The sequence below is a fragment of the Paenirhodobacter sp. YD-8 genome, assembly GCF_056590935.1.
Genome location: NZ_CM152649.1, coordinates 112274 through 157500 on the forward strand (window position 1 = coordinate 112274; position 45227 = coordinate 157500).

The 45227-nt window shown below is 67.2% G+C and carries 41 protein-coding genes, 1 tRNA gene and 2 rRNA genes (2 of these 44 running past the window's edge); 8 read left to right on the plus strand and 36 right to left on the minus strand.

Annotation, left to right across the window (positions count from 1 at the left end; genetic code table 11):
* The 6 genes from iolD to iolG form a co-directional block, all read right to left on the minus strand.
* On the minus strand, positions 1 to 17 hold the beginning of the coding sequence (gene iolD, locus AC0QTQ_RS00510) for a 3D-(3,5/4)-trihydroxycyclohexane-1,2-dione acylhydrolase (decyclizing) (RefSeq protein WP_480259251.1). 1816 nt of this gene lie to the left of the window's left edge; only the first 17 of its 1833 coding nucleotides appear in the window; it begins with the start codon at positions 15 to 17; the stop codon falls past the left edge of the window.
* A gap of 2 nt (positions 18 to 19) precedes the next feature.
* A complete protein-coding gene (locus AC0QTQ_RS00515) occupies positions 20 to 1936 on the minus strand; it encodes a bifunctional 5-dehydro-2-deoxygluconokinase/5-dehydro-2-deoxyphosphogluconate aldolase (RefSeq protein WP_480257815.1) in 1917 nt (638 codons plus the stop codon).
* 130 nt (positions 1937 to 2066) lie between these two features.
* Entirely contained in the window at positions 2067 to 2885 is an 819-nt protein-coding gene (locus AC0QTQ_RS00520; RefSeq protein WP_121534278.1) for an ATP-binding cassette domain-containing protein, read from the minus strand.
* Position 2886: 1 nt separating this feature from the next.
* The gene (locus tag AC0QTQ_RS00525; protein WP_121534277.1) at positions 2887 to 3990 is read right to left on the minus strand and encodes an ABC transporter permease; all 1104 of its coding nucleotides are present in this window, start codon (positions 3988 to 3990) and stop codon (positions 2887 to 2889) included.
* 61 nt (positions 3991 to 4051) lie between these two features.
* Positions 4052 to 4978, minus strand: coding sequence for a sugar ABC transporter substrate-binding protein (locus tag AC0QTQ_RS00530; protein ID WP_480257816.1), 927 nt, complete (start codon positions 4976 to 4978; stop codon positions 4052 to 4054).
* A gap of 115 nt (positions 4979 to 5093) precedes the next feature.
* Entirely contained in the window at positions 5094 to 6101 is a 1008-nt protein-coding gene (iolG, locus tag AC0QTQ_RS00535; protein ID WP_480257817.1) for an inositol 2-dehydrogenase, read from the minus strand.
* Between the two features lie 166 nt (positions 6102 to 6267).
* Between iolG and AC0QTQ_RS00540 the strand changes: the two genes are divergently transcribed.
* Complete coding sequence (locus AC0QTQ_RS00540) at positions 6268 to 7293, plus strand: LacI family DNA-binding transcriptional regulator (RefSeq protein WP_480257818.1); 1026 nt, start codon at positions 6268 to 6270, stop codon at positions 7291 to 7293.
* On the opposite strand, the gene AC0QTQ_RS00545 is transcribed toward AC0QTQ_RS00540, so the two are convergent.
* Positions 7294 to 8514, minus strand: a complete 1221-nt coding sequence (locus AC0QTQ_RS00545) for an allantoate amidohydrolase (RefSeq protein ID WP_480257819.1) — start codon at positions 8512 to 8514, stop codon at positions 7294 to 7296.
* A 180-nt stretch (positions 8515 to 8694) separates the two neighbouring features.
* Between AC0QTQ_RS00545 and AC0QTQ_RS00550 the strand changes: the two genes are divergently transcribed.
* From AC0QTQ_RS00550 to AC0QTQ_RS00560, 3 genes are all read left to right on the plus strand, one after another.
* Positions 8695 to 9645: a phosphotransferase gene (locus AC0QTQ_RS00550; protein ID WP_480257820.1), complete on the plus strand. Its 951-nt coding sequence runs from the start codon at positions 8695 to 8697 to the stop codon at positions 9643 to 9645.
* Positions 9642 to 10583 (plus strand): phosphotransferase, encoded by a 942-nt coding sequence (locus AC0QTQ_RS00555; RefSeq protein ID WP_480257821.1) that lies wholly within the window; start codon positions 9642 to 9644, stop codon positions 10581 to 10583. The genes AC0QTQ_RS00550 and AC0QTQ_RS00555 overlap by 4 nt, the downstream gene beginning before the upstream one ends.
* A gap of 154 nt (positions 10584 to 10737) precedes the next feature.
* Positions 10738 to 11595: a helix-turn-helix domain-containing protein gene (locus AC0QTQ_RS00560; protein WP_480257822.1), complete on the plus strand. Its 858-nt coding sequence runs from the start codon at positions 10738 to 10740 to the stop codon at positions 11593 to 11595.
* A gap of 15 nt (positions 11596 to 11610) precedes the next feature.
* On the opposite strand, the gene AC0QTQ_RS00565 is transcribed toward AC0QTQ_RS00560, so the two are convergent.
* Positions 11611 to 12030, minus strand: a complete 420-nt coding sequence (locus tag AC0QTQ_RS00565) for a MarR family winged helix-turn-helix transcriptional regulator (protein WP_480257823.1) — start codon at positions 12028 to 12030, stop codon at positions 11611 to 11613.
* A gap of 118 nt (positions 12031 to 12148) precedes the next feature.
* Positions 12149 to 13189, minus strand: a complete 1041-nt coding sequence (locus AC0QTQ_RS00570; RefSeq protein WP_480257824.1) for a substrate-binding domain-containing protein — start codon at positions 13187 to 13189, stop codon at positions 12149 to 12151.
* 202 nt (positions 13190 to 13391) lie between these two features.
* Between AC0QTQ_RS00570 and AC0QTQ_RS00575 the strand changes: the two genes are divergently transcribed.
* Positions 13392 to 14843 carry an amidase gene (locus tag AC0QTQ_RS00575; RefSeq protein WP_480257825.1) on the plus strand — a complete coding sequence of 484 codons (1452 nt, stop codon included), beginning with the start codon at positions 13392 to 13394 and terminating at the stop codon, positions 14841 to 14843.
* On the opposite strand, the gene AC0QTQ_RS00580 is transcribed toward AC0QTQ_RS00575, so the two are convergent.
* From AC0QTQ_RS00580 to AC0QTQ_RS00635, 12 genes are all read right to left on the minus strand, one after another.
* Positions 14840 to 15604 (minus strand): urease accessory protein UreD, encoded by a 765-nt coding sequence (locus AC0QTQ_RS00580; RefSeq protein ID WP_480257826.1) that lies wholly within the window; start codon positions 15602 to 15604, stop codon positions 14840 to 14842. The two genes, AC0QTQ_RS00575 and AC0QTQ_RS00580, sit on opposite strands and share 4 nt — an antisense overlap.
* Positions 15605 to 15615: 11 nt before the next feature.
* Complete coding sequence (gene ureG / locus AC0QTQ_RS00585) at positions 15616 to 16221, minus strand: urease accessory protein UreG (RefSeq protein ID WP_121534270.1); 606 nt, start codon at positions 16219 to 16221, stop codon at positions 15616 to 15618.
* Positions 16218 to 17921, minus strand: a complete 1704-nt coding sequence (gene ureC / locus AC0QTQ_RS00590) for an urease subunit alpha (RefSeq protein ID WP_480257827.1) — start codon at positions 17919 to 17921, stop codon at positions 16218 to 16220. Before ureC ends, ureG begins: the two co-directional genes overlap by 4 nt.
* On the minus strand, positions 17918 to 18592 hold the full coding sequence (ureB, locus tag AC0QTQ_RS00595) for an urease subunit beta (RefSeq protein WP_480257828.1): 675 nt from the start codon (positions 18590 to 18592) through the stop codon (positions 17918 to 17920). Before ureB ends, ureC begins: the two co-directional genes overlap by 4 nt.
* A gap of 12 nt (positions 18593 to 18604) precedes the next feature.
* Complete coding sequence (locus AC0QTQ_RS00600) at positions 18605 to 19255, minus strand: urease accessory protein UreF (RefSeq protein WP_480257829.1); 651 nt, start codon at positions 19253 to 19255, stop codon at positions 18605 to 18607.
* Positions 19256 to 19269: 14 nt separating this feature from the next.
* Positions 19270 to 19704, minus strand: a complete 435-nt coding sequence (locus AC0QTQ_RS00605; protein WP_480257830.1) for an urease accessory protein UreE — start codon at positions 19702 to 19704, stop codon at positions 19270 to 19272.
* 74 nt (positions 19705 to 19778) lie between these two features.
* Positions 19779 to 21293: an amidase gene (locus tag AC0QTQ_RS00610; RefSeq protein WP_480257831.1), complete on the minus strand. Its 1515-nt coding sequence runs from the start codon at positions 21291 to 21293 to the stop codon at positions 19779 to 19781.
* 144 nt (positions 21294 to 21437) lie between these two features.
* The gene (locus tag AC0QTQ_RS00615; protein ID WP_121534264.1) at positions 21438 to 22151 is read right to left on the minus strand and encodes an ABC transporter ATP-binding protein; all 714 of its coding nucleotides are present in this window, start codon (positions 22149 to 22151) and stop codon (positions 21438 to 21440) included.
* Positions 22135 to 22872 carry an ATP-binding cassette domain-containing protein gene (locus tag AC0QTQ_RS00620; protein WP_121534263.1) on the minus strand — a complete coding sequence of 246 codons (738 nt, stop codon included), beginning with the start codon at positions 22870 to 22872 and terminating at the stop codon, positions 22135 to 22137. Before AC0QTQ_RS00620 ends, AC0QTQ_RS00615 begins: the two co-directional genes overlap by 17 nt.
* Entirely contained in the window at positions 22865 to 23893 is a 1029-nt protein-coding gene (locus AC0QTQ_RS00625; protein WP_121534262.1) for an ABC transporter permease subunit, read from the minus strand. The genes AC0QTQ_RS00620 and AC0QTQ_RS00625 overlap by 8 nt, the downstream gene beginning before the upstream one ends.
* 13 nt (positions 23894 to 23906) lie before the next feature.
* Positions 23907 to 24773, minus strand: a complete 867-nt coding sequence (locus AC0QTQ_RS00630; RefSeq protein WP_113901945.1) for a branched-chain amino acid ABC transporter permease — start codon at positions 24771 to 24773, stop codon at positions 23907 to 23909.
* A gap of 21 nt (positions 24774 to 24794) precedes the next feature.
* Complete coding sequence (locus AC0QTQ_RS00635) at positions 24795 to 26030, minus strand: urea ABC transporter substrate-binding protein (protein ID WP_121534261.1); 1236 nt, start codon at positions 26028 to 26030, stop codon at positions 24795 to 24797.
* Between the two features lie 347 nt (positions 26031 to 26377).
* Between AC0QTQ_RS00635 and AC0QTQ_RS00640 the strand changes: the two genes are divergently transcribed.
* Positions 26378 to 28120 (plus strand): nitrilase-related carbon-nitrogen hydrolase, encoded by a 1743-nt coding sequence (locus AC0QTQ_RS00640; protein ID WP_480257832.1) that lies wholly within the window; start codon positions 26378 to 26380, stop codon positions 28118 to 28120.
* Here AC0QTQ_RS00640 and AC0QTQ_RS00645 read toward each other — a convergent pair.
* The 6 genes from AC0QTQ_RS00645 to AC0QTQ_RS00670 form a co-directional block, all read right to left on the minus strand.
* A complete protein-coding gene (locus tag AC0QTQ_RS00645; protein WP_480257833.1) occupies positions 28110 to 28886 on the minus strand; it encodes an SDR family NAD(P)-dependent oxidoreductase in 777 nt (258 codons plus the stop codon). The genes AC0QTQ_RS00640 and AC0QTQ_RS00645 overlap by 11 nt on opposite strands.
* A gap of 3 nt (positions 28887 to 28889) precedes the next feature.
* Entirely contained in the window at positions 28890 to 30200 is a 1311-nt protein-coding gene (locus AC0QTQ_RS00650) for a TRAP transporter large permease (protein ID WP_480257834.1), read from the minus strand.
* Between the two features lie 83 nt (positions 30201 to 30283).
* A complete protein-coding gene (locus AC0QTQ_RS00655) occupies positions 30284 to 30799 on the minus strand; it encodes a TRAP transporter small permease (RefSeq protein WP_480257835.1) in 516 nt (171 codons plus the stop codon).
* Positions 30800 to 31885, minus strand: coding sequence for a C4-dicarboxylate TRAP transporter substrate-binding protein (locus AC0QTQ_RS00660; RefSeq protein ID WP_480257836.1), 1086 nt, complete (start codon positions 31883 to 31885; stop codon positions 30800 to 30802).
* A 43-nt stretch (positions 31886 to 31928) separates the two neighbouring features.
* Complete coding sequence (locus AC0QTQ_RS00665; protein ID WP_480257837.1) at positions 31929 to 33416, minus strand: class I adenylate-forming enzyme family protein; 1488 nt, start codon at positions 33414 to 33416, stop codon at positions 31929 to 31931.
* Positions 33417 to 34577, minus strand: coding sequence for a thiolase domain-containing protein (locus AC0QTQ_RS00670; protein ID WP_480257838.1), 1161 nt, complete (start codon positions 34575 to 34577; stop codon positions 33417 to 33419).
* 102 nt (positions 34578 to 34679) lie between these two features.
* On the opposite strand from AC0QTQ_RS00670, the gene AC0QTQ_RS00675 reads away from it, so the two are divergent.
* The gene (locus AC0QTQ_RS00675; protein ID WP_128148814.1) at positions 34680 to 35246 is read left to right on the plus strand and encodes a LuxR family transcriptional regulator; all 567 of its coding nucleotides are present in this window, start codon (positions 34680 to 34682) and stop codon (positions 35244 to 35246) included.
* Positions 35247 to 35355: 109 nt separating this feature from the next.
* Here the strand turns inward: AC0QTQ_RS00675 and AC0QTQ_RS00680 are convergent, their stop codons facing one another.
* From AC0QTQ_RS00680 to AC0QTQ_RS00705, 6 genes are all read right to left on the minus strand, one after another.
* Positions 35356 to 36270, minus strand: a complete 915-nt coding sequence (locus AC0QTQ_RS00680) for a glycosyltransferase family 4 protein (protein WP_480257839.1) — start codon at positions 36268 to 36270, stop codon at positions 35356 to 35358.
* 160 nt (positions 36271 to 36430) lie between these two features.
* Positions 36431 to 37186 (minus strand): SDR family NAD(P)-dependent oxidoreductase, encoded by a 756-nt coding sequence (locus tag AC0QTQ_RS00685; protein WP_480257840.1) that lies wholly within the window; start codon positions 37184 to 37186, stop codon positions 36431 to 36433.
* Between the two features lie 9 nt (positions 37187 to 37195).
* On the minus strand, positions 37196 to 37996 hold the full coding sequence (locus tag AC0QTQ_RS00690; protein ID WP_480257841.1) for an ABC transporter permease: 801 nt from the start codon (positions 37994 to 37996) through the stop codon (positions 37196 to 37198).
* On the minus strand, positions 37996 to 38853 hold the full coding sequence (locus tag AC0QTQ_RS00695) for an ABC transporter permease (RefSeq protein WP_480257842.1): 858 nt from the start codon (positions 38851 to 38853) through the stop codon (positions 37996 to 37998). Before AC0QTQ_RS00695 ends, AC0QTQ_RS00690 begins: the two co-directional genes overlap by 1 nt.
* A gap of 12 nt (positions 38854 to 38865) precedes the next feature.
* Positions 38866 to 39987: an ABC transporter substrate-binding protein gene (locus AC0QTQ_RS00700; protein WP_480257843.1), complete on the minus strand. Its 1122-nt coding sequence runs from the start codon at positions 39985 to 39987 to the stop codon at positions 38866 to 38868.
* A gap of 21 nt (positions 39988 to 40008) precedes the next feature.
* Positions 40009 to 41121 carry an ABC transporter ATP-binding protein gene (locus AC0QTQ_RS00705; RefSeq protein WP_480257844.1) on the minus strand — a complete coding sequence of 371 codons (1113 nt, stop codon included), beginning with the start codon at positions 41119 to 41121 and terminating at the stop codon, positions 40009 to 40011.
* A 119-nt stretch (positions 41122 to 41240) separates the two neighbouring features.
* Here AC0QTQ_RS00705 and AC0QTQ_RS00710 point away from each other — a divergent pair, with 119 nt between their 5' ends.
* Complete coding sequence (locus AC0QTQ_RS00710; RefSeq protein ID WP_480257845.1) at positions 41241 to 42023, plus strand: helix-turn-helix transcriptional regulator; 783 nt, start codon at positions 41241 to 41243, stop codon at positions 42021 to 42023.
* A 151-nt stretch (positions 42024 to 42174) separates the two neighbouring features.
* On the opposite strand, the gene AC0QTQ_RS00715 is transcribed toward AC0QTQ_RS00710, so the two are convergent.
* The 3 genes from AC0QTQ_RS00715 to AC0QTQ_RS00725 form a co-directional block, all read right to left on the minus strand.
* Positions 42175 to 42251: transfer RNA gene (locus AC0QTQ_RS00715), tRNA-Met, on the minus strand.
* 96 nt (positions 42252 to 42347) lie between these two features.
* A 5S ribosomal RNA gene (gene rrf, locus AC0QTQ_RS00720) occupies positions 42348 to 42462 on the minus strand.
* 84 nt (positions 42463 to 42546) lie between these two features.
* A 23S ribosomal RNA gene (locus AC0QTQ_RS00725) occupies positions 42547 to 45227 on the minus strand (it continues 164 nt past the right edge of the window).

Below are 45227 nucleotides of genomic sequence, written 5' to 3' on the forward strand. Positions count from 1 at the left end.
AGCCGGATCGTCTCCATCGTCATGCCTCCTTCGCGGCCGCGCGGGCCGTGTCCCAAAGCCCGGCGAGCCGCGCATAACGGCGCGCCATCTCCTCGACCGCCGCCGCATCGCCAAGCGCGCCGGTCATCCAGGCCCGCGCCACCTCGCCGAAGATCGTGCGACCGACGGCAAAGCCGCGCACCAGCGGGAAGGCCGCCGCCGCGCGGAAGCTTGCCGCCAGCTCCGCCTCGGGCGCATCGAGGCCAAGCACGACGATGCCGCGGGTGTGCGGGTCGTGTTCCTCGATGGCGACACAGGCCCTGGCCCATTCGGCCCGCGTCGCCATCGGTTCCAGCTTCCACCAGTCGGGAAAGATCCCCGCTGCGTAGAACTGCCGGATCAGTGTGGGGGTGGTGTCGGCATCGACCGGGCCGACCTTCGAGGGAATGATCTCGAGCAGGAATTCGAGGTCGTTGCGCCGCGCGGCCTCGAACAGGCGCCGCACCGTCGCCTCCTGCGCCGCGCGGGTGGCCGGGTCGTCGCCCGGGTGGCAAAAGCACAGCACCTTCACCACATCCTCGCGCGCCCAGGCCTCGAGCCCGCCGCAATCGGCGCCAAGGGCCGGCTCAAGCGTCAGCGGCCGCGAGCCCGGCCATTCGCAGGGCCGCCCGACCCAGAGCCCGCTGCCCGAGGCGGCATGAAGCGCGCGCCGGCCGATGCGGTCGTCGCACAGGATGCCATAGCCCGGCCGGCCCGCCTGCACCCGCTGCGCGGCCTGAAGGCACAACTCCTTGAAGGCGCCGCCCTTTTCCGGGGTGTAACCCGCCATCTGCTCAAGCTGGACCCGGTGGTCGAAGGCGAAGATGCGGATGTCGGCCCAGTCGGGCAGGCCACGGCGGGCGCGGTTCGTCGACCAGTGGATCTGTTCGAGATCCGCATCGTTGCGCAGGTCGGGGCGGATCACACCGCGCGACAGGAAGAAGTCGAGTTCCGCGCGCGAGGGATAGGCCGGCGTGCAGCCGTGCCGGCTGACCGCAAGCGCGCCGCAGGCATTGGCGTATTCAAGCGCCTTCGGCCAGGCCGCCCCCTCGAGCCAGCCGCGCAGCAGGCCCGAGAAGAAGCCGTCGCCCGCGCCGAGCACGTTGAACACCTCGATCGGGAAGCCCGGGCCGCTGACGCCGTCATCGAGGCTGTCGGGAATGTCCCCCTCGAAGGCCACGGCGCCGGCGGCGCCACGCTTGCACACCAGCGTCGCGGCGCTCACCGCCCGCACCGCGCGCAGCGCCGCGATGGTGTCGGTGCTGCCGCCGGCGATGTGGAATTCCTCCTCGGTGCCGACGATGAGATCGAAGAGCCCCAGATGCGCCTGCAGCCGCGCGGTGACGGCGGCGCTCTCGATGAAGCGGTTCTGGCCGTCGCCATGGCCCGACAGGCCCCACAGGTTCGGGCGATAGTCGATGTCGAGCGCGGTCCTCGCGCCGGTTTCACGCGCCAGGCGCAGCGCCTTCAGCACCGCCGCCTCGGTGCGCGGGTGGCTCAGATGCGTCCCGGTCGCCACCACCGAGCGGGTGTCGGCGATCAACGCTTCGTCGATGTCGGCCTCGCACAGCGCCATGTCGGCGCAATTCTCGCGGTAGAAGATCAGCGGGAACTGCTCCTCGTCGCGGATGCCAAGCAGGACCAGCGCGGTCAGCAGCTCGGGGTCGGTGGTCACGCCGCGCAGATCGACGCCCTCGCGGCCCAGCTGCTCGCGGAGGAAGCGGCCCATGTGCTCGTCGCCGACCCGGGTGATCAGCCCCGAGCGCAGGCCGAGCCGCGCCGTGCCGCAGGCGATGTTGGTGGGCGAGCCGCCGATATACTTGCGAAACGACCCCATGTCCTCGAGCCGCCCGCCGATCTGCGCGCCGTAAAGATCGACACCGGCGCGGCCGATGGTGATCACGTCAAGGGTCTTCATCCGTCCTGATCCTCGTGCTGGAGTGCCCGGCCCGCTTGCCGGACCCGGTCTTGCCGCTGCGTTGGGGTATGCGCTCCCGCAGCCCTCCCGAGGGGGGCCGGCCGTGCCGCCGATTGCGGAAGCGCCGCTGTCAGATGGTGCCGCCGAGCGAGCCCTCGAGCTCGGCAAGCTCCTGCCCGCCGGCCATCAGATCCTGCAGCTCCGCGGCCGAGATCTGGCCGCGCACCGCAGTGCCGAGCGTCTGGCCGCGGTTGAGAACGGTGAAGCGGTCGCCCACCGCCAGCGCATGGCGCACGTTGTGGCTGATGAAGACCACGCCCACGCCCTGCCGCCGCACCCGGTCGATGGTCGAGAGCACATTCGAGGTCTGCCGCACGCCCAGCGCCGAGGTCGGCTCGTCGAGGATCAGCACGCGCGCGCCGAAATGCACCGCACGGGCGATCGCCACCGTCTGCCGCTCGCCACCCGAAAGCGTGCCCACCGCCTGATCGGGGCCGCGCAGGTTGATGCCCATCTTGCGCATCTCCTCGACGCAGATCTCGTTCGCGCGGCGATGGTCGAAGCGCTTGAACAGGCCCCGGCCCTTCGTCGGCTCGCGCCCCATGAAGAAGTTGCGCGTCACCGACATCAGCGGGATCATCGCCAGATCCTGGAACACCGTCGCGATGCCCGCGTCCTGCGCGTCGCGCGGGCCGCTGAAGGTGGTTTCCTGGCCGTCGATCAGAATCCGCCCCTCGGTCGGTTTCAGCACGCCCGACATCGTCTTGATGAAGGTCGACTTGCCGGCACCGTTGTCGCCCAGAAGGCAGTGGCACTCGCCCGGGCGCACGTCGAAGGTGACGCCGTTCAGCGCAATCACATTGCCGAAGTGCTTGCGGATCTCCTCGAGGCGGATGATCGGGGCCGTCGTCGCGGCCTCTCCGTGATGAAACTTGCTATCCTGCATCATCTCAGCGCTCCCCGGTCACGCGCTTGCGGATCACGTTGTTGAACACCACGGCAAGAAGCAGCATCCCGCCGAGGAAGACCTGGAACCAGTCCTGGTCGATCTGGGTGTAGGTCAGGCCGATCACCACCATGCCGAAGATGATCGAGCCGAAGAAGGCGCCGATCGCCGAGCCATAGCCACCGGTCAGCAGACAGCCGCCGATCACCGCGGCGATGATGCCCTCGAATTCCTTCTGGAAGCCGCGCCGCGCATCGGTCGAGCCCGCGTCCATCACCTGCATGATCGCCAGCAGCGCGGCGCAGACGGCGGTGAACATGAAGAGCGCGGTCTTGACCTTGCGCACCGGCACGCCCGCATTCGCCGCGGCATTGGCATCGCCGCCCGAGGCAAAGATCCAGTTCCCCGCCGGGGTGCGCAGCAGCACCCAGGTGGCGGCAAGGGCAAGCCCCACGAACCACAGGATCTCGACCGGGATGCCGGGCACCTTCGGGGTGCCGTTCGGGAAGGTGTCGATCACCCCCGAGCGGGCGAGAGCGGCGAACAGCCCCTTGAACGCCTCGCCCGAGAACAGCGGTGCGAGCATGTCCTGTGCCGTCGCCTCGCGCAGGCCGCGCAGCTGCGTCGAGCCGCCGGTGAGCGCCTTCAGCCCGACAAGGGTCAGACCGCGCAGGATGAACAGGAAGGCGAGGGTGACGATGAAGGAGGGCAGCCCGGTACGGATGGTGAGCTGCCCGTTCACCACGCCGACCAGCGCCGCGAAAGCGAGCGTCAGCGGGATCGCCACGATCAGCGGCAGGCCCAGATTGACCACCAGCGCACCGAAGATCATCCCCGCGAAGGCGACCATCGAGCCGATCGACAGGTCGAACTCGCCGCCGATCATCAGCATCGCCGCGCCGATCGCCAGGATGCCGAGCTGCGCCGCCGGGCTGAGGAAGTTCATGATCCCCGACAGCGTGAACATCGCGCTATTGGCGGTGATGAGGAAGAAGACCGTCACCAGGATCAGCCCGGCGATCGAGCCGAGTTCGGGGCGTTTGATCAGCCGCGCAATCCAGGACTCGGTCCGGATCCGCTCGTCGGTCAATGGGGTGTCCACAGGCATTTCGTCCTCCCTGCAAGCTGTGGCGTGGGCCGGGGCGCGCCCCGGCCCGTCCGGATGCGGCTCAGCGGATGCCCTTGGCCGACAGCTCGACGACCTGCGCCGCCTTGTCCTTGGTGATCAGGTTCGGACCCGAGGGCACGTTGCCGCCCGGCATCAGCCCGTATTCGGCATAGAGCGCGAGGAAATCGACCGGCAGATAGCCCTGCAGGAACTGCTGCTGGTCGATCGCGAAGGTCGCATCGCCCTGCGCCACCGACTCGAGGAAGCCCGCCGAGAGATCGAAGGTCGCGACCCGGACCGCGCCCGCGCGGCCAAGCGCCTTCACCGCCGCCACCGCGGGCTCGCCCGCGACCGAGGCATTGAGCGCCATCACCGTGTCGATCTCGGGATCGGCCTCGAGCGCGGCCCGCACCTTCGCCTCGACCTCGGTCGGATCGGAGCTGGTCGGCAGCACCTTCACATTGCCGCCGAAGCCCTCGGTGAAGCCGGCGCAGCGCTGGTCGAGCGAGACGTTGCCGACCTCCTGGTTGATGCAGATACCCTTCTTGCCGCCCATCTCGCGCAGCTTCTCGCCCGCCTTCATGCCGGCGTCCTTCTCGTCCTGGCCGACATGCAGCAGCGCGCCGAGCTTCTTCGACACGTCCGAGCCCGCGTTGATCGAGATCACCGGGATGCCGGCGGCCACCGCGCGCTCGATCGACGGGCCGAGCGCATCGGCATCGGGGATCGAGACCACGAGCCCGTCGGGATGCTGGTTCACCGCGGCGTCGATCAGCTGGCTCATCGCCACCATGTCGAAGGTCTCGGGCGAGCGGTATTCGACATGCGCCCCGGTGCGCTGCGCGGCATATTCCACGCCGTTCTTCACCACCGACCAGAACGGATCGTTCGCCTGACCATGCGCCACGACGACGATGTCGGTGGCGAAGGCCGGCAGGGCGATGGTGATCGCCGTCGCAGCCATCAGGCCGCCAAGCAGTTTCTTCATGGTCTCCTCCCAGTGTCCTCTTGTTGTCAGGGCGGCCCTCCTCGCCGCCCCGCGCCCCGGCGCCTCATGCTCCGGGGCAGCCCCCGTGACGCCCGGCCGGGCGCCCGGAATTTCCTCAGCCGCCGAGCATGTCGGCGGTGATCGCCACGCTGCGCCCGCTTTGCGCGGCCCGCGTCGCGGCCTCGGCGCAGGCGAGCGCCGCAACCCCCTCGGCAAGCGGCACCGGCATCGCCGTGCCGGCCTTCACCGCAGCGACGAAGGCGCTCCATTCCGCCTCGTAGGCACGCATGTAGCGCTCGAGGAAGAAATACACGGGCTTGGCCGAGCTGGCGCCCGCCGTCGTGATCTTCTGCACGGTGTTCTCGAGCACGTTCTGCGCCGACAAAAGCCCGCCCGAGCCCAGCAGCTCGAGCCGCTGGTCATAGCCATAGCCCGCCCGGCGCGAGTTCTTGATGACGGCGAGGCGGCCGTCGGCCCAGGTCAGCGTCACCACTGCGGTGTCGACATCGCCCGCCGCGCCGATCTCCGGATCGACGATCGCCGAGCCGGTCGCGCTCACCGTCGCCGGGGCCCCGCCCATGATCCAGCAGGCCATGTCGAAGTCGTGGATCATCATGTCGCGGAACAGCCCGCCCGAGACCCGCACATAGCTGACCGGCGGCGGCGCCGGATCGAAGGAGGTGATCGCCAGCAGCTCGCCCTTGCCGATCTCGCCACGGTCGAAGGCGGCCTTGAGCGCGGCGAAATTCGGGTCGAAGCGGCGGTTGAAGCCGATCATCACCGGCGCGCCATTGCCTGCCGTCGCCGCCTGGCAGGCCAGCGCGCGTTCAAGCGACAGATCGACCGGCTTTTCGCACAGCACCGCCTTGCCGGCGGCCGTCGCGCGCTCGATCAGCGCCGAATGGGTGTCGGTCGAGGTCGCGATCAGCACCGCGTCGATCGCCGGATCGGCCAGGATCGCCTCGACGCTGCGCACCTCGGCGCCCACTTCGGCGGCGAGTGCCTGCGCCGCCGCCGCATTCACGTCGGCAATCGCGACAAGCGCGCTTTCGGCATTCGCAAGGATGGATTTTGCGTGCACCTGACCGATCCGGCCAGCGCCGAGCAACGCGACTTTCAGCATGACGTCCTCCCAGACCCGGGCGACTCGACCCGGTGATGGCGCTACCATCACGCCGTTTGCACGCGCGTGCAACAGATTTTTGCACGCGCGTGCAGATTTCCTCGCCGCGCCGGATTTTCCATGTATCTTCGGAGAAGGAGAGCATAGAACCAGCGCAGGAGGACCGATGACTCAGCACCGCGGCAAGACGGGCCTCGACGCCAATGTGACGGCCGACGATGTGGCGACGGCGGCCGGCGTCTCGCGCTGGACGGTCAACCGGGCCTTCAAGAAGGATGCCTCGATCTCGCCGCGCACCCGCGACAAGGTGATGGAGGCGGCGCAGACGCTGGGCTATGTGCCCGACCTGCGCGCCGCCTCGCTGGCCTCCGACCGCTCGAATCTCGTGGCGCTGCTGGTCGACGATTTCGCCAACCCGCACAAGCTGGTGATGATGGAGCGGCTGACCCGGATCCTGCGCAAGCACGGCTGGGACACGCTTCTGGTCAACACGCTCGACCGCGACGACACCGGGCATGCGCTCCTGAACGCCAGCCAGCGCCGGGTCGATGCGGTGATCCTGATCGGCATCCAGTTCGACGACGAGACGCTGGCCGCGGCGCAGCATGCCCGCCGCTTCCGCAAGCTGATCATCTTCGCGCGCACCTCGCAAAACCCCGACACGATCTCGATCGCGGTGGACGACGTGGCGGCGATGACCGAGATCGCCGATTACGTCCGTGCCCGCGGCTATCGCCGGCCGTTCTTCCTGGCCGGTCCGCGCACGGTCTCGGCGCATCTGTCGCGCAAGGAAACCTTCCTGTCGCGCTGGAAGGCCCATTTCGGCACCGAACCCGAAAGCGCCGAGGTTCCGGCCTATGACCCGATCCTGGCCGAGGCGGTGGTGACCGAGGTGCTGGGCAACCGCCCGCGATCCGAGATGCCCGACGTGCTGGTGTGCGAGAACGACGCGCTTGCCATCGGTGCGGTCGACGTGATCCGGCACAAGCTCGGTCTGCGCATCCCCGAGGACATCGCCGTCACCGGCTTCGACGATGTGCCGCAATGCCGCAGCCCGAACTACCGGCTGACCACCTATCGCCAGCCGCTGACCGAGATGGCGGAATATCTGGTCGAGGTGCTGGAAAGCAGCGAGGAGCGCGATTTCGACCGCGCCTTCACCGGCTGCCTCGTGCCGCGCGAAAGCGCCTGATCAGGGCGCCTCGCGCAGGAAGCGGCGCAGCAGCGCGGTGACCACCGCCTGACCGTTGCGCAGATCGGCCGGATGCGTCAGTTCGGCCTCGTTGTGACTCAGCCCGCCGACCGAGGGCACGAAGACAAGCGTGCTTGGCATCCGTGCCGCGAGCGCCAGCGCGTCGTGGCCGGTGATCGTCTGCATCGGCATCGCGCTGAGGCCCAGTTCGGCCGCCACCGCGCGCGTCGCCGCCACCCCCGCCGGATCAAGCGCCATGCCCGCGCGCCCCTCGTCCGCGACGATCTCGAGCCCGATGCCCGCCCCGGCCAGCCCCGGCGCAATCGCGGCCAGAAAGCGGTCTCCCACGGCCGCGGCAAGGGCAAGATCCGGGCTGCGGATCTCGAACCAGACGGTGACGCGGGCGGCCACCACGTTCGGGCTGTCGGGTTCGGCCACGATCTTCGCGGCCGACCAGTGCAGCACCGCGCCCTGCGCCGCGGCCTCGAGCAGGTCGTGGAACGCGGTGATCGCCCGGGCCGCGGCGCGCAGCGCATCGCGGCGGCGGGGCATCGGCGTGGGCCCGGTGTGCGCGGCCTCGCCAAGGAAGGCGAGGGTCAGCTTGCGCGCCGCCCAGGAGCCGGTGACGGCACCGATCTGCACGCCGCAGTCCTCAAGCCCGGCGCCCTGCTCGACATGAAGTTCCAGCGCCCGCACCGGGGTCAGCGGAAATTCCGCCGCGCCGCGAAAACCGATCGCGGTCAGCTCCGCGCCGAGGGTCCGCCCGATCCGGTCGCGCAGCGCAAGCGCCACCGCCGCCGGACATGTCCCGGCGAAGACCGAGCTGCCGGTGAGGCTCGGCTGAAACCGCGCGCCCTCCTCGTTCGTCCAGTTCACCACCGTCAGGTTGTGCCGCGCCCCCCCCTCGCAGACAAGCTCGGTCGCCGCGGCCAGCCCCGCCAGCACGCCAAGCGCGCCGTCGAACCGCCCGCCCGTCGGCTGGCTGTCGAGATGCGAGCCGACGAGAACCGTGGTCCCTGCCCCGGCGGCGGTGGCAAAGGTCGCGAACATGTTGCCCACCGGATCGACGTGGACCGTGGCGCCCCGCGCCGCCGCCTCGCCGGCGAACAGGCAGCGCGCCTCGCCATCCTCGGCGCTGCCGGTCAGCCGGTGCACGCCCCCCGCCGGCGTCGCACCGATCCGGGCGAAGCGGTCGAGCAGGGAAATCAGGTCATCCGTCATCGGCCCTCCCCTCGCCCTCCGTCCTTGACGTCAAGCCTAGCCCTGCCCCGGCCCTGCCGACAGGGGGCGGGGCGCAGGGGCAAGAATTGGCGGACGCCCGGACAAACCCGGGGCCGCGCGGGGCGCGACAGCCCGGCCCCGGCCGTGCCAGCATGGCGACAGGACAATGCCGGAGCCGACATGGACCCCCTCGAGCCCCTCCTGCGCCGGATTCCCGGCTGGGCCGACCGCCCGGTCGAGATCACTCCCGCGATCCCGGTGCTCGCCTCGCCGAGCTGGCGGGGGGTCGACGGTGCGCCCCTCATCGCGCGCGACACCGAGACCGGGGCGCGGCTGTTCATCAAGCGGCTGCATCCCGATACCGCCTTCTACATCACGCCCGAACACGCCTTCGCCGCGGCGCAGGCGGCGGGGGCGGCGGGCATCGGGCCCCGCGTGCTGCTGGCCGAGGCCGAGGCGGGGGTTCTGGTGTGCGAGCATCTGGGCGAGGGCTGGCGGGTGGCGGGGCTCGAACAGGCGGCCGACCCGGATTTCGTCGACCGGGTGCTGGCCACCCGCGCCCGACTGGCCACGGCCGGCCCGCTGCCCGCCCGGCCCGAGACCTTCGCCGAACTCCTGCGGCTCGAGGCGCTCCTGCGTGCGGCCGGGGCCCCGACCCCGCCCGATCTGCCCTGGCTTTCCGATCTGCTGATGACCGCGGCAGAGCAGGCCCGCACGCCCGCCCTGCCCGCGGTGCCGATCCATGGCGACGGCACCCTCTCGAACGTCATGGTGCATTCGGACGGCCGCATCCGGCTGGTCGATTTCGACAGCGCCGGCACCGCCGACCCCTGCGCCGAGATCGGCACGGCGCTTGTCGAGATGTGCACCTTCGAGGCCGAGATGCAGGTGGTCTTCGCCCGCAATGCCGCACTCTGGGGCCTTTCGGCCGACACGGAGCTGTTCGACCGGGTGCGGCTTCACGGCATCGCCGATGACCTCCGCTGGGCGATGATCGCGATGATGCTTGCCCATGTCTCGCCGCGCCGGGGCGAGCAGGAATTCTACAAGTTCGGGCTGTGGCGCTGCCTGCGTGCCCGGATCGCGCTGCGCGATCCGCGGTTCGGCGAACGGACGCGGAGGCGCGCATGATCGTGCGACGGATCGGCGAGGGGCAGAGCCCCGACGAGCGCGCGGCCGAGGCGGCGATCGCCCTCGTGCCGCAGTGGCGCGGGCGGGCGCTGACCTATGCGATGCTGGTGGGCGGGCTGAGCAACCGCAACTGGCGCGTCGAGGTGACGGGCGATCCGCGCGCCTATTTCCTCAAGGTGCCGGGCGAGGGCACCGAGATCTTCATCGACCGGGCCACCGCATATGAGGCCGCGGTGATCGCCCATGGCCTCGGCATCGCGCCCGAGGTGGTGTTCCACGACGCCGCGACCGGCACCGAGGTGCACGAGTTCCTCGACGGCTTCACCACCTGCACCACCGCCGACTTTGCCCGCCCCGAGATTCGCGCCCAGGTCATCGGCCTGTTGTGCAGGCTGCATTCGGGGCCGCGGCTGAGCCAGGTGAAGACGATCTTCGACCTGATCGACGAGCATCTCGAACAGGCGCGCGCGCTCGGTTCGACGATGCCCGCCGATCTGCCCTGGCTCGTGCATCACTATCGCCGGATCCGCCAGGCCTTCGAGGCCTCGGGCCTCGATCTGGTGACCTGCTTCAACGACCCGATGCCGGGCAATTTCCTGACCGCGCCCGACGGGTCGCTTCGGCTGATCGATTACGAATACGCCTCGGCGAACGAGCGCAGCTATGACATCGGCGTCTTCGCCTGCGAGATGTTCCTCGAGGAGGACGAGACCGCGGCGCTGATCGAGGCCTATTTCGGCGCCGTCCGCCCGGCCGAGGTGGCGCGGGTAGCCCTCAGCCGCATCCTCGCCGATCTGAAATGGGGCAGCTGGGCGGTGGTGAACCGCAAGCTCACCGACTGGGATTTCGACTTCCAGAAATACGGGCTGTGGAAATACATGCGCGGCCGGGCGATGCTGCAGGACCCGCGGCTTGACAGCTGGCTGCGGCAGGTCTGAGCCGCCCCGATTTCAGGCGATCGCCGCGGGTTTCGCCCGCTTGCCGGGCACTCTCGCCGGCCCGGCCATAAACATGAATACACAGTATTTGAAATGTTGATTATCTTCGCGAGGATCGAGGGGCGGCATCCCGCCGCGCGCCCGGGAGAGCCCCATGACCCTGCACGAGATCGCCCCGCCCCCTGGCGCCCGACTTGCCCTTGGCACGGTGACGATCGGGCTGGACGGGCTCGGCCTGTCGCGGCGGCTGAACCGCGCCGAGACCGGGGCCGGCCCGCGCTGCGACCTGATCGTGCCCCGCCGCGCCCCGATCCGCTTCTGCCAGGGCGGGCTGACCGGCGAGGTGCCGGTGGGCAGCTATGTGCTGCTGCGCCGCGACGGCTTTTACGACCTCTCCGCCGAGGTCGATCTTGCGCATTTGCAGGTCAGCCTGCCGCTTGCCGCGCTGCGCGACCGGCTTGCCGCGGCCGAGGACCATGTCGGTGGCCGGTTTCGCCCCCATCCGCAGATGGCCGCGCTGCTCGCGCGCACCCTCGCCGCCACGGTCGAGGTGTTCGGCACCGCCCCCCCGCCCCGCCCCGAGGCGGTGGGGGCCGAGCTGATCGCGCTGATCGCCCTGGTGCTTGGCAGCGAGACCGGCGGCCGTGCCGCGCTTGGCCGCACCGGACGCCGCCTGACCCGGCAGCGGATCATCGACCACATCGACGCCCATCTGGCCGACCCCGGGCTGACGCCGCACCGGATCGCGCAATCGCTGCAGATTTCGCGCAGTTACCTTTACGAGCTGTTTGCCGACAGCAACGCCACGGTGGCGGGCTTCATCCATGCCCGCCGCCTGCAGGCTGCCTACGAGATGCTGGTCGCCGATCCGGCCGGGGCGCTCCAGGTGTCCGAGATCGCCTATCGCACCGGCTTCAAGAGCCTGTCGCATTTCTCGCGCAGCTTCTCGCGCCATTTCCGGGCGAGCCCGCGCGCGGTGCGGACCACAGCGCAGAGCACCGGCGCCGCATGATCCCGGCTGGCGGCCTTACTGGCCGAGCTCGGACAGGATCCGCCGCATTTCCTGCAATTGACTGTCGCTGAAGGTCTCGGCGATGTGCTTTTCGTGATCGCCGCTGACATCGCGCAGCTTGCGGCACATGGCCACCCCGGCCGCCGCCAGCGCGATGCGCACCTTGCGCCGGTCCTTCTCGTCGGGAACGCGGAAGACGAGGCTTTCGCGCACCATCCGGTCGATGATCTTGGTCAGCGTCGCGGGCTCGACCAGAACCTTCTCGGCCAGCTGCCCCATCGGCGTCGGCCCGTCCTGCTCGAGCGCCTTGAGCACGCGAAACTGTTCGATCGCGATGCCGCCGGGCTGAAGCCGCCGCGCCAGATCGTCCTCGATCAGGCGATTGGCGCGGGCGATGAGATATCCGATCTGCTCGGTGAGCTTTTGATCCGCCATGTGACTACTGTGCCGATTAATCTAATGCGTTTTTGATAGTAGCAGTTTCAAAAAAATAAATCCATGGGATTTGCGCCGCGTCTGCGCGGACCCCGCCCGGAATGCCGGTTTTCGCCGATCAGGCCATGAAGGTCTCCCGCACCTGGAACGTCACCCCTTCCGCCTCGGCCAGACGCACCCCCGCATCGGCATCGCTGCGCCCGATCAGCCGATAGGCCGCGGCCCGCGGCAACCGGTCGCGCAGGAAGCGGGCCATGAGATGCCCGTCGACCCGGCCGATCCGGTCGGCCAGCGCCGCCACCAGATAGATCGCGTCATAGCAATTGACCGTGTTCGTGGTCATCGACGGCAATTCGCCCGAGAAACAGCTTTCATAGCGCTCGACCAGCGCGTCGCGGTCATGGCCCCGGCTCGAGTCGAAATAGGCCTGCGCCGCGAACAGGTTCTCGGAACAGCCCTCGGACACGCCCAGAAGCTGCGTTTCCTCGAAGGCGAGGTTGAGGCGGATGATCCGGCGGCTCAGCCCGGCATCGGCGAAGGCGCGGTTGAAGCAGACCGAATCCTCGCCCAGCATCGCCACCACCACCACATCGGGGCGCGCCCGCGCGATCTTCAGCAGGGTCTCGTCATAGTCGCGCTGGCCCAGCGACAGGAAGGCATCGCCGACGAACTCGCCGCCGATCATCCGGATCGCGGTTTCCGTCGTGCCATGGGCGACGCGCGGCCAGATGTAGCGGTTGCCGACGAAGAAGAAGCGGCGCGCGCGCCGGTGGGTGAACATCCAGTCGAGACTGGGGATCAGCACCTCGGCATCGGTGATGCCCAGCGTCGCCGTGCCCGGGCCGCAAAAGCCGCCTTCGTAATGCGGCGTGTAGATATAGGGGGCCAGCCCCGCCAGCCCGCGCCGCACCGCCGGGCGCAGGTTGCTCGACTGCAGGCCGATCACCGCGTCGACATTCTCGTCGATCGCCAGCCGCTGCGCCGCCTGAAAGGCGCTTTGCTGCGTCTCGCCCGAGTCGATATGGACGATCTCGACTTCCTGGCCCAGTACGCCGCCCGCGGCGTTCAGCTCGGCCGCGGCAAGGATCGCCCCGCCCTGGCACCCGAGAGTCCAGAGCCCAGCCAGGCCGTCATGCGAGAGGATCAAGCCGATTTTCATGCGGCAACTGTGTCGCAGCCCGCGCAGGCCGGCAAACGTCGCGCGGGGTGTCGCCGGTGCCGCGCGGCGTTTGCCCATTCTTTGGTCGCCTTTGCCCCTGAGAATGCTGAATTTCGCCCGAAAGCGCGCAAGATCCGCTATTTGATTGATATGTTGTTTGTTTACTTTTCTACTAATTGAAAAGCAACAAATTGGGTCTGTCATGAACGCATATTGCACGGCCGTCGACCTGTCGACGCGGGAAATCCCCGATCTTTCGCTGCTCGAGACGCGGGCGCTGATCGCCTCGGGCGCGGCCAGCCCGCTCGAGGTGACCGAGGCGGTGCTTGACCGCATCGACGCGGTCGATCCGGCGCTGAATGCCTATCTCACGCTGACCCGCGAGCATGCGCTCGAGGCGGCGCGGATCGCCACCGAGGAACGGGCGAAGGGGCTCGACCGCGGGCCGCTGCACGGCGTGCCCTTCGCGCTCAAGGACCTGTATGAGACCGATTTCGCCCCCACCTCGGCCGGGCTTGCGCTGCTGCGCGACAATGCGACCGGGCGCAACGCCACCGTCACCACGCGGCTTGAACAGGCCGGGGCGGTGATGCTGGGCAAGCTCGGCATGACCGAGGGCGCCTATTCGGGCCACCACCCCGAGATGGCGGTGCCGAAGAACCCCTGGAACCCGGCCTGCTGGGCGGGGTCGTCGTCTTCGGGCTCGGGGGTTTCGGTCGCGGCGGGGCTGTGCTTCGGCGCGCTCGGCTCGGACACCGGCGGCTCGATCCGCTTCCCCTCGGCCGCCTGCGGCATCACCGGGATGAAGGGCACCTGGGGCCGGGTCAGCCGCGCCGGGGTCTTTGCGCTCGCCGACAGTCTCGACCATGTCGGGCCGATGGCACGCAGCGCCGCCGATTGCGCCGCGATCCTGTCGGTGATCGCCGGGGCCGACCCCGCCGACCCGACGGCGCTCCTTGACCCGGTGCCCGATTACCTTGCCGCCTGCGCCGGTCCGGTCCGCGGCCTGCGGATCGGCATCGACCGCGCCGCGGTGCTTGAAAACGTGGCGCCCGAGACGGCGGCGGTGATCGCCGACGCCATCGCCGCCTTCGAGGCGCTTGGCGCCGAGATCGTCCCCATCGCCTTCCCCTGGCCCGCCGACGCCACCGACCAGTGGTCGGTGCTCTGCGCGATCGAGGTGGCGCTGGCCCATGCCGGCCGCTTCCCGGAACAGCGCGCGGGCTATGCGCCGCACCTGACCGCGCTGCTCGATTACGGCCACGGGCTTTCGGCGAAAGAGGTCGGCGCGGCGATGCAGTGGCGGCTGGTCTACAACGGTGCGGTGGCGCGGGCGATGCACGGGCTCGACATGGTGCTGTTGCCGGTCACCACCGCGCCGGTGGCCGAGCTTGACAACATCTATGCCGCGCCCTCGGCCGGCGAAAGCGACGAGAACCTCGGCGATCTGCTGAAGTTCACCGCGCCCGCCGATTTCACCGGCCGCCCGGCGCTGACCCTGCCCGGCGGCTTCGACCGCCGCGGCGCGCCGATCGGCTTCCAGCTGGTCGGGCATGCGCTGGGCGAGGCCACGCTGTTCCGCGCCGGTGCCGCCTTCCAGCGGGTGACCGACTGGCACACCCGCCGCCCCGATCTTGCGCCGTTCCGCGGCTAGGCGAGGCGGTCGCGCAGCAGGCGGAAGGCGCGATCAAGCGCGCCTCCGCTCTCCGCCGCGATGCGGATCGCCGTGCCCAGCCCGCCGCGCAGCCGCGCCGCGGCGGCATAGGCGCCGGGCAGATCGAGCGGCCCCTCGGCCAGATCGTCGTGGCCAAGCAGGGTGACCGAGCCAAAGGCCGCCGCCCGCCCCGGCAGGGCGGCAAGCGCGATCAGCCCGGCCTCGTCCACCGCCTGCCGGTCGTGCACCAGCACCCGCCCGGCCGGGTCGGTGACCCGCAGTGCCGAGTGCCAACCGCCACCGGCCGCGGGCGCGGTGGGGGTCTGGCGGCAAAACCCGTCGAACAGGATCGCGACCGCACCGGGCTCGAGGCAAAGCTCGACCTCCTGCGCGAGCTGCGCGCCGGGCATCAGCACGGTCGGGTCGGGCATCTGCCGCAGCACCGCCCCCGCGGCGACGTGAAAGGCCCAGTCAGACCGTGCAGGCCGCGGCGCGCCCCGGTCGGCATGGACCAGAAGCGCGCCCGCACTGACCAGATCGACCCGCGCGCCGGGCTGCAACGTGACCTGGTGGCGCCAGTGGTCGCCCGGCAGCAGCGCCGCCCCCGCGCATTGCGGCAACACCGTGAGCGGCCCGGTCACCCCCGCCCGCCGATAGCCGCGCGGCAGCGACCAGGGCCATTCGACATGACGCGCAAGCAGCGCCGTGCCGCCGTCCGCCGCGCACCCGAAGCGCAGCGACAGCTGGGGCCGCGCGGCCACGTCCTCGCCCCTCACTTGAACAGCACCTCGTGGCGCAGATGGGCGACGACCTCGGCCACGCCCTCGCCACGGCGGCAGACCGTGGCCAGCACCGGAGCACCACCGCGCACCGCCTGCGCCTCGGCCAGCATCTTCGGGAAATCGACGCCGACATGCGGCGCAAGATCGACCTTGTTGATCACCAGAAGGTTCGATTGCACGATGCCCGGCCCCTTCTTGCGCGGAATGTCGTCGCCCCCCGCCACGTCGATCACGAACATCCAGAAATCGACCAGGTCCGGCGAGAAGGTCGAGGCAAGGTTGTCGCCCCCCGATTCCAGCAAGATCAGGTCGAGCCCGGGATAGTCGGCCTCGAGCCGGTCGGCCGCGGCCATGTTCAGCGTCGGGTCCTCGCGGATCACCGTGTGCGGACAGGCCCCCGCCTGCACCGCGCGCACCCGGTCGGGCGGCAATTGCCCGCCGCGACGCAGCCGCTCGGCATCCTCGTCGGTCACCAGATCATTGGTGATCACCGCCGTGTCGATGCCCTGACGCGCCAGCTCGCCCAGCATCGCCTCGATCAGCGCCGTCTTGCCCGAGCCCACCGGCCCGCCGATCCCCACCCGTGCCGCGGTCATCGCAGGAAATACCTCCGCGCCAGCGGCACCTCGCGGGCCGGTTCCACCACCAGCGGCACGCCGTCCGCGGTGGCCGCAAAGGTCTGCGGATCGACCTGCACATCGGGCAGCGCGGCGTTGCGCAGCATGTCGCGCTTGCCGAGCCCGCGCACCGAGCGGATCTGCACGAAATCCTTCAGCACGCCGAGCCGCGCATGGGTGCCCGCCTCGATCGCCAGCCGCGAGACGAAGGTGACGCCCAACCGGTGTTTCGCGCTGCCAAGCGCGCCCCACATCGGCCGATGGATCTGCGGCTGCGCGCCGGCGAAGGAGCCGTTGCCGTCGCCCATCGTCGCCCAGACGATGGTGCCGCCCTTGATCACCAGATCGGGTTTCGCGCCGAAGAAGGCGAAGGGCCACAGCACGATATCGGCCATCTTGCCCGGTGCGATCGAGCCGACCTCGTGGTCGATCCCCGCCGCGATCGCCGGGTTGATCGTGTATTTCGCCAGATAGCGCAGGATCCGCTCGTTGTCGGCGCGCGCGGTTCTTTCCCCGGGCAGGCGGCCGATGCGGTCCTTCATCACCGAGGCAAGCTGCCAGCATTTCGCGACGTTCTCGGCCAGCCGCCCCATGCCCTGGGTGTCGGTGGCGAAGATCGAGATCGCGCCCATGTCGTGCAGCAGATCCTCGGCCGCCATCGACTGCGGCCGGATCCGCGCCTCGGCGAAGGCCACATCCTCGAGCAGATCGAAGCTCATCATATGGGCGAGCATCGTCATCGGCACGCCTTCCTCGAGCGCGGGCAGGGTGAAGGGGTTGGTCGGGTTGGTCGAGGAGGGCAGGACGTTCTCGAACCCGTTCACCGCCAGGATGTCGGGGGCATGGCCGCCACCCGCGCCCTCGGTGTGATACATGTGGATGGTGCGCCCGGCGATGGCGGCCATCGTGTCCTGATAGAAGCCGAATTCGTTGATCGTGTCGGTGTGCAGATGGACCGAGAAATCGGCCGCATCCGCCGCCCGCAACGCGCCGTCGAGCACCGCCGGCGAGGCGCCGAAATCCTCGTGGATCTTCACGCCAAGCGCCCCGCCCGCGACGCTTTCGGTGACCGCGTCGGGGTTCGAGTTGCCACGGCCGAGAAAGCCGAAGTTCAGCGGGAATTCGTCCGCCGCCTGGATCAGCCGGCCGAGCGTGTGCGGCCCCGAGCAGCTGACGTCGAAATTCGGCCCCGGCGACATGCCGATCATCGTCGTCGTGCCACCGGCGAGCGCGTGCCAGGCCTGCTGCGGCGACAGGAAATGCGCATGCGCCTCGATCGCGCCGGCGGTGACGAAATGATTGTCGCCATGCACCACGGTGGTGTTCGGCCCGGTGACGAGGTCGGGGTCGACGCCATCCATGATGTCGGGGTTGCCGGCCTTGCCGATGCCGACGATGCGGCCCGCGCGAATGCCGATGTCGCCCTTCACGATGCCGAGTTCCGCATCGAGGATCACCGCGTTCTGGATCACCATGTCGAGCGCGCCCGAGGCCGCGGTGCCGCTGGTGCGGAACCCCTCGCCGTCGCGCATCGCCTTGCCGGCGCCGGTGGTCAGCTCGTCGCCATACTGGGTGTGGTCGCATTCGATCTCGGCCAGAAGCGAGGTGTCGCCAAGCCGCACCATGTCGCCCGCGGTGGGGCCGTAAAGGCGGGCATAGTCCGCGCGCGAAATCCTCATCCGAGATACCCTTTCGCCTGTGCGCGGGCCATCGCGGCCTCGCGCCCGCCCTCGACCGGGCCCTCGGTCAGCCCGGCAAAACCGTGCACCACCTGCAACCCGCCATAGGGGACGAGCGTGACCTCCTTCTCGATGCCGGGATCGAAGCGCTCGCCACCGCCCGAGGGCCGGTCGAGCCGCATCCCGAAGGCCGCCGCGCGGTCGAAGGAGAGCGCGCGGTTGACCTCGAAAAAATGCGCGTGGCTGCGCACCTGGATGGTGCGGTCGCCGGTGTTCAGCACGCGCAGCACGCGGGAGGGGCGGCCGGCGTTCAGCTCGATCTCGCCCTCGGCGGCGATCACCTCGCCCGGGCGGATCTCGCCCGGCGCGGGCTGGATCGGGTCGAAGACGGTGACGAGCTTGGTGCCTTCGGCCATCGAGACCTCGACCGAGAAGGTGTTGAGCAGGCTCGCCACGCCCGGCTCGACCTGCTCGGCGGTCAGCACGGTGGCGGCATGGCTGACGATCTCGGCATGGGTCAGACCCTGCCGCGCCACGGTCAGCAACTCGTCGGCGATCAGCGCCACCGCCTCGGGATGCGAGAGCCGGATGCCCAGTCGGACATAGCGGCGGGCCAGCTCGGCCGCGGTGAAGATCGTCAGCCGCTCGGTTTCGGTTGGGGTCAGGTGCATTCCGTCCTCCGCTCAGTTGATGAACAGCCGCCCGTCGCGCGGCCGCATCAGCGCGATGTCGGACAGCGGCGAAAAGCCCGCGGGCAGGGTGCCGGGCGCGGGCAGGTCGGCGGCAAGGGCGGCGATCCGGGGGGCAAGGGCGGCAAGCTCGCGCTGCATCGCGATCGCCCCGATGGCGCCCAGCCGCACCGCGGCCGAGAAACAGCCCCGCGCCATCGCCAGCGCCGAGACGGCGAGCGCCGCCGCCAGATCGAGCCCCGAGACCGCGAGGAAATGGCCATGCGCCACGGCGAAATGGCCAAGCCCCGCACGCTCGGCCGCGCGCGCCGCGGGGTCGAGCCCGATCCGCAGCGCGCGCGCCGCGGCGAACAGCGCCTCGCCCGCCTGCACCGAGGCGCCGCGCAGCCGCTCGACGGGCATCAGCCTGTCGATGGTGGCGAACCAGTCGCCAAGCGCGGCCCCGGTGGCGCGGAACCCGCCCGCCAGCGCCAGCCGGTCGAAGCCGTGCCAGCGCCCCTGCAGCTCCGCCAGAACCCAGCCCGACAGGCTGTGCCGGTCGACCCGACCATCGGCCAGCGCGCTTTCCAGCCCCCAGGAAAAGGCGAAGACGCCGCTTGGAAATCCGCTGTCGGCAAGCTGCATCGCCCGCACCAGCGGCATCATGCCCGCCTCCGCGCTCATCCGATGTCGAACCGCGCAAGCATCGCAAGATCGCGCAGCCGGTCGCGATAACGCGCCTCGGGCCCGTCGAGGATGACATCCATCCAGCCCTCGCCGAAGACCACCTTCCAGTGCAGGTTGCCGCACCAGTGACCCAGCCGCAGCGCATCGCCCAGCGAATGCGGCACCAGCCGCAGCCGCGCGCCGCCGTCGATCCGCGCCACGATCGCCATGCCGTCGCGGCAGTAGAGCACCGCGCCATCGGTCAGCTTCTGCGCGCGCGGCAGGGCAATGGCGCAGTCGCGGCCGCGGTCGGTGGTCAGGCGGATGCGCTTGCGCCCGGCCTCGGCCTCGGGGATCGCCACGGTCTCGAGCCCGCCCAGATGGTCGAGCGCATGCAGCATCTCGGTCCAGGGTTCCTCGTCGGCCTGGCCGAGGATCCGGTCGAGCATCAATGGCCCCTCTCCCGTCATCCGCTGTCCTTTCGTGGGCCCGCCCCGGCATGGTGACCGGGGCGGGGCGTTGCTCAGAACGATTTCCAGTCGCCCGATTTCTCGAAGGCATCGCCCAGGGTGTAGAGCGTGCTTTCGTCCCAGAGCTTGCCGACCAGCATCATCCCCACCGGCAGGCCGTCGACCATGCCGCAGGGCACCGACAGCGCCGGGTGATGCGAGATGTCAAAGGGCGCGGTGTTGGGCAGGATGTCGAAGCCGCGCGCGATGATCTCCTCGCGCGAGGCATCGGGGCCCGGCAGCGGCGTCGCCACCTTCGGCACCGTCGGCATCAGCAGCGCATCGTAATCCGCAAGCACCGCGTCATAGGCCGCCCGCAGCGCATAGGTCAGGTTGTGCGCCTTGCCGTAGAAGCGCTTGCCGTATTCGTCATCGGCGAACTGCGCGAAGATCATCGCAAGCTTGAGCGTCTCGGACAGCTCGTCCGCCCGCTCGCGCCAGCCGCGATGGACATCCATGAAGCTGGTGACGTAAAGATCCTGCCGCGAGGTGCCATAGCCGTCGCCCAGCATCATCGTCTGCATCAGCCCCTGCAGGCCGATCGGGGTCCAGATGTCGGGCCCGTCGAGGTGCATCGGGATCGAGACCTCCTCGACGATCACGCCGAGCGCCTCGAGCCGCTTCGCCGCGGCGCGGACCTTGTCGTCGACCGCCGCCTCGGATTGCGGATGGCCGAAGCCCTCCTTCAGCAGGGCGACCTTCATCCCCTTCACCGGCTTGCCGAGCGCCTCGGTGTAGGGCGCGGTCTTCACCCCGATCTGGCGGCAGTCATAGCCGTCGGGGCCGGCCAGCACCTCGAGCATCAGCGCGCTGTCGGCGACGGTCTTGGTGATCGGGCCGGCATGGTCGACGGTGATCTCGATCGGCACCACGCCGGTATAGGGCACGAGGCCGTGGGTGGGCTTCATGCCGACGGTGCCGCAGAAGGCCGAGGGCATGCGGATCGAGCCGCCCTGGTCGCCGCCGATCGCCATGTCGACCTCGCCCTTCGAGACCAGCACCGCCGAGCCCGAGGACGAGCCGCCGGCCGAGCGGCTCGGGTCATAGGGGTTGCACACCGGGCCAAGCGCCGAGGTGTGGCTGCCGCAGGACATGCAGAAGCATTCGCAATGCGCCTTGCCGACGATCGTCGCGCCGGCATCGAGCAGCCGGGTGACCAGCGTCGCGTCGACGTTCGGGATATAGCCCTCGAGCGTCGAGGAGCCATTCATCATCGGCACGCCGGCCAGCATGACGTTGTCCTTCAGGACCACGGTCTTGCCCTTCAGCTTGCCCTCGGGCGCGCCGGGAACGGTCGACTTCACATACCACGCGTTGAGCGGGTTCTCGGCCTTCGGCGGCTGCACGCCCGGCGTGCGCGGGTATTTCACCACGGGCAGCGGGTCGATCATCCGGTCGACCTTGTTGTAGGCGGCGACATAGCCGCCGAGCAGCCCCTTGACCGAGGACACGTCCTCGGGCGAGAGGCTGAGGCCGATCCTTTCGGCCACATCCGCGATCTGGGCGTCGTTCGGAAGTCTGACTGCCATGGGGGAACTCCTTCGGGTTTGCGCGGCACGGCCACGCGGGCAGTTGCATGCGGCACGGCCGCACGGGATCGTTCCCTTCCGCGACCATCGCGAAAGGAAGGAAGACAGGTGTCAGGGCTGGGGATCCGCCGCGGCGGGTCTCCGTCAGGCGGTGAAGCCCATGAAGGCGCTGACCGACCGCGAGTCGGTCAGCTCCGCGCGCGGGATCTCCTTCTCAAGCACGCCGTTCGAGATCGCGTAGACGCGCTTCGACAGGCCTGCGATGAACTCGAGGTTCTGCTCGACGAGGACGATGGTGATGTCGACCTTCTGCGTCAGCGCCGCGAGCGTTTCCGAGATCTCGTCGATGATCGAGGGCTGGATCCCCTCGGTCGGTTCGTCGAGCAGCATCAGCTTCGGCCGCCGGCACAGGCAGCGCGCCAGCGCCAGAAGCTGTTGCTCGCCGCCCGAGAGCGCGCCGCCGCGCCGGTCGAGAAGACGCTTGAGCCGGGGGAAAAGCTCGAGCATCTCCTCGACGGTCTGCGCGACGACAGCCGCCTTGCCGGGGATGCCGACCTGCAGGTTTTCCTCGACGCTCAGGTTCGGGAAGATCTGCCGGCCCTGCGGCACCAGGCCGATGCCGGCGCGGGCGCGGGCGTTGACCGGCTGGCCGAGGACGGACGTGTCCTCGAAGCGGATCTCGCCGCCGGTGACCTTCACATAGCCCATGATCGCGCGCATCAGCGTGGTCTTGCCCATGCCGTTGTGGCCGAGAATGCCGACCACCTCGCCGCGATCGGCGTGAAAATCGACCCGGTGCAGCGCCGGGACCAGCCCGTAGGCGGCCGACAGGCCGGAGACTTCAAGCAGATGCGACATTGGCCTGTTTCCCCAGATAGATTTCCTGAACCTCGCGGTCGGCCATGATCTCGTCGATCATCGCCTCGCGGAAGATCGCGCCGCGGTTGAAGACGGTGACGAATTTCGCGATCTGCCGGATGAAGACCATGTCGTGCTCGACCACGATCACCGCCGCCGAGCGCGCCGATTCCAGCACCAGCCGCGCCAGCCGGTCGCGCTCCTCGCCGGTCATGCCGGCGGCGGGCTCGTCGAGCAGGATCAGCGCCGGCTCGGCCGCCAGCACCATCGCCAGTTCCACAAGCTGGCGCTGGCCGTGCGAGAGAGTGCCCACCTCGCGCTTCGCCAGATGGGTGATGCCACAGCGCTCGAGCGTCTTCTCGGCCAGCTCCTTCGCCTGCGCCGCCATGTGCTTGCGCCGCGAGGACAGCCGGACGTTCTCATAGACCGAGACCCCGTCGAACACGTTCGGCATCTGCGTCTTGATGCCGATGCCGAGGTTGACGATGTCATGGGTGTTCCACCCGGTCATGTCCTCGCCCTTGAAGGTGACGCTGCCGCGGGTCGGGATCAGCTGGCCGGTGAGGCATTTGAAGAAGGTCGACTTGCCCGCGCCGTTCGGCCCCAGCAGGCAGCGCAGCTCGCCGTCGCGCAAGGTGAAATCGACCTCGTCGACCGCGGTGACGCCGCCGAACTGCATCGTCAGGCCGCGGGTCTCGAGGATGTTCGTCCAGTCACTCATCGGCCTTGCCTCCGGTCTTCTTCCGCCGCGCCAGGGTCCAGCCATCGACGATCAGCTTGCGCAGCGTCGGCACGATGCCCTTGGGCAGGGCCAGCACCAGCACCATCATGATCGCGCCAAGGACGGCGAGGCTGTTCAGCAGTTCCATCGTGCCAAGCTTGAGCGTCAGCCATTGCAACAGGATCACCCCGATGATCGGGCCGACCAGCGTGCCGACGCCGCCCGCCATCACCCAGACCAGCGCCTTGGCCGACATCTCCATCGAGAAGGCATTGGGGTCGATGAAGGCCTGATAGGTGGCCCACATCGCGCCGGCGAGCCCGGCGATGCCCGAGCCGATGGCAAAGACCACCAGCTTGTGGCGCCGCACGTCATAGCCGAGCAGCGAGGCGCGGGTCTCGTTCTCGCGGATGCCGATCGAGACGCGACCGAAGTCCGAGGCGATCAGCAGCCGCAGCACGATGTAGACGACGATCAGGAAGCCCATGAAGACCTGGAACATCTGCACCGGGTCGAGCATCGCCTCGGGCTCGCCCGGGATGTTCATCACCGGGATCGAGGGGATACCGTTGAAGCCGCCAAGCCGCGCCTCGCCGATCGCGTATTCGGGGCCGGCGGTGTGGTTCGCGAGCTTCCAGAACAGCAGCGTGACCACCATCGTGACGACGCCGAGGTAAACGTCCGACAGCCGGCCGTAGAAGATGAAATAGCCCAGCGCCGCGCCGAAGAGGCAAGGGATCGCGAAGGCGAGGATCAGCGGAATGGTGGTCTCGCCGATGTTGATCGCGGCGACGGCGAAGGTATAGGCGCCGAGCCCGAAGAAGGCGGCCTGACCAAAGCTCAGGATGCCGCCGAAACCCCAGATGTAGCCGAGCGACAGCGCGAACACGGCCAGCACCACATATTGGGTGATCTGCATGATGGTGAACATGTCGAGCACCACCGGCAGGATCAGCATCGCCGCAAGGCCGATCGCGACCATCACGTAGAAGCCGGGGTCCCGGAGTACGGATTTCTCCATCTGCTGGGTCTCCTCAGAGGGAACGTTTGAAGATGCGGCCGGTGATGCCTTGCGGCAGCAGGCGCAGCAGGACGAGCGCGGTGACCAGAAGCGCCGCATCGCCATAGACGGGGCCGGTCAGGAAGGTGACGCCCTGGCTGATCGTGCCGAGCAGCGTCGCCGAGGACAGCGTGCCCGCGATCACCGAGGCGCCGCCGGTGATGACGGTGATGAAGCTCTGCCCCACCAGGTTCATCCCCATCGTCGGCACCACGCCGGTGACCGGGGCGAGCAGCCCGCCCGCGAGCCCGGTGATCGCCGAGCCGATGCCGAAGGTGGTCATGTAGACCCAGCGGGTGCGGATGCCGAGCGCCTCGGCCATGTCGGCGTTCTGCATCGTGGCGCGGGCGATCAGCCCGGCCTTGGTGAATTTCAGCACGCACCAGATCGCCACCAGCACCAGCACGGCAAAGCCGATCAGCACGAAGTTGTAGATCGGCACCTGATAGGCGCCGATCTTCATGCCGCCGAACGGCGTCGAGACCCCCTGCACGGTATTGCCGAAGATCATCGTGACGCCGCCCATCATCAGCATCGACAGCCCCCAGGTGGCCAGCAGGCTGTCGAGGATGCGCCCGTAGAGCCGCTGGATCACCAGTCGCTCCACGATGATGCCGAACACCCCCACCACGACGGGAGCGAGGATCAGGATGGACACCCACTCGTTGACGCCGGCATTGGTCGAGATGACGACGGTATAGCCGCCCAGCATCAGGAACTCGCCATGGGCGAAGTTGATGATGCGCATCATGCCGAAGATGATCGCAAGGCCCGAGGCCAGCAGCACGAGCCAGGCGATGGCCCGGATCATCTCGAGCGCGACAACGAGTGTGTAATCCATGTCGGTGCTCCGCCTTTCAGCTTACAGGCTGATTTCGTACTGGGTGTTCGACTTCGGATCCTTGATCAGGTCGCACACCATCTGGGTGTCTTCGGGCTGCGAATCCGGGAAGGTCTCGTTGATGCCGAAGACGCCGTCCTTGCAGGTGGCGATATAGACGTCGCGCACCGCATGCTGGGTCTTGGGGTCGATCTTCACCTTGCCCGCCGGCATGTCGTAGGTCTTGCCCGAGGTCAGCACCTCGAGCAGCGCGTCGCGCTTGGTCGAGCCGGCTTCCTTCACCGCGTCGGCCCAGATCTTCATGCCCTCGTAGGTGACTTCGGAAATCTCCGACATCACCCATTTCTTGTCCGGGTATTCCTGCGCGACCTTCTCGAGGAAGGCCTTGTTGGTCGGGTTGTCGATCGCCTCGAAATAGCCGAACGAGGCGATGATGCCGTCCGATTCCTCATGCGTCAGGATCACCTGCTCGGTGCCGCCGGCGCCGTAGACGGTGGAGACGATCGGGATCTGGCTCTTCATCCCGGCCGCCGCCCACTGGCGATAGAAGCCGAGGTGCGAGGTGCCGACCATCGCCGAGAGCACGAAATCGGGCTTCGCGCCCTGGATCTTCGAGATCGTCGAGCCGAACTGCGCCACGTCGAGCGGGAAGAACTCGGTCGCGATCACCTCGCCGCCGTTCTCCTCGACATAGCGCTTCACCCAGGCCGCGGTGATGTGGCCATAGTTGTAGTCGGCGGCGACGGTGTAGACCTTCTTGCCGTAGAGGTTCATCGCATAGGGGATCACGCGCTTGACCGTCTGCGCGGGGGTGGTGCCCAGCGTGATCTCGTTGCGGTCGCACACGCCACCTTCATACTGCGTGTTGTAGAAGTAGAAGGTGTTGTAGCGGTGGAAGATCGGCCGGATCGTCTCGCGGCTGGCCGAGGTGATGCCGCCCATGACCACGTCGACCTTGTCCTTCAGCGCGAGCTGGGTCGCGTATTGCGAATAGAGCGACATGTTCGACTGCGGGTCGTAGATCACCGCCTCGACCTGCTTGCCCAAGAGCCCGCCCGCGTCGTTGATCTCCTTGATCGCGAGCTGGAACACCTGGTTCATCGGCACACCGGTGGAATCGAGCGCCCCCGAGAGGTCGTGCAGACCGCCGACCTTGATCGTGTCGGTGCCCGCGCGGGCCACGAGCGGCGAGGCAAGCGTCGCGGCCGCTGCGGCGCCCGTCGTGTAGAGGAAGTTGCGTCGGCTGAGCTTGGTCATTTCGAGAGCCCCTGTTGGAAACGGATGCTCGATCAAAGGCAGATTCATTGAATTATCAAATATCGAAAGCTGATAATTGGCGAGATTTATGGATTTCGCCCAATATTTAACCTGAATCCGGGGGCTGATGGCTGGTTTCGCATCGCCAATCTGCCGAAATGCCCTCGAATCTCTGCCGAATCCGCCGGAAACAGGTCGGATCGGTCAGGACTCTGTCCGCCGCGGGGATGCGGCGGCACAGATTTGCCTCTTGCGTCTAGATACTTTCCATTTCAATATTTTTCAGGAATCCGGCCCCATCCCTCACAGAGCTTTCCGGCCGGAGCCCCAGCTTTCGGAGATCCGCCATGCCCGCGCCAGCCCCCTTCAAGGTCGCCTCGATCCAGTTCGAACCGACGATGTTCGCGAAGGAGGCGAACATCGCCGCGCTTGCCCGGATGTGCCGCGAGGCGGCGCAGGGCGGGGCGCGGCTGATCGTGACGCCCGAGATGGGGACGACCGGCTATTGCTGGTACGACCGCGCCGAGGTCGCCTCGGAGGTCGAGACCATCCCCGGCCCGACGACCGAACGCTTCCGCGAGATCGCCGCGGCGCATGACTGCTATATCGTCGTGGGGATGCCCGAGGTCGATCCGGTCACCGACCTCTATTACAACAGCGCCGCGCTGATCGGGCCCGAGGGGGTGATCGGCACGCACCGCAAGTCACACCCCTATATCTCGGAACCGAAATGGGCGGCCTCGGGCGACATCGCGCATCAGGTCTTCGACACGCCGATCGGGCGGATCGCGATCCTGATCTGCATGGACCTGCATTTCTTCGAGACGGTGCGGCTTGAAACCCTCGCCGGCGCCGATGTGATCTGCCACATCTCGAACTGGCTGGCCGAGCGCACCCCCGCGCCCTACTGGATCACCCGCGCCTTCGAGAACGGCTGCTATGTGGTCGAGGCGAACCGCTGGGGGCTCGAGCGCACGGTGCAGTTCTCGGGCGGCAGCTGCATCATCGGCCCCGATGGCCGCGTCGAGGCGCAGGTCGATGCCGGCGACGCGATCGTCACCGGCCTGATCGACCCGGCCCGCGCCCGTGTCGGCCGGGTGCTGGGCGAGCCGGTCTTCGAGATGCGCCGCCCGGCGCTCTACAAGACGCTGATGACGAACAGTTTCACGTGGAACTCCCTCGATTACTTCCGGCTTTACGGCTATCAGCCGCTGCCCGGGGCCGGGGCCTCGACGCTTGCCGTCGCGCAATTCGCCCCCGGTGACGACAGCGCCGCGAACCTTGCCCACATCGAGGCTTTCGCCGCCGAGGCGCAGGCCGCGGGGGCGGCGCTGCTGGTGCTGCCCGAGCTTGCGCTGACCGGCCCCCGCGACCCGGCGGCACGCGCCGAGCCCGTCGAGGGCGCGCTGATCGACCGCTTCACCCGGATCGCGATGCGGCACCGGCTGCACATCGTCACGGGCTTTGCCGAGCGGGCGGGCGCGCGGCTTTACAACGCGGTGGTGCTGGCCGGCCCCGAGGGACGGGTGGGGGTCTATCGCAAGATCCACCTTTCGCAGGCGGATCTTGACTGGGCCACGGCAGGCGATGACTGGGCGGTGTTCGATCTGCCCTTCGGCCGGCTCGGGCTGCTCACCGGCACCGATGCGCTGCTGCCCGAAAGCGTGCGGGTGCTGGCGCTTGCAGGCTGCGACATCGTCGCCTGCCCCGCCGCGCTGCCGCCCGGCTTCACCGGCGCCCATGCCGGCACCGCGATCCCGCACAACTTCCCGATCCCGAAGGCGGCCGATCCCTGGCACTGGCACGCGCTGCGCACCCGCAGCGGCGAGAACAACCTGCATCTGGTCTTCGCGAATGTGCCGGGCGCCGGAAACCCGGGGGCGAGCGGCATCTTCGGCGCCGACACCTTCGCCTTCCCACGGCAGGAAAGCGCGATCCTCGAGGGCGAGGGGCTGGCGACGCTGGCGATCGACCTGACGAATGCCGACACGCCCTATCCCTCGACCGTGGTGCGGCGCAAGGATCTGGTCACCATGCGCCTGCCACACCACTACCTGCCGCTGGTGCTGGACGGCAGCCTCAGACCCTGAGCGCGCCGGTCTGCGTCATCCCCGCGGCCATGTAGCCGCCGTCGACGGTCAGCACGACGCCGTTGACATAGCCTGCCCCCGCCGAGGCGAGATAGGCCGCCGCCTCGGCGATGTCGGCGGGCAGGCCACGGCGCCGCGCCGGCACCATGTCGAGCACCCGCGCCCAGGTCTCCTCGCTGTAGGCGCCCATGGTCATCGGCGTCTCGATCACCCCGGGCGCGATCGCGTTCGCGGTCACGCCGAGCGGGCCGAGTTCCAGCGCAAGTTGCCGCGTGAGGCCGATGATCGCCGCTTTCGAGGTGCCATAGGCGGCGCGCCCGACCCCCGCCCGCATCCCCGAGATCGAGGCGATGTTGACGATCCGGCCATGGCCGCGCGCCGCCATGCCGCGCCCGGCGCGCTGGCTGCACAGGAAGGTGCCGGTGACGTTGACCGCCATCACCTTGTGCCAGCTTTCCGGCGCAAGGCCGAGCAGCGGCTCGACGATCAGCAGCCCGGCGCTGTTGACGAGAATGTCGATACCGCCAAGCTCTGCCTCGGCACGGTCGAAGGCCGCCTCGATCGCCGCCGGGTCGGCGACGTCGAGCGCCAGCCCGACCGCCACGCCGCCCTGCGCGCGGATCTCGGCGGCGACGGCCTGCGCCGCCTTTGCCCGCAGGTCGGTCACCGCGATCGCCACCCCCCGCCGGGCCAGTTCCAGCGCCGCGGCGCGACCGATGCCCGAGCCCGCGCCGGTCAGCAGGGCCACCTCTTGCCGATTGCCCATCTCTTACCTCCCCATCATCGTGTCGGGCAGCCAGGTGGTGATGACCGGGATGAAGAACAGGATCAGCACCGTCACCATCTCCATCGCGATGAACCACAGCGCGCCGCGGAACACGTCGGACAGCGGCGTGTCGCGGTCGATGCCGGCGATGACGAAGCAGTTCAGCCCGACCGGCGGGGTGATGAGGCCGATCTCGCACATCTTCACGCACAGGATGCCGAACCAGATCGGATCGAAGCCGAGCCCCGTCACCGTCGGGAACATGATCGGCAGGGTGATGACCATCATCGAGAAGGCATCGAGGAACATGCCCAGAGGCACGTAAAGCAGCAGCAGGATGCCGACGACCAGAAGCGGCGGCACGCCGCTGCCGACGATCGCCTCGGCCACCGCCTGCGGCACCTGGGCGAGGGTCAGGAAATAGCTGAAGATGCCCGCCCCGATCATCGTGAACAGCACCATCACCGTGGTCGTGGTGGTCGAGCGGAAGCTTTCCTGCAGCCGTCCGCCCAGCCCCCGGCGCCCCTCGCGCGAGAACACCAGCATCAGGAAGGCCGCAAGCGCACCGATCGCCCCCGCCTCGGTCGGGGTGACGAGGCCGAGATAGATCCCGCCGAGCACGATCACGAACAGCACCAGCACCTGCCAGGCCTGACCGGTGGCGCGCAGCCGCTCGCCCCAGCCGGCGCGCGGGCTGCGCGCGGCGATGTTGTGGCGCGAGACGATCGCGGTGCCCGCCATGAAGACGATCGTCGTCAGGATGCCCGGCACGAAGCCCGCGATCAGCATCTTGCCGGCCGAGACCTCGGTCAGCGCGGCATAGAAGATCAGCAGCACCGAGGGTGGGATCAGCACGCCCAGCACGCCCCCCGCCGCGACCGATCCCGCGGCAAGGCGGGGGTCATAGCCCGCGCGCTTCATCTCGGGGATGGCGACGGCGCCCACCGTCGCCGCGGTGGCGACGGACGAGCCCGAGGTCGCGGCAAAGCCCGCCGAGGTCAGGATCCCCGCCATGGCAAGCCCACCCGGCAGGTGTCCCACCCACTTGTTCGCGACATGGAACAGCCGCCGCCCGACCTGCGCCTGATGCGCGAAGGCACCCATCAGGATGAACAGCGGGATGACCGTCAGCGAATAATTCGCGGCCGAGGAGAAGGGCAGCGATTTCAGCCGGCTGAGCAGGAAGGACAGGTCCTCGCTCATGATGATGCCGAAGGCGCCCGAGAGTGCCAGCGCGGCAAAGACCGGCGTGCCGATCGCCAGCAGCACGAAGATCAGCCCGACGGCCAGAAGTGTAATCAGTGTGATGTCCATGACATGTCCCATGCGACCCCGCCGCGCCGGGATGGCGCGGGCGGGACGGGTGAGGGGGGCGGACCGGAGACCGGTCCGCCGGCTCAGTGGGAGGCGCTCTCGCGCGGGTCGGGGGCGATCCGGCCGGTGGCGATCATCGCCGCGTGGACCAGCGCCTGCAGCGCCGCGAACCACAGGCCGAAGGCGGTGGCGATCTTTGCCCACCAGACCGGCACGTGGAAATAGCCCCAGCGGAACTCGCGGATCGAGAAGGAATAGGCGGCCTCCAGCGTCGCCGGCCAGGCCAGCAGCAGGAAGGTCAGCGCCGCCAATATCCAGCCCAGCGCCGCCAGCCCCCGCGACAGGTGCAGCGGCAGGGCGTCGGTCATCAGCGTGACGCGGATGTGGCCGTCATCGACCAGCGTCGCGCCGAGCCCCATGAAGACCACCATCACCATCGACATCTCGGTCATCTCGAAAAGCCCGGGCACGGCGCTGCCGATCAGCGCGCGCGCGACGACATCGACGGTGATCGCCACCATCATGAAGCCGAGGAAGGCGAGCGCCACCCAGGTCAGCCCGTGCGAGACCCGCTCGAGCGCGCGGTTCAGCCGCTCCATTCACAGCTCCGCCGCGATCTCGACCGGGCGGCGCAGCCGGCCGGCGGGGGCGTGCCTGGCGATCGCCGCGTCGATCAGCGCCTGCATCGCGGCGCCGTCGATGCCCGCCGGAGTGGCGACGGTGTCGACCCATTGCTGTGTCTCGGCCGGCTGCACCAGCGCCCGCGCCTTCGCCTTCTCGGCCTCGGGCAGGGATTGCAGCCTTGCCCCCTCGGCCAGCGCCTTCTTCACGTAATCGGTCAGCACCCGGTCATAGATCTCGGTGAACTTTCCGCCATAGAGCTCGTTTTCCAGATCGGTGCAGATCTGCTGGTTCGCGGTCGACAGCCCCTCGAAGACGCCGCGGTTCATCACCGTCACCGCAGGCGCATGGGCGCCGTCGCCGATGTCGTAGAAGTTCGGCGCGATCTCGTGCAGCTTGTAGGCGACGGCGGTGACGAAGTCGAAACCATAGACCCCGTCGAGCACCCCGCGTTCGAGCGCCTGATAGACCTCGCCCGCGGCCATCGGCACGGCAACGCCGCCCAGGCGCTGGATCACGTCGGTGGCGATGCCATAGCCGCGGATCTTCTTGCCCTTGATGTCCTCGATCGAGGTGATCGGCTCGCGCATCACCAGCGGCGCATAGTTCCAGTTCGTCCAGTACAGCACCTTGCAGCGGTGCCGCTCTTCCCATTCCTGACGCAGCGGCGCGAACTGCTCATAGACGTCGCGGCAGACGAGCTGCAGCGTGTCCGCCCGGTCGACCCGGAAATACCATTCGAGCCCGCGCGTCACCGGCACCTCGGCCTGATAGTAGCCGGGCGAGATCAGCGTCATCTCGGAGGTGCCGTCGCGCACCGCGCCCAGATGCTCGCCCACCTTGTTCAGGCTGCCCGCCCAGTAGCGGCGCACCTTGACCTCGCCGCCCGAGCGCTTTTCCAGCTCGTCGAGGAACCAGCGGTCGATCCACGAGGGGCCGGCGGTCTCGGTCACGTAGCTGTCGAACTTGAGCGACGTCGCGGCTGCCGCCGCAAACGGCAGGCCGGACAGCATCCCGGCCCCGGCCAGCGCCCCGCTCGTGCGCAGGAAATCACGTCTTTTCATGGTTTCTCCTCCCTTTGTCCGGGCTCCTCCTGCCCGGGATGTGTCAGATCTGCGCGCCGGCGCGCAGTTCGGTCTTCAGGATCTTGCCGTAGCCGTTCTTCGGCAGATCGGGCACGAAGACATAGCGCTTCGGCCGCTTGAACGAGGCGATGTGCTGGCGCACCCAGCTGTCGAGTTCGGCCTCCTCGGCACTGCGGCCCGGCTCGAACACGACATAGGCCACCACCTGCTCGCCCCAGTCGGGTTCGGGCTCGCCGATCACCGCCACCTCGAACACCGCCTCGTGGCGCAGCAGCGCCTCCTCGACCTCGCGCGGATAGATGTTGGTGCCGCCCGAGATGATGACGTCCTTCGAGCGGTCGGTGAGATAGAGGAACCCGTCCTCGTCGAGATGGCCGAGATCGCCGGTGTGGAGCCAGCCGCCGCGCAATGTCTCGTCGCTCGCCGCCGGGTTCTGCCAATAACCCTGCATCACCGTCGGACCCTGCACGCAGATCTCGCCGGTCTGGCCGGGCGGCAGGGGCTCGCCCTCGGGCGACAGGATCGCCACGGTCGCGGCACCGGCCGCGATCCCGACCGAGCTGCGCCGCGCCCGCCAGCGCGGGTGGCCCTGATCGGCGACAAGGGCGCGCGGCAGAACCGAGATCGTCATCGGGCTTTCGCCCTGACCATAGATCTGCACGAAGCGCGGCCCGAACAGCTCGAGCGCCTCGTCGATGTCATTGGCATACATCGGCCCGCCGCCATAGATGATGGTGCGGATGCCCGCGCCGTCATAGCCAAGCGGGCGCGCCGCGGCGACCAGCCGCTTGACCATCGTCGGCGCCGCGAAGAACACCAGGTTGCCGCGGCTTTCAGCGAGCGCGATGATCTCGGCCGCGTCGAAGCCGCGCGAGGCCGGGACCAGATGCGCGCCGCCCGCGCGGATCTGCGCGAACATGTAAAGCCCCGCGCCATGCGACATCGGCGCGGCGTAAAGCATGTGATCCTCGGGCCGCGGCCCGTCGACGTCGAGCGTATAGCACAGCGTCATCTGCCGCAGGTTCTCGTGGCTGAGCATCACCCCCTTGGGCTTGCCGGTGGTGCCCGAGGTGTAGAAGAGCCAGGCCAGATCACCCGCCGCCGCCGGACGCGGCGGGGTCAGCTGATCGCCCTTCGGCACCGCGGCCGAGATCGCCTCCTCGGCCAGGCCCGGGAAAAGCGTGCCCTTGTCGGTGACGACCAGCGCCGCGCCCGAATTGCGCACGATCCATTCCGCCTCGGACGGGTGCAGCTTGCAGTTCACCGGCACGACGACCGCGCCGATCCACCAGCAGGCATGCAGCCATTCGATGTATTCGGGCGCGTTCTTGGCAAAGATCGCCACCCGGTCGCCCGGGCCGATGCCATGCGCCGCGCCCAGATGCCGGGCCCGGTCGCAGACCGCGCGCAGCAGGCTTGCATAGCTGTGCCGCAGGCTGTCGCCCTGGAACACGGCAGGACGGGTCGGCCAGGCATGGGCCGTCTGGTAAAGCCAGCTCGCGATGTTCATTCAGAGGCCCGCCGCCTGCAGCACCGTGGCATAGTTCGCCACCGCGGCGCCGCCCATGTTGAAGGTCAGGCCCCATTCGGCCCCCGGCCGCTGCATCGCGCCCGCCTGTCCGGTCAGCTGCCGGAACGCCAGCGCATGCATCGACACACCGGTGGCGCCAACCGGATGGCCCTTGGCCTTCAGCCCGCCCGACAGGTTCACCGGCAACGCGCCCTCGGGCATCACCGCGCCCTCCTCGATCGCGCGCGCGCCCTGCCCCTTCGCAGCCAGCCCCATCGCCTCGTAGATCAGCAGCTCGGCCGGGGTGAAGCAGTCATGCACCTCGGCGAAGTCGAGATCACCGACCGTGATCCCTGCCGCGGCATAGGCCGCGCGGATCGCGCGTTCCGGCCCCTCGAAGGCGATGAAGTCGCGCCGGCTCATCGGCAGGTAATCCGACACATGCTCGGCCGCGGCGATGCGGACGCGGCGGGCCGATTGCGGATCGGCGGTCAGCACCACGGCCGCGGCGCCATCCGAAACGAGCGAGCAATCCGACAGCCGCAGCGGCGGCGCGATCAGCGGGTTCTTCTCGCTGACCTCGCGGCAGAACTCATAGGACATCGCCTTGTGCATCTGCGCGAGCGGATTGTTCAGCGCATTGGCGTGGTTCTTCGCCGCGATCCGGGCCATCGCGTCCATCGGGTCGCCGTAACGCTCGGCATAGGCCTGCGCCGCCACGGCGAAGACCTGCGGGAAGCTCAGCGCCGCCTCGGCCGGGTCGTTCTGGTAACCGGCGCCGGCCAGCGCGGTGGTCACATCGGGCGTCGAGCGGTGGGTCATCTTCTCGGCGCCCACCACCAGCACCGTGCGCGCCCGCCCGGCACGGATCATGTTCAGCCCGGCATGGATCGCCGCCGCGCCCGAGGCACAGGCGTTCTCGCAGCGCGCCGCCGGCTTGAAGCGCAGCGCCGGATGCGCCTGATGGATCAGCGACGAGGCGAAACCGTCCGGCACCAGCCCCGAGTTGAAATGGCCCAGATAGACCGCGTCGATCGTGGCCGGGTCGATCTCGGCCTCGGCGATCGCCTCGCGTGCCGCCTCGACGATCAGCTCCTCGAGCGTCTCGGTCAGCCGTCCAAAGCGGGTGTGACCGCTGCCGGTGATATAGATGGATGTCATGTCGATGTCCTCCCGCTGTCACTTTCGTCGCCGGGAGGGCTGGTGCACATCCGCGAAACTACGTAGATAAATACGTATAAACCACGTAGATGCAGGTGCGGCATGGACTATGCGGAACTTCCCGAGGCGGTGCAGAACCTGACCGGCTTCATGGATGCGCCGGTGGCGATCATGGTGATGTCTGACCGCCGCATCCTGCGGGTGAACACCGAGACCGAGCTGCTGTTCGGCTGGAACCGCGCCGAGCTCGAGGGCCAGTCGATCCGCGTGCTCTATCCCTCGAGTGTCGATTACGAGAAGACCGGCGACCGCTGGCACCGCTGGCTGGCGAGCCGGCCGCGCTATGAGGACGAGCGCTTCATGCAGCGCCGCGACGGCGAGATCGTCTGGATGCGGGCGCGCGGGCGCACCCTGACGCCGACCGACCCGTTCCGCCTGATGGTCTGGACCTTCGAGCCGCTGAAGGAGCGCGCCCCCGATGCCGCGACGCTGACGCCGAAGGAGCGCGAGGTCGCGCGCCACATCGTCAATGGTCACACCAGCAAGGAAGCCGGTCAGGCGATGGGGATCTCGCCGCGCACGGTCGAGGTGCACCGCGCCGCGATCCTGCGCAAGCTTGGCGTGCGTAACGCGGCCGAGCTTGCGGCGAAGATGATCGTCGCGCGCTGATCCCGCCCCATCGGCTCGTGCAGCGCCACACCGGTCGGCAGATGGCATGTCAGGGTCGTGCCCGACCGCGGCGCCCCGATGCGCGGGAGGCCCGGTGCGGTCTCGGGGGTCAGGGCGATCCGATCTGCTGAAGAAGGGTGAGGAACGCCTCGCGTTCGGTGCGGAGATCATGGCGAAGGCCGATTTCCCGCCCCTTGCGGCGCAAGGCTTCGGCAAGCGCCGGATTGCGCAGCACCTCCTCGACCGCCGCCGCAAGCGGCCCGGGGGCCGGCACGGGCATCAGGGCCGTTTCGCGGTCGATGCAGAACGAGCGATTGCCACCGCAGTCCGGGCAGATCACCGGAAGCCCGAGGGCCATCGCCTCGAGGGCGGGGAGATAGAACCCCTCCTCAGGCAGCGGCAGCAACACCGCGACGCGCGCGCGTGCCATTTCCGCAAGGAAGTCGCCGCGCGGCAGATGCTGGATCTGACAGGTGACGCTGTAACCCTGCGCCCGCAGGTGCGCCGCGAGCTCCGCGGCAAGTTTGGGCTGCTTCGAACCGCTGATGAAGACATCGCACTCGGCGGGGCCATCGCCGGCGGGCAGCAAGCCGAAGTCAATTCCATTCGGAATGACATGGATGGGGCCGTTGCAGGCCTCCGTTGCCTTGAGCGCCTGCGCCACCTCGGCGCTGACGCAGATTCGGGTGGCCCGGCGCCCGAGGAAGGCGAAAAGCGGGCTCTCCGGCACCACATGCCGCAAGCCCTGCACGAGATTGATCACCGGGATGCGGTCTTCGATGCCCGGACAGGCGTCAAGCGCCGCCCAGTCCGTGCCCGCAATGAACAGGATGTCGGCGTGCATCGGATCGTAGCGTTCGACGAGACCGGGGGCGTCAAGCCAGGGGTGATCGGCAGCTCCGTTCGGTGCCAGGTAGATTTCCGCCTGATATCGACCGGAATGCCGGATGTGTTCGAAATAGTCCCAGACCTTGAGATGCCCCCCCGAGAAGTGCCGATACTCTCGGTGAAACAGAACGCGCATGGGAAATCGAGGCCACCTTTGGCTTTGCAGCACAGGCCCCTTCGTCGCACAGCGTCACAGGCTGTGTCAAACCCGCCGACCTGAGCGAACAGGCCAAAGCCCCCCCGTCCGCCCTCCGGGATTGCCCGAAGGCCCGGCACGATCCCGTCGCGGAAGGGGGTCACAACACCTCGCCACCGTCGATCACCAGCGCCAACCCGGTGACGAAGGATGATCGCGGCGATGCCAGATAGACGATGCCGTCGGCAATTTCTTCGGGCGAGGCCCAGCGGCCCATCGGAATGGTCTCGGCGACATATCCCTCCAAGGCGTTGCGCCCGCCCATCTGGCTTTCGAACCCGGCGTTGAAGGGCGTATCGACGAAGCCCGGGCACAGCGCATTGAAGCGGATGTTGTCGCGCGCGTAATCCGCCGCCATCTGCCGTGTCATTGCCACCGCCGCGTGTTTCGTCGTGGCGTAAGAGATCATGCCGCGGTCGTATTGGCAGCCCGAGTTCGACGCCGTGATGATCACCGAACCGCCACCCTGCGCCCGCATGGGCCCGACCGCCGCCTTCGCGATGACGAAATGCGCCCGCACGTTCAGCGCCCAGGCCAGATCCATCTGCTGAGCCGTGACATCCTCGAGCCGGCCGGGGATCTGGATCCCGGCATGGGAATGCACGACATCCAGTCGACCGTGCCGGGCAACGGTGGCCGCGACCATTGCTTCGATTGCGGCATCGTCGCGGGCATCCAGCGCATGTGCCTCGGCCCGCGCGCCAATCATCGCGGCGGTTTCGGCGGCCAGATCCGCGCGCAGGTCCGTCACGACGACATGGGCGCCCTCGCGCGCCATGGCGATGGCGCCCGCGCGCCCGATCCCCGAGCCCGCGCCGGTGACAAGGGCAATCCGCCCCTCAAGACAAGCTGACATGGTTCCCCCTTATGCGGCCGGTTTGCCCCGGCGCAGCGTGAATTGCGCGACGATCAGCAGGAGCAGTGAGACGGCCATCACCATCGTGCCGATGGCATTGATCTCGGGCGTCACCCCGCGTCGGATCGACGAGAAGATGTAGATGGGCAGCGTGGTCTCGGCCCCTGCGACGAAGAAGGCGATGATGAAGTCATCGAAGCTGAAGGTGAAACTCAGCAGGAAACCGGCAAAGACCGCAGGCGCCAGCAGAGGCAGCGTCACCTGCCGGAAGGTTGCCACCGGCCCGGCGCCAAGGTCCGAAGACGCCTCGATCAGCGCCCGGTCCATGCCCTCGATCCGGGCGCGGACCAGAATGATCACGAGCGACATGGTGAACAGCACATGCGCCCCCACCAGCGAGCCGAAGCCCAGCGACAGCCGCCAGCCGGTCACCGCCTGCAACCAGGGGTTCACCATATCGAACACCGTGACCAGGGCGATCAGCGTGGCGATGCCGATCACGATGCCGGGGATCATCACCGCGATGTAGATCATCGCGTCGAAGACCACCCGCAGCCGCCCCTTCAGCCCTGTCAGCGCCAGCGCGGCCATGGTTCCGAACAGGCAGGACAGCACAGCCGAGGTCAGCGCCACCGAGGCCGAGGTCTTCAGCGCGTCGATGACGAAGGGGTTGCCAAGCGCCTTGGCATACCAGCCGGTCGAAAACCCCTGCATCTGGCTGGCCGACCGCCCGGCCGAGAAGCTGAACAACGCGATGATGCCGATCGGCAGATAGAGAAAGGCATAGACCGCCAGCGCATAGATCCGCATCACATCAGCCCCACGTCATCACGCGCCGCTCCGATACGTTTCAGGAAGCGCATGTACAGCGTCACCACCACCAGCATGACCGCCACCAGCGTCACCGACATGGCCGAGCCGAAGGCCCAGTTGCGGGATTGCAGGAACAGGTCGACCAGCGCATTGCCGACAAAGAACACCTTGCCGCCGCCCAGCATCTGCGGGATCAGGTATTCCCCCATCAGCAGGATGAAGACCAGCATCGAGCCCGTCGCCACTCCGGGCAGCGAGTGGGGCAACGTCACTTGCAGAAAGCTGCGCCATGGCGGTGCGCCCAGATCGCTGGCCGCCTCCAGCAACCGCCGGTCCAGCTTTTCCAGGCTGACATAGATCGGGAAGAACATCAGCGGCAGATAGCCATAAACGATGCCCACCAGCACCGCGAAAGGCGTGTTGATCAGCCGCCAGTCGCCCAGCCCCAGATCCGCCAGCAGCGCCGGGATCCCCCGCCCGCCCAGAAGAAAGATCCACGCATAGGAGCGGATCAGGATCGAGGTCCAGAACGGCACGATCACCAGCACGATCAGCAGCGTGCGCCAGCGCGGGCCGACGCGCACCGCGAGGAAATAGGCCAGAGGGTAGGCGATCAGCAATGCCGCGACCGTCCCGAGTGGCGCCAGCATCAGCGTGTTCTTGAACGCCGTCCAGCGCGTGGCGAGATTGGCGTATTGCGCCAGGGTGAAGGCGGGCTGATAGCCACCCGCCGCCCCCCGCTCGCCGAAGGAATAGATCAGCACCACCGCCAGCGGCAGCACCAGCAGCATGGCATACCACAGGCCCGCCGGCCCCAGCAGCAGCCATCGCGCCTGTCGGTTCGAGAGCGCCATCCCCTGCCCGTCCTATGCCGCCTTGAACCGCGCCATGATCTCGGCCCGGTTGGGATCGGTCAGCGTCACCGCCGCGCCGAATTCCAGCGCGGACAGAAGCTCGGCTGCCGGATGCAGGATCGGATCATTGCGCATGTCTTCGGGCATCAGCGCTTCGACGCGGCTGTCCGGCACCGGATAGCCGTGGAACAGCGCTTCCTTGGCGTTGACCTGCGGGTCGAGCAGGAAGTTCAGCAGCGCATAGGCCCCCTCACGGTTCGGAGCGCTGGTCGGAATGGTATAGAAATCCGACCAGATCTCGCCGCCCTCTTTCCCCAGGGCGTAGTGGATTTCGGGCATGTCGCGGTTCAACTGCTTGCCGTCGCCGGTCCAGCACATGGTCAACCAGGCGTCGCCGTTGCGCATCGCCGGTTGATAGTCCGAGGTGATCGCGAACAGGTGCGGCTTCACCTCGATCAGCAGCTTCTCGGCTTCGGCCAGTTCCGTCGGATCGACCGAGTTGAAGGAATAGCCGAAATATTTCAGCGCATTGCCGATCGCGGTCAATTGATAGTCATGGATGATGGTCCGGCCCGAGAAATCGGTGCGGGTGATGTCGAAGAACCCCTTCCAGCTGTCCAGCGGTTGCGCCGCCCGGGTGCTGTCGAAGGCCATGCCGGTGGTGCCCCAGAGCTTAGGGATCGCGTAGAGCTTGCCATCCACGGTGCCGGGCCCGGCAAAGCGGGCCTCGAAGGCCGACGCGTCGTAATTGGGCAGCTTCGACAGGTCCAGCGGCTCGATCATTTTCGCGCCGACATAGGTGCTGATCGTGTAGTTGGTGGCGACCACCACATCCCAGCCCGCACCGCCTGCCTGCAACTTGGCGAACATCTCCTCGTTCGAGCCGAAGACATTGATCTGCACCGCCGCGCCGGTCTTGTCCCGGAAAGCGGCCAGATTGTCGGGATCATCGTAATTCGGCCAGGTCGCCATGGACACCCGGTCGCCGATGCCCTGCGCAAAGCCCCGCATCGGCATGGCGCCGGCCAGCACCGCCGTCGCGGCGCCAAGGCCGGTCACGCCCAGAAAATGCCGACGCGAGACCGAGCCCTTGTGATAGCGGCGCAGTTCGCGCATGAAATCCGTCTTGTTCATCTTTTTCATTCCCTGTTGTGTTCAGTCATCGGTCAGGACCTGACCCAGGCCGCGGCCCCAAAGAACGTGGAACGTCGCGCCCACATCCGCGCCGGACAGCATTCTTTCGGCTTGCCTCGGCACCATCACCTGAAGCGAACCCAAGAACGGATGCGTCAGCAGGAATTCGATATGTTCACCCAAGAAGATCCGGTTCGTGATCACGGCCGGGATGGAGGGCGTGCCCTCGACCGGCTGCGGTGCAAGGCTCAGGCTCTCGGGGCGGATCGAAATCTCGACCGCCGCACCGGGCGCCACCTCGGCCGCAGCGACCTCGACCCGATCGCCCGAAGCGAGCGTGACCATCGTGTGGCCGTCCGCCACGCCCATCACGGTCGCAGGCAGGATATTGGCGCGGCCGATGAAACTCGCGACATAGCGGTTTGCGGGCCGGTCATAAAGCTCCCTCGGCGTGCCGATCTGGGCGATGCGGCCCTTGCCCATCAGGCAGATCCGGTCCGACATCGACATCGCCTCCTGCTGGTCATGCGTCACCAGCACGAAGGTGATTCCCAACTGGCGTTGCAGGTTCAGCAACTCGATCTGCATCTCGGTGCGCAGCTTGGCGTCCAGCGCGGCCATCGGCTCGTCGAGGAGCAGGATCTGGGGTTCATTGACGAGGGCGCGGGCCAGCGCGACGCGCTGTTGCTGACCGCCTGACATCTGCCATGTCCGCCGCGGCCCGAAATCACTCAGCCGCACCGTGTCCAGCGCCTTGGCGACGCGGGCCGCGATGTCATCGCGCGCCATGCGGGGGCGGCGTTGACGCAGGCCATAGGCCACGTTCTCGGCCACGGTCATGTGCGGGAACAGGGCATAGCTTTGGAACACCATGTTCACCGGTCGGCGATAAGGCGGCATGGCGCCGACCTCGACCCCGTCGATCAGGATGCTGCCGTCACTGGGCGTCTCAAAGCCTGCCAGCATCCGCAAGGCGGTGGTTTTGCCACAGCCCGAGGGCCCCAGAAAGGACAGGAACTCGCCCCGGCGGATCGCCAGATTCAACCCGTCCGCGGCAAGCACCGTGCCATAGCGCTTGGTCGTGCCGATGAATTCGGCCACCGCATCTCTGCGGGGCACGGTCGCATATGTCATGTGGCGTTCTTTCCCTGTTGGGCTTGCCTCTTACGGACTATACCCTGATTGGATAAAATGATAAAAAATCATTCATTGGCTGTATATACCATAAAAGGCATAGGCGAGGGGAAAATGTAATGGACTGGAATAAGGCTTCGGCCGAGGCGATCGTCGCCCTGCACAGTGACGGCTTTGCCCTGGCCCTGGTTGCCGCCATCCGCAGCGTTGTGCCCTTTGAACACAGCGTGACTTTCGCCTATTGCGGCGACCGTCGTCCGATCGCACTGCACGCCGATTTTCCGGGCTGGAAGTACAAGGTCATGGTCGAGGATTACCAGGCCGGCCCCTATCTTCTGGACCCATTCTACCTGCATTGCGCAGATGAGCCCGCCCCCCGGCTGGTGCGCTTGCGCGACCTTGCACCTGACCGGTTCTATCAGGGCGAATATTTCCGAAATTACTACGTGCAGACGGAGCTGGCAGAGGAGATCGGCTTCATGCTGCCGGTCGGGCGCGCGGTGCATGTGGTGATTTCGGCGATGCGGGCCAGCCGTGCCTTCACCGCACGCGAGTTTCGCGAACTGGGCGCCATCGTTCCGGTGGTGGGGGCCCTGGCTGCGCATCACTGGGCCGATCTGGCCAACCGCTTCTCGGCTCAGACGCTCGCCCCCGATGGTCAGCGCTTGCCGAGCCTGATCGATGCGGCTTTTCACAGTCTGGGCGCGAATCTGCTGACCCCTCGCGAGATCGAGGTCGTGGAATATACGTTGAAGGGCCATTCCGCCGACGCGACGGGACTCGCGCTTGGCATTTCACCTGGGACTGTGCGCATTCACCGCCGCAACATCTATGCCAAGCTGCATATCAGCTCGCAGGGGGAACTGTTCTCACGTTTCATCGCCGCGTTGGGGGATGTGTGAATCCGCGTGCGGAGAGCCCCGACATCGATGCAGCCGATGGCGGCATCCGCGGTTGATTTTTGTGCTGAGTCTTTGGGGTGATGGCGTTTGGACATGCCAAAGCCCCGCTTTGAGGCGGGGCGTAAGCCGTTGATCTGGCTGCAGGATTTATTGGTTGCGGGGGCAGGATTTGAACCTGCGACCTTCAGGTTATGAGCCTGACGAGCTACCGGGCTGCTCCACCCCGCGACGTTTGACCATGTGTTTCATGGTCTGCTTGCCCCTCGGGCTTTTTGAGCTTTTGGGGTTTTGGATCGTTATGAGAGAACGTTGGCTTCTTGCTAGGTTTGGCGGTGACCTACTCTCCCACGTCTTAAGACGCAGTACCATTGGCGTGTTGGCCCTTAACGGCCGAGTTCGGGATGGGATCGGGTGTTTAGCCAGCGCTATGACCACCAAACCGAGGAAGAAGCCATCATGTCCAAGTCAGGTATAACCTTTTGTGTATACTTGCTTTTGATCTTGAGCCTTGCTGCTACTGGATCAAATCAAGCCAATCGGGCAATTAGTACCGGTCAACTGAACGCGTTACCGCGCTTACATCTCCGGCCTATCGACGTGGTGGTCTTCCACGGCCCTCAAGGGATACCTAGTTTCTGGGGGGGCTTCACGCTTAGATGCCTTCAGCGTTTATCCTGTCCGATCATAGCTACCCAGCACTGCCGTTGGCACGACAACTGGTCCACCAGTGGATCGTTCACCCCGGTCCTCTCGTACTAGGGGCAACTCCCATCAAGTATCCTACACCCACGGCAGATAGGGACCGAACTGTCTCACGACGTTCTAAACCCAGCTCACGTACCTCTTTAAATGGCGAACAGCCATACCCTTGGGACCTGCTCCAGCCCCAGGATGAGATGAGCCGACATCGAGGTGCCAAACGATGCCGTCGATATGGACTCTTGGGCATCATCAGCCTGTTATCCCCAGAGTACCTTTTATCCGTTGAGCGATGGCCCTCCCACTTGGGACCACCGGATCACTATGGCCGACTTTCGTCTCTGCTCGACTTGTCAGTCTTGCAGTCAGGCTGGCTTCTGCCATTGCACTCAACGACCGATTTCCGACCGGTCTGAGCCAACCTTCGCGCGCCTCCGTTACGATTTGGGAGGCGACCGCCCCAGTCAAACTCCCCACCATGCAGGGTCCCGGACCCGGATAACGGGCCGCGGTTAGACATCAAGAGTGCGAAGGGTGGTATCTCAAGGGAGGCTCCACGGTGACTGGCGTCGCCGCTTCAAAGCCTACCACCTATCCTGCACATCACAATCCTGATGCCAGTGCAAAGCTAGAGTAAAGGTTCATGGGGTCTTTCCGTCTAACCGCGGGTAGTGTGCATCTTGACACACAGTTCAATTTCGCTGAGTCCACGTTTGAGACAGCGGGGAGATCGTTACGCCATTCGTGCAGGTCGGAACTTACCCGACAAGGAATTTCGCTACCTTAGGACCGTTATAGTTACGGCCGCCGTTTACTGGGGCTTCAATTCGGAGCTTGCACCCCTCCTTTTAACCTTCCAGCACCGGGCAGGCGTCAGACTGTATACGTCGCCTTACGGCTTCGCACAGCCCTGTGTTTTAAGTAAACAGTCGCCACCCCCTAGTTTGTGCCCCCCACCGATACTTGCGTACCAATGGGGCCTCCTTCTCGCGAACTTACGGAGGCATTTTGCCGAGTTCCTTAAACGTGGTTCTCTCAAGCGCCTTGGTATTCTCTACCAGTCCACCTGTGTCGGTTTCGGGTACGATCTTAAAGTGGGGCTATTTCCAGGAACCTCTAAGCAGCCCGATCAATCCGATAAGATCGAACTACCCTCGAGATCCGTCACCACCACATGGCCCAGGAATATTAACCTGGTTCCCATCGACTACGCCTTTCGGCCTCGCCTTAGGGGTCGGCTTACCCTGCTCAGATTAGCTTTAAGCAGGAACCCTTGGACTTTCGGCGAGAGGGTCTCTCACCCTCTTTGTCGCTACTCATGTCAACATTCTCACTTCTGATCACTCCACCGGATCCCTCACAGGCCGGCTTCACAGTCAGAACATTGCCTCCAATAGACCCGCCAAGATTACTTGGGGAGGTCGTAAGGAGGCAGCGTTCTATATCACAGAACGCTCCGCTACCACGCACATCACTGTGCATCCAAAGCTTCGGCTCGTGGCTTGAGCCCCGTTACATCTTCGCCGCAGGACCTCTTGACTAGACCAGTGAGCTGTTACGCTATCTTTAAAGGATGGCTGCTTCTAAGCCAACCTCCTGGTTGTTATGGAAGTCCCACATGCTTTCCCACTTAGCCACGAATTGGGGGCCTTAGCTGTTGGTCAGGGTTGTTTCCCTCTTCACGACGGACGTTAGCACCCGCCGTGTGTCTCCCGGATAGTACTCTTGGGTATTCGGAGTTTACTTAGGCTCAGTAAGTCTGTGGGACCCCATCACCCATGTAGTGCTCTACCCCCCAAGGTATTCGTCCGAGGCGCTACCTAAATAGCTTTCGCGGAGAACCAGCTATCTCCGAGTTTGATTGGCCTTTCACCCCTAGCCACACGTCATCCGGACCCTTTTCAACGGGTGTCGGTTCGGACCTCCAGTTGGTGTTACCCAACCTTCATCCTGCACATGGCTAGATCACTCGGTTTCGGGTCTGATCCCACGAACTCGTCGCCCTTTTAAGACTCGCTTTCGCTGCGCCTACACCTAACGGCTTAAGCTTGCTCGTAAGACCAAGTCGTTGACCCATTATACAAAAGGTACGCCGTCACCGCTCAAGGCGGCTCCGACTGCTTGTAGGCGTCCGGTTTCAGAAACTGTTTCACTCCCCTCGTCGGGGTGCTTTTCACCTTTCCCTCACGGTACTGGTTCGCTATCGGTCAGTAAGGAGTACTTAGCCTTCGAGGGTGGTCCCCCGATCTTCAGACAGGATTTCACGTGTCCCGCCCTACTTAATACGTCCGATCAAACTTCGTGTACGGGGCTGTCACCCATATCGCTGGCCTTTCCAGACCATTCCACTCGTTTTTACGGCTCGGCTGGTCCGCGTTCGCTCGCCACTACTAGCGGAGTATCTATTGATTTCCTTTCCTCCGGGTACTTAGATGTTTCAGTTCCCCGGGTTCGCTCTAAAACCCCTATGTATTCAGGGTTAAAGTACCTGTTTCAGCCCGTTAT

What these genes read in the sequence shown, in the direction of transcription:
- AC0QTQ_RS00515 (WP_480257815.1), bottom strand. Translation starts at nt 1,936, where the DNA reads ATGAAGACCCTTGACGTGATCACCATCGGCCGCGCCGGTGTCGATCTT.
- AC0QTQ_RS00520 (WP_121534278.1), bottom strand. Translation starts at nt 2,885, where the DNA reads ATGATGCAGGATAGCAAGTTTCATCACGGAGAGGCCGCGACGACGGCC.
- AC0QTQ_RS00525 (WP_121534277.1), bottom strand. Translation starts at nt 3,990, where the DNA reads ATGCCTGTGGACACCCCATTGACCGACGAGCGGATCCGGACCGAGTCC.
- AC0QTQ_RS00530 (WP_480257816.1), bottom strand. Translation starts at nt 4,978, where the DNA reads ATGAAGAAACTGCTTGGCGGCCTGATGGCTGCGACGGCGATCACCATC.
- iolG (WP_480257817.1), bottom strand. Translation starts at nt 6,101, where the DNA reads ATGCTGAAAGTCGCGTTGCTCGGCGCTGGCCGGATCGGTCAGGTGCAC.
- AC0QTQ_RS00540 (WP_480257818.1), top strand. Translation starts at nt 6,268, where the DNA reads ATGACTCAGCACCGCGGCAAGACGGGCCTCGACGCCAATGTGACGGCC.
- AC0QTQ_RS00545 (WP_480257819.1), bottom strand. Translation starts at nt 8,514, where the DNA reads ATGACGGATGACCTGATTTCCCTGCTCGACCGCTTCGCCCGGATCGGT.
- AC0QTQ_RS00550 (WP_480257820.1), top strand. Translation starts at nt 8,695, where the DNA reads ATGGACCCCCTCGAGCCCCTCCTGCGCCGGATTCCCGGCTGGGCCGAC.
- AC0QTQ_RS00555 (WP_480257821.1), top strand. Translation starts at nt 9,642, where the DNA reads ATGATCGTGCGACGGATCGGCGAGGGGCAGAGCCCCGACGAGCGCGCG.
- AC0QTQ_RS00560 (WP_480257822.1), top strand. Translation starts at nt 10,738, where the DNA reads ATGACCCTGCACGAGATCGCCCCGCCCCCTGGCGCCCGACTTGCCCTT.
- AC0QTQ_RS00565 (WP_480257823.1), bottom strand. Translation starts at nt 12,030, where the DNA reads ATGGCGGATCAAAAGCTCACCGAGCAGATCGGATATCTCATCGCCCGC.
- AC0QTQ_RS00570 (WP_480257824.1), bottom strand. Translation starts at nt 13,189, where the DNA reads ATGAAAATCGGCTTGATCCTCTCGCATGACGGCCTGGCTGGGCTCTGG.
- AC0QTQ_RS00575 (WP_480257825.1), top strand. Translation starts at nt 13,392, where the DNA reads ATGAACGCATATTGCACGGCCGTCGACCTGTCGACGCGGGAAATCCCC.
- ureG (WP_121534270.1), bottom strand. Translation starts at nt 16,221, where the DNA reads ATGACCGCGGCACGGGTGGGGATCGGCGGGCCGGTGGGCTCGGGCAAG.
- ureC (WP_480257827.1), bottom strand. Translation starts at nt 17,921, where the DNA reads ATGAGGATTTCGCGCGCGGACTATGCCCGCCTTTACGGCCCCACCGCG.
- ureB (WP_480257828.1), bottom strand. Translation starts at nt 18,592, where the DNA reads ATGCACCTGACCCCAACCGAAACCGAGCGGCTGACGATCTTCACCGCG.
- AC0QTQ_RS00600 (WP_480257829.1), bottom strand. Translation starts at nt 19,255, where the DNA reads ATGATGCCGCTGGTGCGGGCGATGCAGCTTGCCGACAGCGGATTTCCA.
- AC0QTQ_RS00605 (WP_480257830.1), bottom strand. Translation starts at nt 19,704, where the DNA reads ATGCTCGACCGGATCCTCGGCCAGGCCGACGAGGAACCCTGGACCGAG.
- AC0QTQ_RS00610 (WP_480257831.1), bottom strand. Translation starts at nt 21,293, where the DNA reads ATGGCAGTCAGACTTCCGAACGACGCCCAGATCGCGGATGTGGCCGAA.
- AC0QTQ_RS00615 (WP_121534264.1), bottom strand. Translation starts at nt 22,151, where the DNA reads ATGTCGCATCTGCTTGAAGTCTCCGGCCTGTCGGCCGCCTACGGGCTG.
- AC0QTQ_RS00620 (WP_121534263.1), bottom strand. Translation starts at nt 22,872, where the DNA reads ATGAGTGACTGGACGAACATCCTCGAGACCCGCGGCCTGACGATGCAG.
- AC0QTQ_RS00625 (WP_121534262.1), bottom strand. Translation starts at nt 23,893, where the DNA reads ATGGAGAAATCCGTACTCCGGGACCCCGGCTTCTACGTGATGGTCGCG.
- AC0QTQ_RS00630 (WP_113901945.1), bottom strand. Translation starts at nt 24,773, where the DNA reads ATGGATTACACACTCGTTGTCGCGCTCGAGATGATCCGGGCCATCGCC.
- AC0QTQ_RS00635 (WP_121534261.1), bottom strand. Translation starts at nt 26,030, where the DNA reads ATGACCAAGCTCAGCCGACGCAACTTCCTCTACACGACGGGCGCCGCA.
- AC0QTQ_RS00640 (WP_480257832.1), top strand. Translation starts at nt 26,378, where the DNA reads ATGCCCGCGCCAGCCCCCTTCAAGGTCGCCTCGATCCAGTTCGAACCG.
- AC0QTQ_RS00645 (WP_480257833.1), bottom strand. Translation starts at nt 28,886, where the DNA reads ATGGGCAATCGGCAAGAGGTGGCCCTGCTGACCGGCGCGGGCTCGGGC.
- AC0QTQ_RS00650 (WP_480257834.1), bottom strand. Translation starts at nt 30,200, where the DNA reads ATGGACATCACACTGATTACACTTCTGGCCGTCGGGCTGATCTTCGTG.
- AC0QTQ_RS00655 (WP_480257835.1), bottom strand. Translation starts at nt 30,799, where the DNA reads ATGGAGCGGCTGAACCGCGCGCTCGAGCGGGTCTCGCACGGGCTGACC.
- AC0QTQ_RS00660 (WP_480257836.1), bottom strand. Translation starts at nt 31,885, where the DNA reads ATGAAAAGACGTGATTTCCTGCGCACGAGCGGGGCGCTGGCCGGGGCC.
- AC0QTQ_RS00665 (WP_480257837.1), bottom strand. Translation starts at nt 33,416, where the DNA reads ATGAACATCGCGAGCTGGCTTTACCAGACGGCCCATGCCTGGCCGACC.
- AC0QTQ_RS00670 (WP_480257838.1), bottom strand. Translation starts at nt 34,577, where the DNA reads ATGACATCCATCTATATCACCGGCAGCGGTCACACCCGCTTTGGACGG.
- AC0QTQ_RS00675 (WP_128148814.1), top strand. Translation starts at nt 34,680, where the DNA reads ATGGACTATGCGGAACTTCCCGAGGCGGTGCAGAACCTGACCGGCTTC.
- AC0QTQ_RS00680 (WP_480257839.1), bottom strand. Translation starts at nt 36,270, where the DNA reads ATGCGCGTTCTGTTTCACCGAGAGTATCGGCACTTCTCGGGGGGGCAT.
- AC0QTQ_RS00685 (WP_480257840.1), bottom strand. Translation starts at nt 37,186, where the DNA reads ATGTCAGCTTGTCTTGAGGGGCGGATTGCCCTTGTCACCGGCGCGGGC.
- AC0QTQ_RS00690 (WP_480257841.1), bottom strand. Translation starts at nt 37,996, where the DNA reads ATGCGGATCTATGCGCTGGCGGTCTATGCCTTTCTCTATCTGCCGATC.
- AC0QTQ_RS00695 (WP_480257842.1), bottom strand. Translation starts at nt 38,853, where the DNA reads ATGGCGCTCTCGAACCGACAGGCGCGATGGCTGCTGCTGGGGCCGGCG.
- AC0QTQ_RS00700 (WP_480257843.1), bottom strand. Translation starts at nt 39,987, where the DNA reads ATGAACAAGACGGATTTCATGCGCGAACTGCGCCGCTATCACAAGGGC.
- AC0QTQ_RS00705 (WP_480257844.1), bottom strand. Translation starts at nt 41,121, where the DNA reads ATGACATATGCGACCGTGCCCCGCAGAGATGCGGTGGCCGAATTCATC.
- AC0QTQ_RS00710 (WP_480257845.1), top strand. Translation starts at nt 41,241, where the DNA reads ATGGACTGGAATAAGGCTTCGGCCGAGGCGATCGTCGCCCTGCACAGT.